Raw genomic sequence first — 56,368 nt, forward strand, 5'->3', positions numbered from 1 at the left:
AAACTCTCCATAAAAGAGCGATTGATTAGCTCATGTTGTCTTGCTTTAAAAATTGACGCATGGCATAAAACATTGTTCAGTTTTCAAAGATCTACGGTGTCGCTCTCAAAACAGCGACTTAATCAATATACCATGTTGTGCGTATTCCGTCAACAACAATGTATATTTTTTTGTGTGCGCCGGTTGCCGTGAACGGCTTTCCTTAACGCGACAAATAATAATATATCATCCTGTTTTTTCGTTTGCAAGGGTTACAACAAAAAAAATAAAAAAACTGCAATTTGCAGTTTTTTTAACTTCGTCACGTTTTGATATGATCCATCTCTACAGAAATAGGAGCGGGACACACAGCATAGATTGACTCGCATCCCTTTCCGCTCATTTCACCAAAAATGAAAGGAACGGTATTCATGAATGGGCGTTGATATTACGGATACGCGCTTCTCTTAATAAGTAAAAGTATTTCGCTTTCGCTACCGTAAGCTGCCTGTAGCCTTCTTCACTCGGATCAATGCTTTGTTGCATGAGTCGATCGAGTTTTCTCCATTCTTCGTGAGCGTCCCGGATATTTTCAATCAGGCGTTCTTCTTCCTGTCTTTTTTTCTTTTTCTTCCTATTAAACATAAGGTTTTCTCATCCTTACAGTTCTCTTCTTCCTTCCATTGCCTTCGAAAGAGTTACTTCATCCGCATATTCAAGATCTCCGCCCATAGGAAGACCGTGAGCGATACGGGTTGTCCGGATACCGGCCGGCTTCACGAGACGTGATATATACATAGCCGTCGCTTCACCTTCCACGTTAGGATTCGTGGCAATAATAAGTTCTTCCACACCTTCATCTTTCAAGCGTTTAATCAAACTTTCCACGTTGATATCCTCAGGCCCGATACCATCCATCGGGGAGATAGCACCATGAAGTACATGGTACTTCCCGCTGAATTCCTTCATCTTTTCCATAGCGATCACATCTTTGGGATCCTGGACGACACAGATGAGGGTTCCGTCCCTCGATTCATCCTGACAAATGGAACAGGGATCCTGATCCGTGATATGACCACACGTGGAACAATGGGTCAGCTCCCGTTTAGCATTGACGAGTGCCTTGCCGAACTCCAGCACATCGTCTTCTTCCATCTCTAAAACATAAAAAGCCAGACGGACCGCCGTCTTAGGACCGATCCCTGGCAATTTAGTAAAGCTGTCGATCAGCTTTGAAATCGGTTCTGGATAGTACACTAGAACATTCCTCCACCAGGCATACCTTTCGTAAACTCACCCATCGTGTCGTTCGTCTTATCATCTACCTGCTTCAACACATCGTTCGTCGCTGCAATGATCAGATCCTGAAGCATTTCCACATCTTCCGGGTCCACTGCTTCTTCATCGATTTCCACGTTAGTGATTTCTTTTTTACCGTTTGCTGTAACTTTGATCATTCCACCACCGGCTGTAGCTTCGAAAGTCATTTCATAAAGTTCTTCCTGTGCTTTCATCATTTTCTTTTGCATTTTCTGCATCTGTTTCATCATATTGTTCGCATTTCCACCGCCGCGCATATAAATTCCTCCTTAAATTTAATCGTGAATCTCAATTATATCATCACCAGCTAATTTTTTCGCTTCTGAGATGAAATCTTCTTCTTCCTCTGAACTTTTTTCTTCTTCAGGAGCTTCTTCTTTCTGTTTCTGTATATATTCTTCACGGAGCTTTTGCCACTGTGGTTCAGGAACCGGGATGACTGCCAGAGGTTTTCCGGTGAATTCTTCGAGCAAGGGTTCAATCGTACCTTTGTGATCGAGAGCCAATGAACAATGGATATCATAACGGAAAGCCAGCACGAGCGAACTCTCGGAAGCGGCCCTCGGCTTACTATTCAAAAGTGTCGCATGGGCAGGGGCGTTCCGTCGTTTCAATGCTTCCATGAATTCACCCCACACTCCCTTCACTCCCGAGATGGCTTCTTTGGACGCCTCCTGGAGGGTACGATGAACTTTTTCGTAAGGGACTTGATAATTGTTTTTCGACCCTCTCGAAGGCGTGCGTTTCGGAGCAGCTGCTTGCTGATTTTCCTGCTGGAGCGGAGGATTCTCTTCCATCTTAACCAGTTTCTTCTCCAGCGTATCGATTCGCTGGGAGAGCTTCTCGACTATTTCCGCGTCTGCTCCCGTCGAAGAGGCCTTTTTCTGATCCGCAATGTTGAGAAGTGCAATCTCTATAAAAACTTTCGGACTCGTGGTCCATTTCATTTCCTGCTGACATTGATTCAGCGCACGGATGGCTTCCTGGATCCAGAGTGCTTCCAGCTTCCCGGTAAGCTCTTTGAAAACACTATCCACTACGGCCCGCTCCAAATGCTGTTCAAGTGCAGGAGCACTCTGATACATAAGAACATCGCGCAGATAGTAAATCAGATCAAAAACGAACCGACCGGGGTCCTTCCCTTCCTGGATAAGCTCATCCACTGTTTCAAGAGCTTCTTTCACTTGCGCCTCATGTACGTATTGCACCAGAGAGGCGAGATGCTTCTGAGAAATAGACCCGGTAACAGCAAGAACATCTTCAGAACCGACCCTGTCTTCACTGTAAGAAATCGCCTGATCCAGTAAACTCAGAGCATCCCTCATCCCGCCTTCTGCACTCAAAGCCACGATATCCAGAGCTTCTTTATCAACTGCTATCCCTTCTTCTTCCACAATGGAAGACATCCGTTCCACCATAGCGTTCTGGGAAATACGTTTGAAATCAAATCGCTGCGTCCGGGATATGATCGTAAGCGGGATTTTATGAGGCTCCGTGGTCGCCAAAATGAAAATGACGTGAGGTGGAGGTTCCTCCAACGTTTTTAGCAGGGCGTTGAAAGCACCGATCGACAACATGTGCACCTCATCGATGATGTATACCTTATAAGAAGCGGAAGTAGGTGCATATTTCACTTTATCCCGGATATCCCGAATCTGCTCTACGCCATTGTTCGAAGCAGCATCGATTTCAATGACATCCGACACCGAGCCATCCTGAATACCAAGGCATGCACTACAGGCGTTGCAAGGTTCTCTCGTCGGTGATTGTTCACAATTGACCGTCTTCGCGAAAATCTTCGCTGCACTCGTTTTCCCTGTGCCCCGCGGACCGGAAAATAAATACGCATGCGAAAACTTTTGCTGAACAATAGCGTTTTGCAGCGTACGTGTAATGTGTGTCTGTCCAACCACATCCTCGAATAAGGTAGGACGCCATACCCGGTAAAGGGCCTGATAGCTCATAATAATTTTCCCCTTTTTTAGTCTTGGTCCTATTATATCGAATACTCACCCTCCCTGTGAAGCTATACCTGGGTATCAGCACAAACTTTATCAGATGAAGAGAGGCGGGGCTTGATATAAAAAAGCCGCTGCGGCAATTAGCCGCAACGACTCCCTAAGTTATGTAATGCCGTGCACCTGCTGTCGATGACAAGACCCCAAGCGTTACTCACAATTACAGCTCGATCCAGGCGCTCCCGCGGCACACGAGAGGCACAGCTTACTGCTGCTTCCTTCCGGATCTGACAGGGTTCACTGCTTCTCATTGCGCAGGACCTGGATGTCAACACTGTTCTTGTGAGGCAGACCTTGAAACCTTATCACCTCGAGCAGGAATTCAGCCTCGCTATAGCGGATTGCGAGTACAGGGCACCGCTACCTCCCCGCTTAGCACGACAATCCTAAGTATATCTGTTCACTACGAAAAATGCAATAGAAAGCTATTTCTTCTTTTTCTTTTCCCGTATATTCCGAAAAAATGAGGAGAGCATCTCTCTGCATTCTTCTTCCATGACCCCTGAGCGGACCTCTGTACGATGATTGAAACGACTGTCATCCAAAAGGTTCATCAGTGTACCGGCACATCCTGCTTTAGGATCGAAAGCGCCGTAGACGAGCACAGGGATCCGGGACTGAAGAATAGCTCCGGCGCACATCGGACAGGGTTCGAGCGTCACATAAAGGGTACATTCCTCCAGGCGCCAGCTTCCGATAACCTCGTTCCCCCGGTCGATGACGAGGCATTCGGCATGAGAAGAAGTCTTCTGTGTCGTTTCCCTCAAATTGTGGGCCCGGGAAATGACTTCCCCTTCGTGTACAAGCACAGCTCCGATCGGTACTTCTCCGAGCTCCCTTGCTTTTTCAGCTTCCTCGATGGCTATACCCATATAATAACGATCGTTTTCCATACCTACACATCCTAATCGAAAGTTACAAAGTAATCATACTCTTCTGCTTCGTTGTAGGCCGTTTCCAGCCCTACCTCTTCAATCCTTTCCCTCGTCACGTAGCGGTACGGGACAGAAGCCGTCCATTCCTCGGAAAATGGAAAAGGTTTCAGGATCACCGACGTCTCATCTCTCCAGTAAGAACTCACCCCTCCCGGAGCAAAATCGAAGGGCTGAGGGAAGCCATCTTTGAACCAGGACACTTCGTCTTCTTTGGAGACTCCGGGTTTGTTCATACATATGTATAAGGACAAGTTATCACAGAATTGGAGCCGTTCGAAATGCAACTGTCTCAACTCCTGCGGAACTTCAACTCTCATCTGACTGAACAATTGCTCCTGGACATGTGTCTGTTCATCATAAAACTCCGCCGCATGCGGGTCCTCCCTGTCATTTTCAAAAAACGACTGATAATGCATGCTTGTCAGGATTCCTGCATAAAGCGACTCTTTTGCCGTCTCTTCAATACCGCTACGATAAGCCTGCAGTTTTTCTTCCAGAGGATAGTCGATAAATGAAAAGGGACGTTGTTTCTCTTCATTCCAAAGCGGTTTCTTATCAAGGGGGATCCAGGCTCTGTCGTGCACTTCAATGGCCCAGTCCGCTTCCGATCTGATTCTCGATGTCAGCAAAAAATCTTTTCTCCACTGGCGTGCCATTTTCCCGGAGATCAACGCATGATCATGCTGACGAATCATGATAAACCCTTCCTTATATTCCCGGACGATCATTTCTATCCCTCCAAGCCCCAATTCTTTCATACCTTTAATCATAGCAATATTTTGAAAATAAGAAAAGCGGAAGTTTCCCGTTTAGAAGTTTTATTATAAGCAGACGGGCATGGCTTCGAGCGATTTTTTCAGAAACAGGCGCGGCTGCTTATATTTCAAACTTCCGGAAACTGTAGCTGGATAAGAAAAGTGGAAGTTTCTCCGCATACAAAAGACCTCCCACACATGAGAGCGGGAGGTCTTGATTTTTTCTTTATTTTCGAAGAATGCGGGTCATTTCCTTATTGAACGCCGGAATGTCATCCGGTTGACGGCTGGTCACAAGCTGATCGTGACAAACGACAACCTCTTCATCCTTCACTTTAGCTCCGGCGTATTCCATATCCACCTGAATGGATTTGAAACCTGTAGCCTGACGACCTTCGAGCGATTTTGCCGTAATAAGAAGTTGCGGGCCATGGCAAATAGCGAATACCGGCTTCTCCTTATCCATGAAATGTTTAGCGAATTTCACGAACTTTTCGTCGCCGCGAAGCTGGTCCGGTGAAAAACCGCCAGGAATGAACAGTGCATCGAAATCTTCAGGGTTCACCTCGTCAATCGATTTATCTATCGTTGCTGTCGCCTTTCCTTGTTTACCGGTTACTTCCTTGCCAGCTTCCCATTCAATATTTGTTACCTCATGGCCGTCTTTTTTCAAGTCATTGACCGGCTGAGTGAATTCCACATCTTCGAACATATCTGTTAACACACATGCTACTTTACTCATTGTGTCATCATCTCCTTCGTAAGATTATTTCCATTGTAAATCTTTCCCGGTCTCTCTCATATTAAACATTTCTTCAAAGATCCTTCACAGAAAACGTCTGGAAAGCAGGGTTCTGCTGATTTCTATAAACTTCCCTGCCGGCGATTGTATTCAGGATGTGTACGTTTCTATGTACAGCCAATCCAAGATTTGTCGCTCCTGTCCCATGGGAATGAGTGAGTCCAGTTGCAGTAAAAAAGTGATGAGAGCGCTCCTGTTCAAAGACAAGTTGATAATCTCTCGTCACTTTATACTGCATCTCTCCTTCCCATTCGATTTTATCCTTGAAATTTTGCATGAACCAATCAGGAAAATGAGGTTCATATCCGGTGGCAAGCACGACTTTCTTCGTCGAATGCACATACCTCACTTCCTCCTGCCACTGATGACAATCCAAGTGGTATCTCCCATTTTCAAATTCGATGTTATTGACCTCTGTCATCGGCTGTATGAATACCTTACTATCCCCTCCCGCCGCAGTACGGTGGTACAACTTTCTGTAAAGACGAGTCAGAGTATCCGGGTCGATCCCTTTCCTTAAAGGCTCCAGCGTATCCAGCGCTTCCATTCTTTTCTCTTCACTCAAGTTATGAAAATAATCTATATACTCAGGGGTGAACATTTCCTGCGCAAATTTCGCCTGATCCAGTTGAAACAGCCCTCCGGACCTCGTCAGTAATGTTACACGCATATCCTGTCGTTCCTGTTCTTCAAGCAGATCAAGGAAAATTTCAAGTGCACTCTGTCCCGAACCGACAACCGTTACATCTTTCGATTTGAGGAGTTGCTCTTTTTCAAACAGATACCGACTGGAATGAAGGATATCTTCATTAGGGAAATCCTCTGTACCATCAAAAACGATAGGCTTTGTACCTGTAGCCATCAATACGTGTTTTGCGTCAAACTCTTTTATTTCCCCTGTCATCTTCTCTTCGACCCGAACGGTATAATATTCTTCCTTCGTACGATCGAGAACATCGATCACCGTATGACCGAAATACAAATTATCCAGCATACCGGCTACCCACTGGAGATAATCATTGTATTCCTGGCGGGGGATCTTGAAATTCTGATAAAAGTAGAACGGAAACATCCTGTTGTTTTCATAAAGGTAGTTCATGAACGTATGAGGGCTTTTGGGATCTGCGAACGTGGCAAGGTCCGCCATGAACGGTACCTGCAAATCCATTTTTTCTACAAGCATACCAGGATGCCATTCGAACTTCGGAGTCTCATCAAAGAAAATACCTTCCACCTCTTCGGTCTGATCGATGAGACCAGCCATGCCGAGATTATAAGGACCGATTCCTATACCTATTACATCATACATATCTAACTTCCCCCTTTTTCTTCTAAAGAAGTATTCCCACCTTTCCCCTTTCCTAATCTCGCCGACTTTTCATCAATGGCAGACCTTAAAAAGTATGAATCTATGCCAATGTTCCACGTGAAACAATGAAAAAAGCGGAAACTCCCGCTCAGAAACCTAATTCATAAGTAGGTATTCGAAACTTCGGTACCACACAGGTGACGTGTTTTCACCAAATAAAACCCCTCCATCCTCTGGGATGAAGGGGTGAATGCTTATTCTTCTAATGTGGAAGTGTCTCCTGTCGGAAGGCCAAGCTCCCAGGATTTCAGAAGACGACGCATGATTTTACCACTACGTGTTTTCGGAATCGTATCCTTCACTTCGATTTCACGCGGCGCAGCGTGAGCGCTCAGTCCTTTTTTCACGAACTGACGAATATCTTCAAGCAAATCCTCAGACTCGGAATATCCTTCATTAAGAGTGATGAAAGCCTTGATGATTTCCCCGCGTTCCGGGTCAGGTTTACCGATGACACCAGCTTCTGCTACAGCTTCATGCTCAATCAGTTTACTTTCCACTTCAAACGGTCCGACACGTTCTCCGGATGTGTTGATGACATCATCGAGACGTCCCTGGAACCAGAAGTATCCGTCTTCATCGCGGTAGGCGCTGTCCCCTGAGACATACCATCCGTTTATAAAGTAACTTTCGAATTTCCCAGGGTTCTTCCAGATGGCGCGCATCTGAGCGGGCCATCCTTCCTTGATCGCCAGGTTGCCCATCTGATTCGGCGGAAGTTCGTTCCCTTCATTATCTATGATAGAAGCTTCCGTACCAGGAATCGGTTTACCCATCGAGCCTGGACGGATTTCCATAGATGGATAGTTACAGATCAGCTGTGATCCGGTTTCCGTCATCCACCACGTATCATGAATACGAAGATCGAATGCTTTCAATCCCCACGTAATAACTTCCGGGTTAAGCGGCTCTCCCACACTCAGTATATGACGGAGAGAAGACATATCGTGCTTCTTCGCTACATCTGCACCAGCACTCATCAGCTTACGAAAAGCTGTCGGTGCGGAATACCAGACGCTGATATCTTTTTCACTGATCATCGCATACCAGTCATCTGCACTGAAACGTCCGCCGCGGACTACGTTCGTTACTCCGTTCAACCATGGCGCGAAAATTCCGTAACTTGTACCTGTGACCCAGCCTGGATCGGCGGTACACCAGTATACATCTCCTTCCTGCAGATCCAGCACCCATTTTCCGGTCTGATAATGCTGAATCATGGCATTGTGCACATGGTAGACACCTTTCGGCTTACCGGTAGAACCGGATGTATAGTGAAGAAGCATACCGTCTTCGAGATCGACCCATTCTATATCGAAATCTTCAGAAGCGTTCTTCATCTCTTCTTCAAAACTGATGTGGTTCCCGGAATCTTCTCCTCCGACAAGGACGATTTGTTTCAGGTCAGGAAGATCCTCCTGCGGCACCCGTTCAAGAAGTTCAGGAGTGGTGATCAGCATCTTCGCTTCACTATCTTCGAGACGGTCACGCACCGCCTGTTCCATGAATGCTTCAAATAAAGGACCTGCAATCGCTCCTGTCTTCAAAATTCCAAGGAAAGCTGCGTAAAATTCCGGACTTCTTGGAAGGAACAGAAAGACACGGTCCCCTTTTTCTATATTATGCTTTTTCAATACGTTCGCGAACTTGTCACTTTCCCGTTTCAAATCGGCGAACGTCAGCGTTTCTTCGCGGTCAGGAGCTGAATAGATAAGCGCAGTCTGATCTTTTTTATTTGGATCTTCCGCATGCTTATCGATCGTTTCATAAGCAATATTCACCTTACCTGTATCGTTCCAGGTGAAATTATTTTTCGCTTCATTCCAATCGAATGAATTGTACACTTTTTCGTAGTCTTCAAGATTGTGAGATCCTGATTGGGCTGGAATTGGTTTCATGTCCATAGCTTATTTCACACTCCTTAGCAAGATTATCCCACTATATGAATAGTGGTTCATAAGATGTATGTACACCTTTCAAAAAATTCCGTTAATTGTATTGTATGCGATTTCAAAAAATATTTAAAGTATTATACATAAATTCTCTTCCTTTCTTTGGTAACGGGAGTATTGATTCCCCTTTTCAATCTCTTTATAATATTCAAGTAGAAGGGTGAGAGATTATGACTAAAGAAAACAAGCTTTTTTGGATTCTCGGAATCATAGGCATAGCCAATATCATCGTCTCTATTATATTGCTTTCCACCATCAATAATACGATGATTTCACTGATGATATTCACGTCCGGAGTGTTTCTTATAATCGGGGGAATTGCGGACCGCAAAGAAAAACGAAGACGCAGTCAGCGTGATTCATAACCAGGTATTTTCCGCTTACGCTTCACTTTCGTCGTGAAATAGATTCCTGTCAGGACGATAGCTCCTCCGATGATCTGCGGGAGCGTAATTTTTTCCTGAAGAAACAGGAGGGAAAGGATAGCGGTGGCAAACGGCATGAAATTCATGAATACTGTCGCTTTTGCCGGCCCTATTTCCGCTACAGCCATATTCCATGATAAAAGTGCGAGAAAAGAAGGGAATACCCCTGTGTAAAGAATACTGAACACTATGGAGGCGGACCACTCGGAAACAAAGCGTCCCTGCGACCATTCAAACAAAAAAGCTCCAAACATGACGATGATATTTCCGAGAAGAAGGATAGCAAACAAACTCCCGAATAATGGAATACGATACCCATGTCTGTTCACGAGCGTCGAATAAGTCGCCCAACAGAGCACAGCCCCCATCATGATCAAATCCCCGCTATTGAACCCCAGGGAAAGAAACGTCTCCAGAGAACCTTTACTTATAATATAGACGACCCCGACCAAAGATATAGCCACTCCGAAAAGCTGTCTCTGTCCATAACGCTCCTTCAGGAACAAATAACCGATTACAATCGTTACGGCAGGAGTAAGAGACTCCATGATCGAAGCGTTGACGGTAGAAGTATAGTGGAGAGCTAAATAAGAAAGAGACGGGAAGAAGGCAATCCCTGTAACCGCCATGCCTAGAATGGGGCGCCATTCCTTAATCAGCTGATGACGCACAATCATGATTTTTTTTCGATAAAAAAGAAACACAAGAATAACCGCCGTTAAGGAACGCATCCATGTCAATGTCAAGGGAGGTACAACATCAGCAGCCACTTTCCCTACTATGTAGTTCCCCGCAAACAAGAAGACAGTAACCATCACAAGAGCGTACGCCCGCATCCTGACTCCCCCTTCCGGCGTGACTCAGGTGTTCACCTTAGGAAAAGGGCCTGAGTTTTTTCATGAGTGCTTACTCAAAAGAGTAAAAAAAGACCCTCTCTCAAAGAGGCTCTTTTCACCATTCCAAAATATACCCTTTTACCCCGATCGGCTCCTTATCCGGTTCCTCCTGAGTAGCCGTGAAGTAAGGGTTCTCGTGATCCAGATAGTATTCCACAGATTCCGGTTCCAGATAAAGCTTGTACTCCAGATCCGTCACTTTATGAAGACTTATATTCGACACTGTCGTCTGGTTCTTTTCATCATCAATAAGAAAAATATCAATCGTATCAAATCCCTGGGTAAGTAAACGGTCTTTCAAATCCATACCTATCCCCCTTCTCTTTTATTATTATAGTACTCATTCACTTACCCTATTTTCCCCGGATACAAACAGATACAAGTGTTTTCATAGGAAAAAATGTAGAATTTTGATATGCTTTTATTAGAAAAAACAGGGAAGGGCGGATTTTTTTATGAAAAAATGGATAGCCATAGGGATAGCGTGTTTGCTTGCGCTGACGTCCTCACCTCTTTCCGCAGAGGAGAAGATGTCCCACAAAGAAATTCTCACTACCATCGTGGAGGTCGCTAATGAGAATGATATACCGGCAGAAATCATGATCGCGATCGCCTCTAAAGAATCGGGAGCAGATGGAGAGTACTTTCGCCATTATGATGAGAACGGAGACGTGATTATGACCGATGACGGTGGTATCGGACTGATGCAGATTACGGAGCTAAGTGACACAGATTATTCAGCGGAAGAACTCAAAGATATCGAGAACAACATACGGGCTGCGGCTGACGTTCTGAATGCTAAGTGGAACTACATAGGCACACGCATCCCCGAAGTGAAAACGTGGGCTTATCAGACTGGAAAAGCTTCTTATACTGAAAAACCGGAGCGTGATGTGATCGAACACTGGTATTTTCCGGTGATGGCTTATAACGGGCTAGCAGAGACGAACGTTCCGAAAGATCATAATGAGATTACTTACCAGGATGCTGTATTCCAGTCTATCGAACAGAATGGAGAACTATTTTACAGCGATGATTCGAATGAGGAGTCTCATGCCGAGGAGATCTCTGAGGCTATGAGTGATTATTTCGAAGAAGGAGAAACATATGATGTAGGCGAAGATAGTGGCCACGTCACTTTTACAGACGAGAAGAGCGTCAAGCTTGAAAAAGAAGGCACCTATACCCGAATGGATAACTTTGAAGCGGATAAGTTGATTGCATTTAATCGCAATCCCACTTCTACTTCAAAAATCAACGTGTATGACTCAGAACTGCTTAACAATTCCACTTCTCGCGGATTCTACAACGAGTTTTCCGTTCTGAACAAACCTCTTGTATTCAAAGACAATGATGCCAGTCACTACGGGTATTACACGGTAGAAGAAAATGGAGAAGAGAAGTTCATTTCTTCCTCAAATCTTATCAACTCTTCTCATCCATATGCTACAACGACGTTCGAGCCACTTGAAAAAACAGAAGATGTCGTTACCGTTTCAAATGAATATGTCTCGGTCGACTTCAATGAAAAAATTGATGATCGCTACCTCAATCAGCGTAATTTTTATCTGAAAGACAGTGAGGGAAATGGATTAAGAGCAAGTATAAATAACAGTGAAGAGGGAGATTACTTCACTGTTCAAATCAACCCTATTATGGAAATAAATAAGGATGAAACGTATACGCTTTACGTTCATAAAGTCCGGGACGAAGAAGGTAACATGGCTTCTCCGGTCAAACAGAAAATAAAATTTGAATAAACAAATGCCCCGCTTCCCTTAAAGGAGAGCGGGGCATTTGTTCTGACCGGTCTGCTTATGCCAGTATTTCTAAGCGGGGTGATTCCGCTTTTCTTTCTAAAAAACCCTTTTCCACGCCTGCATCGCGAAATAAATAGCCTGAAGGAAGAAACCTGTCCCCCATACAATCGCCGGTACTTTCGTAGCCTGGGCGAGGTTCGCCGCGTCCCCTGCCCGGCCCGGGGATATGACACTGAGCCACATAATGTTGAAAGCACTAAGCACTGACTCCACCAGCACCAGCGCAGCAATGAATGTCAGTGAATAAACGATAAGCGTCTGGTGGCCGGAACGGATCAGCCAAATGAACAGCGCCCCGAAGGTGATAATCCAGAATACTCCGTACAGATTACGTACCCAGAACAATAAATTGAGGGAAAGAAGCCCCATCAGAAGAATGACGATCCACGTATATTTACCTTTGGCCAATAGATAGAAGAGAAAAAAAGCGAAACCGGAGGCGAAAATATAGCCGGATAAACTGGTGAGTACGTGACTGAACCAGGACGTATGTCCAGTCATCGTAACTCCTGAGGTATTCGGAAACAGCGAAATATTCCGGACGTTCCCGCCGGTTACCAGCGCCGTAAGAGAATGCCCCGTTTCATGTACCATAGTATTAAGCATCGCAAAGTATTTTCCTATAATTGGCATCTGTGTCAGCAGAAGCGCTAAAATAAGACTGATTATAATTTGTGTTTTCATAGAGACTCCTCTCCGTTCTCCGGACTATTCCTCATTTACGTATTCCCCCGGGGAAACGTTTCAAGCGTAATGCCCACCTACTTTTTTGCTTCTTTCGAGTGTAATTCCTCCCTGCTGATAACTGCTTGCGCGAAGCAGGGACGTAGCTCCGTGACGAGCGCGGATATCATCCATCGTTTCACTCAGCTGACGGACTTTTTCTTTCTGATCAAAGAACTCCAGCTGTAAACATTCGTCACGTTCTAAATTTGTAAGGGAAACGTAAACCCGGCGAATCGACACTCCCTCTTCATAATTACGGTGAAACAAAGACACGACAGTCTTATACATATCCATCGTCAGGTTGGTCGGCGTATGCAGCGACTGGGATCTGGAAAAACCGCCACCTATATCCTTTGTATAACCGACTCCTACATGAATGGTACGGCCGACGTGCTGAAACTCCCGTGCCCTTCGGCATACTTCTTCGCAAAGATCCAGCAGACAAGGATAAATTTCCTTCTTTTCATAGTCTTCGAGCAATGTTATCCCGTGACCGTAACTCTTCTGTTCTGAACGTGTGAAATCCCCGAATACCGGACTGAGATCCACTCCTTTTGCATGCCAGTACATCTGCTCCCCCATGATACCGAAGCGTTTTTTCAGGAACCGGAGCGGATGGGACGCAAGGTCCCCAAGTTTCACAATCCCCATGTTATTAAGCCGCTTCATCATACGTTTCCCGATTCCCCAGATATCTTCCACCGGCACCGGCCAAAGTAATCGTTCCACGTCCTCATAGCGGCATATAGATATACCATTTTCTTCCTTTTTAGCATGAATATCGAGGACCACTTTAGCGAGAAACTTGTTATCTCCTATGCCGATAGCGCACTCGATACCGAACTGTTCGTATATCCTTTTCTTAAGAAGCTCAGCTATTTCATAAGGGGACCCGTAAAGCGATCCGAGGCCATCTACGGTCACCCACAGCTCGTCGACAGAATACACGTGAATAGCTTCGAGCGGGGCATACTGATTGACCAGCTTCGTTATCTCAACGGAAACATCCAGATAATCCTGCATGCTTGCTTTTGCAATGATGATTTCCGGATCATCGGGAAGTTCGAAAAAGCGGGAGACGTTTCCTGTGCCGTGCTTTTTTTTGAGCGCCGGAGAAGCAGCAAGAACGATGCTTCCGCTTCGTTCCGGGTCCCCGACGACCGCCAGCAGCGCTTCCTTAGGATCCAGCCCATGCTTGATGCATTCGACGCTCGCATAGAAAGACCTCATATCAAGACATAAAACATCATGTCTCGGATAAGGTAGATCATCCATTTTCTTCACCTCATTTCCCGGGAAATGAAAAATGCTCCTTCATTTCCGGTGTATCGCCCCCCGATACGCCCTCAATCATTACACGAACACTTGTTCTTATTATATCTCTGGCTTTCTTTTTTGTAAAGCGGATAATTGGCTTCCCGTGCAGTTCATGTGCGGATATAAAACCACAAAAAAAGACCACTTCCGATAAAACGAAGCGGCCTCTTCCTGTTAATTAATGCCCCCGGCAGGATTCGAACCTGCGACACATGGTTTAGGAAACCTGGCGGGGAAACTCAACGCTTGCTTTTAGCGTCAGCTTCCTACGTTGAGGCTCCTCGGGGTACTTACGGTTTATTCGGCTAGACACGTACACTTTTCCGACTATTTCCTTCCATCTTACGGGAATTTACGTTTGTTTGCAAGGGGTTTCCGGGGGGAGGCGTAACTCTCCGTTCACCCTTCCGGTAGGTCGTCGTATATTCCTTCGTCTATAATGCGCTTGTGGCGGATAAAAAAGTCTTGGACATCGGAGTCATCTTCATAGGGGATCGTAGAATATGCGTATATTCTCGTAGCTTGCTCGGGGTCGGTTGCGGTGTGATCGCGTAGGGTGATATGCCGGTCGTTGTCGGGTAACAACTCGCAATACTCAATTTGAAAACGTCCTAAACCCGTCATTTCTCGTAGTATTTGCTCTTTCTCCCACCGTAAATATGCTTCGGCTGATTCGTGTTTCATTTCATCGCTCCATTCTGTCGTTTAATGGCGTACTTCTTTACTATTCGGCGCCCCTCCGATATTCCCTTTAATTTTCGACAAAAAAGAACGCCTCTCCCGTAGGAAAGACGCTCGGCTTATTACTCTACGTCGTAAAACGTCGAGAAATTCACGGAGATAGTCCCGTTCCGCATAACGTCCACTTTACTCACGTAGCCCCCGTCGGCTTTTATCGCGGCTTGCAGCTCGTTCAGTTCTTCCTGCGTTTGTACTACTCGGTTTTCTCGCTTCTCGATTTTCATGTAATCTCCCCTTAGTGAATTTTATAGAAGGTTTTTCATTTACTAGAATTTAATGTATATTAAAGTAAACAAGCATAGGAGGTTTTATTTTTGAGGTGTCCTAATTGTCATTCTGAAAACATTGTTAAAACACCTATTCGGACTTTTATTTTTCTCGTTGTTGTTAGTCTTTTTAGTTTTGTAACATTGGCAGGTATCTTCTTCCTTCCCTTACTTATCCTCGGCATACCAGGCGTAATTTTGTCATTTCTAATATTCTTACTTCCGTTGCCGCGTTTTAAGTGTGTCGAATGTAATAAAGCATATACAAAAAAGAAAGTGACCGCATGAATATTAGCCCCCGTTCAGGGGGCTTTATTTAATTACGCAAAAGTTACTGATGTTATAAGTGGGTCGCTCTCTAGCTTGTCCGTTAGGTGCGTTTCTAGTGCCGCGGTCAACGTTACCTCCGCCGGCAGCTCGATTGTATAGTCGTCGGCTATTGCGTCATAATTAGCGACGGTTCCCACGGCTCCTACGATGAAATCTATCACGTTCTCTGCCGCCATGTCGGACGTAACTCTGTTTCCGTCCTTCTTAGCGCTTAGAACTCTGTACGCCCCTCCGTTGTTTGGTGTTGGCCCTTGTACGTAATGCTCAATAGTAATGGTTTTCATGTAATTCGTTCTCCTTCCGCCTTTTCGGCTTTATATTTGCACTTCCGTGTGTTGCGCCTCTCCGGCTTGGCGCTTTCATCGAGGCGTTTCTTCCGTGCTTCCTTCGCTTTTACTTATGCTTCTTAGGGTATAACGGATTGACGTAGTTGATCGGCTCGCTCCCGGCCTCGGGCTTTTCCGGCTTGAAAGCCTTATGCGTGAGTTTCAGTCGTTTAAAAGAACCGTCAACCCTCGCGTCTGCGAGTTCTTTCGTTGTTTCCGCCTGTTCCTGTTCCTCCGTTTTCACTTCCGATAGCTTCCTGTGAATCGGGCGTACTTGTTTCAACGCTTCTTCGTCCCCGGCTGCGTTTCGTAGCACGGAAGGTAACTGCGTTTTAATTGCGTATAACTGCTCCCGGCTCATATGCGAGAGTTTGCTTTCAAGTTCCTCGCGTGCCTGCGCCTTTTGCTTGTCGTTGTAGGAGAGGGCAAGGGCGGAAGAGAACTCACTCAGCGTGCTTTCTGCGAGGGCGCGATCGCTTTCCGTCGGTCTAATCGTCGAGGTTGCGGCTTGGGCTTCCGCGTGTTCGAGTTCCTGCTTCGCTTCTTTGCGGAAGGTTTCTTCCTGCTCACGTACTCGCTGTTCAAGTTCTTTCCGTTTTTTGCTGATAACGTCGTTCTTGAAGGCTACGCTTTCATACCGTGGATCGAGTGATTGATTGATTTGGTCGATTTCTTTTCGGAATCGGTTTACCTCGGCTTCGATTGCTTGCTGGGTTTGGTTTTTCATTTGTTCGATTGACATTATTTATCAGTCTCCTTTTCGTTTGAACGGATTTTTAAAAGTTTTTCCTGTACGTTGGCTTGGATCGCCATAAGCCTTTTTCTTCGGTTGCGTGGCGTCGGTTGCTATCTCGCGCGCCTCTGCTTCAATCGCTTCCGGCTCGTCTGCCGTAATGTACTTGGCGTATCTTTCCGTTTGATCCACCGGCACGCCGGCTTCTACCAGCGCAACTTTCTTTTTTAGCCCCAGGTATTCGCCTTTATAGTCCGGTATCTCTGCGCCTTCTTCGGCTTCCAGCGCTTCCCGTACCCGACGCTCGATTTCTTCCTGCGCTTCTTCTTCCGTGAACTCTGCGCCTTCCGGCTGCTCTTCGGCTTGCTCCGGCTTTTCCGTGCTTTCTGCGCCTTCTTCCGGTTGTTCCGGCTCTTCCGCAAAAAATTGTAGGTCTAGTTTTAATCGTTTTTCCATCTACGTTTACCTCCCCGTAGCTTTCCTTTTTGGACGAGTCGCTTATAGTTTTCGCGCCCCTTGTCCTCGTGGTTTTTCTTCTTTGGCGGAGTTTTTGCGTTATTTCCTACGTTTGGATCACCGTAGTTTTGCTTCGGCGGTAGGTCGTCTTGCAACGCTTGAACCTCCGCCTTCACGTCCGCCTCCGTTTCGCCCTTCAACAACGCCTTATATCGTTCAACCTGCCCGGCGTCGTAACCGGCTTTAGCGAGTAGTGATTCCTTCTTTTTGTCGAAGGCTTCCGCCTGTTTCTCGTTTAGGGTCGCTTTCAGCTCGTCGGCTTGGCGCTTTGCTTCGAGTTGCGCCTCAACTTCGGCATTAATCTCTTCTTCTGTTGGCATCTAAATGCGCCTCCTTCTCCCGTTTTAGTCGCCCTATCTCCGTCTCTAGACGTAAGTTCTTATACCATTCAGCGTAATAAAGGGTTTTGAAGTGTGCCTTTTCGTCTTGCTCTCTCTCGAATTTCCTTTTGAATCGGTTCACTCTTTCCCGGACAATTTCGTTCACCTCGTCCTGGGTAAACTTCTTCTCTTCGCTCATGCTATCCGCCCTTTCCGTTTAATTGTGGTCTGATCGTAGCCTGCGCGCACTTTCCGGGCTTCCTTTTCGCTTGCCCTTCGGTTGCTCGCTTTCTTCTCCGGATTGCAACTCGTCCATAAGGCGCTCCGTCCAGGTTACGCCGTCTGTCGGTTTCTTCCGGTTCCGTCCGTCTTTTTTACTCCGTAGCTGGTCGTTCCGTTTCTTCCGGCTCATTCGTCGTTCACCCCCGACGGTAAAGGCTCGGTGAATCGTTGTTCTATGCTCGCCTGCCGGCTCACCGCGTCCTCTGCTAGCGTCCGTACTTCGTCCATGCTCGGCTTTCGCTTCGGCTCATGGCGGAAGGTCAGCCGGTCTTTGAATAACCGCGCTCTTGGCGCCGGCAGGTTCCCCGCGTACTTTATAACCGCGTGCTCTCCGTCGTTTAATTGTCCGTGTATATACCGTGCTATTTCCTCGTATGCTTGGCGGTTCGTGTAGCCGTTAGGCGCGTAGAAACTTCCGATGGCTACGGTGCTTCTCCGCTCGTACTCTTGAACGCCTATTGCCGTATATTCTCGCTCTCCCTGTTCGTCGGCTTCCGCCTGCTCTACGTAACATTTGAAATATCTGCGTGTTTCCATGCCGTACTCACCGCCTCCATATTCGCTTATGAATCGCTGGTAACTCGTTCGTATTCGTTCCTGCTCCGTGTTAATGTCGATCGTTGGCCGTACCTTCAGCCCTCTTCGCGCCAGGTTTTCGACTATCCGCCGAGGTTGCTTCTCTTTCCCTCGCCCGATTACTTCCCCTTCCGCCGTTTCTAGCGTGAAGCCTTCCGAGGTTATGCGAAGGGTTGGCTCGGAGGTAATTAGCTTGCGGGGCTTGCCGTCGCGTGGGGTTGCGTAAATCTCCCGGCGGGTAAAAGTACCGGCGTAGTACGTGCGGTGCGTTTCGATACATTTAACGTTCATATATCCGCCTGCCTCTCGTCAGTAGTTTTAGGGTCGTATATGCGTGTTTCTCGCCCAAAAAAGGCGGGGCTGCCCGGGGTTTTTTAACCTTCCGTTTATTTCCGAAGGGTATAGTTCCCGCGCCCCTGTTATCGCTTAAAAATGCGGGGTAGCAGGTTCACCGGTATAGCCTGATCTGCGCCGGCTCTAGCGCCCCTGATACGAGAATCACCCGCCCGTGTTCGTCCGTTTCCTTCGCGTCTGTTTCGGTCAGCGCTTCGAGTAGCTTCCGTATATGTGGCGGATAGGTCGAATGTACTCGCCATTGTTCGGCCGCCGGATCATACAAATACAACGTTTCCTGCTCGGCTTTAGTGTAATAACTCATGCGTCGTCACCTCCGGCCTTTTCCGCCTGTCTCGCTTCCTCTAGCGCCCTCTCATGCTTCTCGGTGAAATAGCGCTTCATGTCGTCATAAAGCTCGTTGAACGTTTCCTCGAAGGATTGCGCCCTTCTCAACGCCAGCCGGTCAACGATTCTTACCGTTTGATAGTCGGTTAAGTGGCGCACGGCAAAGACGATAAACGGAGTGTTATGCTTCCGGCTGTTACAAGAAGTACAGCACATTCCGATAGAGCCGAAGTCGTTCCCCGGCGTGACGTGTTCTAACGTCCTTTTCGCCTCTTCGACTTCTTCGCCACAATACATACATTCCGTTTCGGCTAGCGTCCATATAACGTCATAAAAGGATAGCGTTCCTTCGTGATTCCTGTTGGCGTCCTTCGTGGCAAGTCTCGCTTTCCGGCGTAAAGTGCCGGCGCGTTGGGCGTCGTAGTTTCGTTGGCATTCCTTGCAGCGCCTCATTTTTCCGTCCTTTTGCGTTTTGTCTCCGTAGAAGTGCGTCAGAGGCTTCGTGAAGGTGCACTCGGCGCATTGTTTCGTCTGTGGCTTACGCATGACGCTTCACCTCGCCTTCGCTTTCCTTCGCTTCAAGGCGTTCCGTGCGCTCGTCAATCCGTTCAAGTTTCGCTCCGTGGTCGTCCAGGCGTTCAATCATTTCGTCCATTCGTTTCATCATTAGTTGGTAGAATCGTTCTTCCATTCTTCATCGCTCCTCGTCGTAGTTTTTTTTCTTACTCGTCGTCAATTCCGATTTCCTTCTCGATCTGTTTCAGCGCCCGGCTGATTTCCGTATTGCAACGGTGGCCGGAATCATGTAGGTGCGCCAACGCTTTTAGGTACTCCGTTAGGTCTGTTAGGCTTCTTTCGCTCATCTTCTTCATCACTCCCTCCTATGTAGGTTTTTCCTGCGCCCCTCCGGTATTTCTCTGCTTGCCATCATCGGGTCGGCATGGTAGAATTAAAATTGGGTTAGCTCGTCTTAAATTTCGTTATTCACGTAAAAAATAAAATCCTCGGCGGTTTCTTCGAGGTCTAAAGGTTTCGTGAACCTCATCCTTCCGTTGATGTCTTGCGCCAGGTTCACGCCGTGCATGAACTGAAATACACGGCCCTGCTTGGCGATTCTCTCGACGTCATAACCAAAGTGTTCCGTAAATATGGCGAATGTGTCTCGTTTGGTTTTCGTCATTCCTTCATCGCTCCTCTTTGATATACTTCGTTTTCTCTTTCGTAACGTTCATTTCTTTCATGGCTTGTACGACTCGATCCGTTTCGACCGCCTTCGTGAAGGTGTTCCGGTGAACGTCCAGGTCTTTGTAAATCCGCGACTGTTTTATTTGTTCACCCGTCTCCATCTCGCGGAAGTATCGAACGATTGCGTCAGCCGTTGTTTCCGCGCCTATCAGTTTGCTAACCGGCTTGTGTTCCCTGATAGTTGCGCCTTCATACGCCTCTGTAATGTGCTGCAACGTCCGTTCATCGTTGTAGAAAACGTAAATGTTCACCGGCTTCGTTTTCTTGTTCGCTCTGATCCGGTGCGTTTCTTGAACCATTTCGACCGCTACGTCTAGGCTTTTGTACTCCTCGACTCTTTCGTCCGTGAAACGATACCTTCCGCCTGATTTCTCTTGTTCGATCCCTAACGTTTCTCCGAGTCTATCGCCTGCAACCGCCTGTGCTGCCGTTGCATAGTACGAAGAACCTTTGTTCAGCACTCCGATAAAGATGGCGTTGTCTGCGTCTGCGTAGTTGTTTGTACCGCGCCCTCCGTCGTAGTGTTTGAAAACAACGTTATACTCTGACGCTGGAACCTTTTGCTCTAGCTGCGGAACAAACTCGGCGTTCGTAACTATCAACGTCTTTCCTTCCTCGCCTTCAACAATGCGCTTTATCTCTGCGGAAATGTTTTCGATAGATTTCGGGTTGTGTTCGCGAATAGACGTCTTCGACATTCCGTATTGCTTGCAAAGGTGAAACGTCACGTTCGTTAAGTCCGGTTTTTGCTCCGGCATGAATAGGTTGAAGTCTCGCCCGATATATTCGGGGTCGAGGTCGCCCGTTCCGTCCATAATGAACGTATTGTACTCGGTTATTTCATAGTGGAGGTAAAACGTCGAAACTATCTCGATTCTTCCGTTTTGAAAGTTCAACTCTCCGCCGTACCCTACGACTCTCTCAAAGGCGCGTAGTTCCTGGAGGTCACTTACTCCGAAGACTTCCGCGAAGTGGCCGAGTAACTTACGAGGAATCATGTAGTTCGGCTTAATCGGATCGTACCGGAATCGCCCCGGTATCTTATGCGCCTCTAGCGACTGACTTACTTCGTTCACCAGCGAAAGCACTTTATCTACGTAAGGCTCGCGGTCTCCGGTTGCTTCGTGGCTTGCTCGGATTACCTTCGACTTTAACCCGTTCAACTCGTCGTAACCTAGCTTGTGCGATACTACCAACGAAGGTTTCTCGTCGATTAGCAGCGTCCTTCTCGGCCGGTTCATGCCTCGCGAGTCTTTGAAGCGTCCGAACTTTCCGAGTTTGTCGCGTAACGCTTGCAGCTCGAATTGCTTCGTCGTCATAATAACTACGTTGTATTGCGCTTGTGTCGTGAATTGCTCCTCGTAGTGTTCGCGCGTCATTTCCTCGGAATTGTAGCCGCGGATATAATAGGCGTAGTTGTTCATCTGCGTAAGTCCGTTCTGTGTACCTTCTTCGTTTATCTCGTCGGCAAGGCGCTTGATATCCTCGACGCGTTCCTTAACTACGATCGCCCCGAAAGTGTTCGGCTGATTGCGTACCATGTAGCGAAGGAATACCGTTAGCATGGTCGATTTTCCGTAGCCCGGCTGTGCGCCCACGATCACCGGCAAATCTAATACGCCTGTTTGCTGCCATAGTTTGAACGTCTGATAGGCGAACATATTCTCGCTTGGAGTTGGCGTGTGACCGTGCTCCCATAGCGCCAGGCACCAATCGCCTACTAATCGCTCTGCTATCTCGTTTATGTGCGCGTCTCGCTCGACTTTCAACGGCTGCTTTGCGTTGGTGGCGAGTGCGTCAATACCTTCCTTCTTCATCCGTCTTCACTCCTCATTTAATTCGTTTTGTGGCGGAGTACGAAACGCCCCTTACGTGTTTTATCGGTTATAAACCTTATGCGACAAAGGGAAATACCTTCCGCCATGTCCGTTAATAGCGTTCTTAGAGTTAGTTGGCGCCCGGTCTTTAGGGCGCAATGGGTTTGACCCTAGCGATAGCTCCGTCTTTCCTTTGGGCTTACGCCCGCATTTTCGCCTACGGCTCAATGCCAACTTATTCTTATTACGCTTCTTCCGTTTAAAAAGTGCACAATTCTTCTATTATATACAATAGTAAAAGTGTGCATTTTCGTTAGATAACGCTTCGTACTCCGCCCAACTACACCTTCATTCTGCGCCTGAACTCGATAAACTCGTCTTTCTCCGGGTCAAACTTGCGTATAACTTTCGCCTTGTTCTTCTCGGTAACAATCGTGTAGCCCGCTTCAATTTTTGAAACGGTAGGTTTCGGTATTCCGATTAGTTTCGCATACTCTCGCTGTGTGATTCCGAGGTACAGACGGATCAACCTAAATTGTTCGTTCGTCAATAGTAACTCCTCCTATCCGTTAATTATCGTTTGGTTCTTATTCTCGTAAATAAAAAGCCGGCTGCTCTGCCGTGCCTGCGTAAACCTTCCTCACTATATAGGATACATTCGGCCGTGCTTTACACCCATCCGATCAAAATTCGTTAAATTTCCTTCCTCAACTCCTAGTACGACTGTAGCGCTAAAATATCCCCTATCGGACAAAATTTCGCACATTTCCTTCTCAACTCCTAGTGGGACTAACGGGGCGTTTTACACCCATCTGACGACAGTTCCGCCCAAACCTTCCTTTCTTCCTAGTGGGACTAACGGGGCTTTAGTCAAGTATCCGATCAAAATTCGTGCAAAGTCCTTCTCACTACCTAGTGCACAAAACGCCCTCTCGCGTGTATATCTCCTTCATGCTCTAGTACGACTATGACGCTAAAATATGGCGTTCCCCTTCATAACTTAGTACGACTAACGCCTTCTCATGTGTATATGGCTTCCTATCTCCTAGTACGACTGACGCCTTCTCGTACAACCCCTCTACGATTCTTCCGCCTTAAATTCGCGTAAGGGCTCCTCAATACCTAGTGCGCAAAACGGGGTGCCATATCCCCTATCCGATCAAAATTCGTTCATGCCCCTTCATTACCTAGTGGGACTAACGCCCTTTCGCGTGTATATCTCCTTCAATACCTAGTGGGACTAACGGGGTATAATATGGCTATCCGCCCAAACCTTCCTCACTCCCTAGTGGTACTGACGCCTTCTCATATCCCCGTGCAAAAATTTGCGCCCCTTCACAACGCAAAAGCCGGCAGTTGCGCCAACAACTACCGCCCTTCATTTCGTATATAGTATTCGGTGAGCCCCGCCACTGGTTAAGATAGAAGCCCGCTAAAGCTCCGTTTATTTTTCGCGCAAGTACCGCAGCATAGGCGCCAGGTGCCGGTTGTCGTCCCAATCAACGTATTTTACGAAGTCCTCGGCAATCTCCTCCGGCACTTCCTTCGCGGAAAAATACGCCCGAATCAGCGCTTCCTCAACCTCCGTCATTTCATCGGCCCAGTCGAGATATTCTTTCCCCTTTTCCGCGCGGCGAGGATCGTGTATATCTAAGTCCTTGTGCGTCCACAACAACCGTTCTACCTTCGTTTTCATAACGCCCCACCTCCGCTTAAAACCATGGCAGTATAAAGGAATACTAGTGTCACAACGCTTGCTATGCCGTGGATATAATCGTCCATGTCCTTCGCCTCCATTCGCTTAAAATTACGTTTAGCGTAACCGTACTTCAATAATAATTCCGTTTAACGTAATTGTCAACGGATAAATTCCGATTTGCGTAATTAATCCCCGGAAACCTTCTACATTATGATAAAATGGACACAAGGAAACGCAAGCTAGCGAGGTGAATATACATGACGAAGAAGGTATTACACATACGATTGAAACCGTTACTTAAATCGCGTGCCATCGGGCAGAAAGAACTCGCCCAGCGTACAGGGCTAACGGAAAGAACAATAAGCGAGATGGCCAACGGAAAAACGAAGCGCATACCGAAGGAAGCCGTTGAGAAGATCGCGGAGGAACTTAATATAACGGATATAAACGAATTGCTAACGTTGGAAAACGCGCAAGCCGACGATGGGGAAGCGTGAGTAAGCGAAGGGGTTGAGGTTACGGAATTTTGCCGGAAAATTTTCGAGGTAGGGACGTTAGGAACTTCGGATAGAGGCGAGAGGGCAGCGCACCCCGTGTTGCTGATTCCTGTAAGCAACTTTTGCCCACCCGGCGAAGGCGCGCGAGAACCGACCGCCCGGGGGCCTATACGCTCACCAGTCGCGGAGGAAAGTCGGAGGAAGCCCGGTAGTTTGCGGTGATTTCCGGCGGTCAATTAACTTGTATAATCGGTGTATCCCGTATTCAAAATTAGTTTACATAATACTACCTATAGGAAGTTATCTACGAATTAAAACGTTGATATGACGGCGTTTATCGAACTTCCGAATATTATCGATTATGCACGATTTTATACAACGTTGATTTGACGGGGTTTATCGGGTGTCTGTTCGTATCGTACAACGTATAAAACTCTCGTGCTTTATGCGTACAGAATACGGTTTAAACTGCCGGCTGAATGCCCGGCAAACCTACGTAAAATACCCGTCACTCACCGCCTTATGAACGGATCACTTCCGCACCTGGCAACCATCGGAAGGAGTAACGTCCAGTAAGCGGAATAGCTGCGTAGGGGTCGGTGTTTTTGCGGTGCGTGCGTCGTGAATGCTTGCTCCGGTGCTCCTGCTTCGCATTCCTACGCCTATGCACGTACATTCTCCGCCCTTCGTGTCGCCGTAAATGTAACCTTTGCGCCTCTTCGCCTTTACTTTCAATTTCCGCCCTTTAATGAAGAAACTCGGAATATCCTACGTGTTTCCATGTGATTTCCCCGGAATTGTCGAAGTTACACTTCCGCCAACTCTTGCGACAACTCCCCGGCGAACCAGTCGGCCAGCCCTTCGGATAAACCCGACTTACTTACTCGGTTTTTTCTTCGGGTAATCTCCGCCGTAACCGCCTGCCAACTTGCGTAAAGGTATGCGTTCAGACTGCGGACTTTGCCCGACTTATAACGCCGCATGACGTTTAGGAAGGCGTTGCAATACTCGTCGTGATCCTCGGCTAGTATTGTAGAATCGACGGAACTCTTCGCTCTAAACAACGTTCCAACGGCGTTATAAAGGCCTTCTGCGTCGCCCTCAAAGAACGGAGATAGCACGTCGTATAGCTTGGACGGAATGGCGTGGCGTAGCATGGCGGTGCTTTCCGTTTCTGTTGTGCTTTTAGAGTCATGCTTGCGTTGGAATGGTTCGTTTCTTTCGTAGCCTTCTTCCGCCTTGTGTGGCGTGAATTCGTCGCTTGTGCCTAACGTTTCACCCTGTCGGTTCACCGGTTGTATAACGATTATATTAACGGACTTCTTACGGCTCTTTCCGTAGCTTTTCCACTTCTTCGTAGTCGGGTGCTTCTCGATCATGCCGTAGTTTTCGAGTTTATCAATCGCTCGGCGTACCGTAGAAAGAGAGTAGCCGGTCTGTTCCGTAATGGTCGCCAGCTTTGCGAAAGATACGCCCAGCACACGAAGAGAAGAACGTCCGAAGAAACGTAGTACCTCGATGGTAGAGGCCGGCTCTTCGTTCGCCCGTAATTCTGCGATATGATCGTAAATTGCTGCGTCCATGTCGTTTTGGTGCGTGAACGTTTCTAACTCTCGTAGTTCGATCAGGTCAACCTGTCTGTAAGTCGTCATAGTTTGCGCCTCCCATTTGCGAACGTTTGTTCGGTTTTATGGGTAGACTGGCAGAATTTCTTGCCCATTTATTTTTAAAATGGTACAATACCTATACAATCGTTATAGGGTATTCTGTGTGTCTACCCGTTGCCCGGTGTTTCCGCACCGGGTTTTTCTTTTGTCTTTTTTACCTTCGATACTTCTTCCGTAATGCCACCACCGGAGAAAACTCGGCGTGTTTGCGTTTAATGTCCTCCGACGTGAATTGAATATACTTCCGTGTGGTCGTTATATTCTCGTGGCCGGCGATCCGTTGCAGCGTGAATAAATCCCCGCCGTTTAGGATATAGTCGGTGCAAAACTGGTGCCGGAGAGAGTGCGGACTAACCGGCTTTTCTATGCCTGCGGAAATGCGATAGTTGTATAGCCTCTTCCGAAAACTATTCGCCCTGTATCGCTCACCTCGGCTCGACGTAAATACATACTCCGTCGCAAAATTCGCCTTCACCTCGGAAACTAACTCCATGAGTAGCCGGATCACTTCGTTCGATAACGGTAATATCCTCGGCTTCCGATTCTTCGTAATATCTCCGGTCAACGTGAGACACCGCATTTTAAAATCAACGTGCCGCATTTCGAGGTTAAATATTTCCCTCGCTCGTATGCCGGTATCTAACATAAGGTACATCGCTACCAGGTCACGGAAAGAGGCGTAGTATTTTACGTCCGGCTGCTTTAACAATCGGTGCAACTCGTCCTTTGTAAACGGCGTGAACTTGTCCTCGTCCGTTTTGAGTAGCTTAACTCCAACCATCGGGTTTTTGTTGACGATGTTCTCCGAGTGAAGGACGTTGAAAATAGACCTTAATATACGTAGTCGAATGTTGATCGTTGCCGGTGCGAGTCCATACGCCTGCCGTTTTTCGTTGTAATGCTCGTTTTGTAAGTAACCGACGTATTTTCGTATAATCTGCGTAGTTATATCCTCTACTCGCTCGACGTCCGGCTCATGCTCGGCTAAATACTCCGTGAAGTAACGCCATAACAACGGGTAGTCCTTCATCGTTTCCGGTCGTAGCCCCTCCGACTGCTTAAACGCATAAACGTACTCCAACGCCTCCGGCAACGTAAGGTTCAAAGCCGTATTTCCTAACTCGGCATGAACCGTTGTCCTCCGCATTTTTGGCACGAAAAAAAAACCTCCCTTCCCGTCGGTCATAGACGGAAAAGGAGGTACGTTTTTATGCGATCACAACCGTGTGCCTGCGGAGTGCTTACGTTCAGCTTCTCGCATGAGGCTACGGATATAAATCGCGATATGTCGCCGCGTAAATGCCCCCGGCAGGATTCGAACCTGCGACACATGGTTTAGGAAACCAATGCTCTATCCCCTGAGCTACGGGGGCATAATCGCTATTATACTATCATTTTTCATTTCTGCAAAGACAAAATGATTGTTCCCGTTCCTTCCCCTATATGTGTGTGATAAAATATAGTTTGTCTGTTCGAACGGATTTCACTGAAGGAGGAAAACCAATGGCTCAACTACCTTTCATCGCTGTGGAGGGACCGATTGGAGTGGGAAAAACCTCTCTTTCCAAAAAAATAGCCGCTCATTTCGAATTTCACTTACTGAAAGAGATCGTGGAAGAGAATCCGTTTCTCGGTAAGTTCTATGATGATATCGAAGAGTGGAGCTTTCAGACAGAGATGTTTTTCCTTTGCAACCGGTACAAACAGCTTGAAGACATAGATAAAAAATTTCTACAGGAAGGCAAGCCCGTCGTCGCGGATTATCACATATCGAAAAATATGATTTTCGCACAGCGGACCCTGAAAGAAGATCAGTTCCGGAAATATTCCCGCATATTTGATATCCTGACCGGGGATATGCCGCGTCCGAACATGGTCATTTATCTGCATGCCGGTCTCGACACCCTGTTCGACCGCATACGGATGAGAAACCGGGATGTGGAGGCCAACATCCAGCCGGAGTATCTCCATCAGCTCTCCGAAGATTACGAAACGTTTATGGACCATTTCGAGAATACACACCCCGATATTCCGGTCATACGTCTGAATGGCGATAACTTCGATTTCGTCAAACATCAGAGTGATCTCGACTATATCCTGGAGGAAATCAAAGCCCATATGAATAAAGGAGAAGTGATCAAATGAACAGAAGGGAAAAATACGGGATCCCGCACGACAGTGTCATCACCGTAGCAGGTACAGTAGGCGTAGGTAAATCTACAATGACAAAATCCCTGGCTGAGGCTCTCAATTTCCGCACTTCTTTCGAAAAAGTGGAAAAGAACCCTTACCTGGACAACTTTTATAAAAATTTCGAGCGATGGAGTTTCCATCTGCAGATCTACTTTTTGGCGGAACGCTTCAAAGAACAGAAAAAAATATTCGAATATGGCGGAGGTTTCATCCAGGACCGCTCCATTTATGAAGACACAGGTATATTCGCCAAGATGCACTATGACAAAGGGACAATGTCACCGACGGACTACGAGACATACAGAAGTCTGTTTGATGCCATGGTCATGACTCCTTACTTCCCTCATCCGGATCTTCTTATTTATCTCGAAGGGTCTCTCGATGATGTCGTCGGACGCATCCAGGAACGCGGCCGTCCGATGGAACAGGAAACACCGGTGGAGTACTGGGAGGAAATGTATAACCGTTATGAAGACTGGATCGACGACTTCAATGCCTGCCCGGTCCTTCGCCTCAATATCGCGGACTACGACCTTCTCAATAATGAAGAAAGTGTCGAACCGATTCTGGAGAAAATCGGCCATTTCATTCAGCAAGCACGCAAATGGAGAGCAAGTCACCTGCCGACTTCCTAGTTTCCTGATTCAATCTCCTGAAAATATAGAAGTGACCCCCTGTGCACATCGTTGCGCAGGGGGTCACTTTTGTTAATCAAGGGTTACTTGCTCATGCCCGCCGATATTTCTTCCGCCATTTTTTCCGTCGACCTCAAGCCGCCTCCGGAAAGATACCACACCGCCGGGTCAAGATACACCTGCTTGGCTTCTGTCTGGTCGACAAGTTCATTATCATAAAGTTTCTTCGCCTGACTTTCACCGCTCACAACCTTGTCACGATCGATAATGAACAGATAATCAGGGTTCGTCTCGGCGATGTACTCGAACGTGACGCTCATCCCGTGTGTCGAAGCTTCGATCTCCTGATCCGCAGCCGGTACACCGAACACATCATGAATGAGGCCGAAACGGGAGCCGGGGCCATAGGCGCTCACTTTGCCACCTGTCGTAAGTGTAACGAGTCCGGCTTTATCTTCCGGCATATCTTCTTTCACCTGGGCAATCGAATCCTTCACTTCCGTAATTTTCTCATCCGCTTCTTCTGTTTTATCAAAGATTTTCGCAAGTGCCCTTGTGTTCTTTTCAAAAGATTCCATGTAATTCTCATTGTCGACGCCAGCATAAACCGTAGGAGCGATATCACTCAAGTCTTCATACGCGCCTGACTGACGACCGGAAATGATGATCAGTCCCGGTTCCATACTGTTGATTTTCTCAAAATCGGGTTCTTTCAGACTTCCGATATTCTCGTAACTGTCCTCTTCATATTTGGACAGATAATCAGGGAGGGTGCTCGATTTGGCCACACCTGCTACCTCTACTCCAAGCGTATCAAGCGTGTCGAGCGCCCCGAAATCAAAGACGACTACATTTTCAGGATTCTTTTCGACCTCTGTCGTCCCCAGTTCATGCTTTATCGTTACGGTTTCTTTTTCTCCCCCTTCAGCAGAAGCATCCGCTTCTTCCTCCGAACTTCCGCACGCTGCCAGTACCATCATCACGACAAGACTCACTACCATCCATAATTTTTTCATATAAACCTCTCCTTTTTAAATATTTTCAGGTGAAAAACACACAAATACGATTGCCATCTATCTTACATACGTTGAATTCCATATCGTACACTTCCCGGAGCACGTCATTGCTGATCATTTCTTCCGTCGTTCCTTCATATACACACTTCCCGTCCTTCAAAGCTACGATATGATCGGAATAACAGGAAGCGAAATTAATATCATGGATGACGATCACCACCGTTTTCCCGAGCTCATCCACCATACGCCGTAGTGCTTTCATAATCTGCTTCGAATGTTTCATATCCAGATTATTGAGCGGCTCATCGAGCAGAATATAATCGGTATCCTGGGCGATGACCATCGCTATGTACGCCCGTTGTTTCTGTCCGCCACTCAACTCATCCAGAAAGCGGTCTTCGAAAGCTTCCAGGTTCATATAGTGAATCGACTCGTCGATCAGTTTCTTATCTTCATCCTTCAGCTTCCCTTGTGTATAAGGGAAACGTCCGAAACTCACCAGTTCCCGAACCGTAATCCGGACCTTGATGTTATTGGACTGTTTCAACACGGATAATCGCTTGGCCAATTCCCGGTTATCGTAGGACGTGATCTCTTCCCCATCGAGGAGCACCGACCCTTCATCTTTCGGAATGAGCCGGCTCACCATCGACAGGAGCGTGCTTTTCCCGGCACCGTTCGATCCGATGAAGGACGTGATTTTCCCTTTTTTGATATGCACCGAGACACCGTCCACCACTTTCACTTCCTGATAGGTTTTGGATACATTATTCACATTTACCATGCGTCATTCTCCTTTATTAAAAGATAGATGAAATAGATACCGCCGATGAAATTGATGATGACACTGATCGTCGTTGAGAAGGTGAAGATATGTTCCACGAACCACTGGCCTGTCAGCAGACTGAAAATGCTGACGAAAATAGCCCCGGGAATCAGATAATTGTGACGATACGTTTTGAATACTTCATGAGCGACGTTGGCAACGATGAGGCCGAGAAATGTGATCGGCCCCACAAGTGCTGTTGCAACGGCTACGTATACTGCGATGATGCCGAGAAGCCGCTTCACAACTCCATCGTAATCCACGCCGAGATTGACCGCCTCCTCTTTTCCAAGAGAAAGGACATCCAGATATTTCGCATAGCGGAGCAGATATAACGTCGCACAGAGAAGCAGTACGCCTCCGAGCAGGAGCAGTTCCGTGTTGGTGTTATTGAAGCTTGCAAACATCGCGTCCTGCACGATAAGGAATTCATTCGGATCGATCAGCACCTGCAGAAAGTCTGAAATACTGCTGAAAAATGTGCCGAGAATGATTCCGATCAGCAGTAGAAAATAAATATTTTTCCCTTCCCGTTTGAAAATGAACAGAAATAGCAGCAGGGCGAATACGACCATAAGTCCGACAGACAGAAGAAAGTGGAACTGGTTGTTCATCATCACCAGCGTCCCTCCACCTAAGAAGAAGACGATGGCTGTCTGGAGAAGAACATATAGGGAGTCGAACCCGATCAGACTCGGCGTGAGAATACGATTGTTCGTGATCGTCTGAAAAATTACCGTAGACGTCGCGATGGCTGCACCGGTCATTACGATGGCCCACGCCTTCTCCAAGCGTCTCGGGAGCGCGTAATCCCAGTACTCCCCGATATCCCAGAAAACGAATAAAACGATACTCAGAACGGACAGAGACAGCAATAGGACTAATTTTTTGTTATAACCCATAGGACCGTCTCCTTAACAACAAATAAAGGAAGATGCCACTGCCGAGCACCCCGACAGTCAGACCGATCGATATTTCATACGGATAGATGATCACTCGCCCCACTATGTCACACACAAGCACAAACAAAGCTCCGAGTATCGCCGTCTGCCAAATACTGCTTCTGAGATGGTCGCCCTGATAGATGGTGACGATGTTCGGGACGATCAGACCAAGAAACGGCAACATCCCGGCAGTCAGCACGACGGAGGCTGTAATGAGCGCTACGAGTCCGAGACCAAGATATACGACCTTCTGATAACTGAGGCCGAGATTGGAGGCGAAGTCCTCTCCCATACCTGCGATGGTGAAGTGATGCGCGAATATGTAAGCGATGATCACCACCGGGACGCTTATATACAATAGTTCATATCGACCTTCAATCAACATCGAAAAATCACCGTGGAGCCAGGTCCCTACGCTTTGTATAAGATCGTAGCGGTAAGCGAGAAACGTGGTGATGGAGCCGACGATATTCCCGAACATGAGCCCGACGAGCGGTATGAAAACCGCGTCCCGGTATCTTATTTTATCGAGAATTTTCATGAAAACGAAGGTGCCGGCAAGAGCGAAAAGAAAAGCTACGAGCATTTTCTGCATCATCGTAGCGGCCGGAAACAACAGCATGCCGACGAGAATCCCGAGCCTCGCGGCATCCATGGTGCCTGCCGTCGTCGGGGATACGAACTTGTTCTGACTGAGCTGTTGCATAATCAGACCGGCGATACTCATACTCATTCCGGCAATAAGCAAACTGATCAGCCGCGGGATCCTGCTGACGACAAGCACGTCTTTCTCTTCGCTGCTTAGTGAGAAAATATCCATCACCGATAATTCGGAGACTCCGATGAAAAGGGAGAGAATCGAAAAAAACACTAAAAGAAAACCTGCGACCAACCATTTCATATCCATACTTCCTAACTATCCTCATTCCTCTTTTTTCCATTTAAACCCTTGTCTAGACAATATAAAACCAAAAAAGAAGAAACCTCAGATAAAAATGATAATCATTCTCAATCACAAGTAAATGATAGCAATTCTCAATCAGGGTGTCAACTGCTTCCTAGATTATTCCGTACTTTTTCGAGAAAGAGCTGGCCTGCTTTTTTTTCTTGCTCACTTATCCCTTCGGAAGCTTCTTCGATTGTAGCAAGGGCCAGGTCATTCAATTCACGTTTCACCTGTTTGGCCCAATCGGTGAGGTAAATATGATTTGTACGTTTATTCTCTTTTTCCAGACGGCGATAGATATACCCGTTCCTTTCCATTCTGCCGAGTAGTCTTGATACACCGGCCTGATCCCTTTCAATCAAAACGGCGAGCTCACGCTGGGTCTTTCCTTCCCCCTCATAAAGGCGACTCAGCAGCTGCCATTGTTCATAAGTGAGCGTGTAGCCATGATCACTGAAATTCTGATTCAGCCTGGCATTCATGAGTCGTGAGGCCTGAAAAAGTTGGTACCCGAGTGATTCATCTAATAAATATTCATTTTCCATCATGTGTTCCCCCTATTAAGAATTGTACAGAAACTGTGGTAAACTGGAGATACCAGTAGCAGTATGAATTCTCTGTAGCAAAGGATGATAACTATGAAAATAAGAAAGCGTAACAATGTGCAAATATACGGAAATGGCACGACCCCGATCATTTTCGCGCACGGTTTCGGATGTGATCAACAAGTATGGGAATATATCATTCCCGATTTCTTCGAGGCCTACCAGGTCATTCTTTTCGACTACGTCGGTTCAGGTCGTTCCAGCTTAGAAGCTTATTCGAGTGAGCGCTACAATTCCATAGATGGCTACGCTGAAGACATCATTGAAATCCTCGATGAGCTGAATATCAATGAGGCTATTTTCGTGGGTCACTCCGTAAGTGGGATGATCGGATTGAAAGTAGCAATCGAACGTCCTGATCTTCTCCGGACTAATATTATGATCGGCTCTTCTCCCCATTACTTGAATGACGGTGATTACCAGGGAGGATTTGAAAATGAGGACATCCGGGAACTCCTCGCCATGATCGACCGTAATTATCAGGAATGGGCGAAGTATATGGCGCCGATTTCCATGAAAAACACGGATCAGCCGAAATTGACGGAGGAACTCGAAGAAATGTTCGCCGATCAGAACCCGGAAGTCATCCGGCAATTTGCGGAAGTGACCTTTTTCCTCGATATGCGTGATGAGTTGAAAAGGAATACCGTTCCTTCTCTCCTGTTGCAGACGAAGGATGATACCATCGTTTCCAAAGAGGCAGGCACCTATTTGAGTAAGCATCTCCCACATAGTGAGCATATCGAAATGGAAGCGGAAGGACACAACCCTCATATCAGTAACCCTGATGAAGTGACGCATCAAATCAAAGAATATGTGGAACAAAAACTATGGAAGAGCAGCTGAATCATGCCCCGGCCGGTTATCTTCTCCTCTCCGTTTCGGGTACCATTCTGGAAATGAACGAAACGCTCCGAACATGGCTGACGACCGAAGAGACTTGGGAAGATGACAGCTTTTATTCTTTGCTGACACGCGCTTCCCAGCTGTATGCAGAGACGTATTTTCTTCCTACGCTGGCGATTCATGAAACAGTGGAAGAATTATATGTCGTTCTGTGTACAAAGTCCGGTTCCCGTATTCCAGTACTTATTAACGCGCACCGGCGAAAAAACAATATTGAATGTATCTTTGTACAAATGAAGATGCGGGATTATTATGAAAACGAATTACTTTCCCAGAAACATAATACCGAACGGATCGCTGAAGAAATGCGGAAAGCCTATGAAGATTTACAACAGGTAATGGAAGATTATGAAGTGAAAAGAAAAGAACTCCTCCAGATCAATCAGCAACTCGAAGATAAAGCGACGACGGACCCGCTCACTTTGTTGAAGAACCGGAGATTCGGAGAGGAAAAAATGTTAGAAGAAATGCAGAAGGGTACTCGCTTTTCCATTTTGCTTGTAGACACCGATCATTTTAAACAGATCAATGATACTCATGGGCACCAGGCGGGGGACCTCGCATTGAAACAACTGGCACGTATTTTCATGACTACGACGAGTGAACATGATGTCGTGATCCGCTTCGGGGGAGAAGAGTTTTTGCTGATTTTTCCCACCGCTACAGAAGACATGTTACACAATATAGCGGAACGGATCCGCAAACAAGTCGCTGCTTATCAATTTCACCACGGGAGATTGACGGTAAGTCTCGGAGGAACGAGCAGAAGAGCGGAAGAATCGATGCACGAGCTTCTCGAACGTGCCGATCGGGCTCTTTACCAGGCGAAAAAAGGTGGAAGAAATCAGTTCATCATCGATGACAACAAAAAGAACCGGCCCCTGCTCTAGAGAATAGGGACCGGTTCTTTATGAACAGCTCTGTTAAAGCCTGTTGTTGATTTCAGAACGAAGGGTGGAGACGCCTGCGGGATAAGCATGAACTTAAAAACCACCGGAATCGAACGTAGAGAGGTTCCGGAAGCCCGCGTCATGCCCGCGGAAAGCGTCCGCCTGAATATTTATTTTCAGCGTAGCCAAAATAAAAAAACCGTTACTCTGAAGTAACGATTTATTCCGGACTTCTCCGAATGTATATGCGCGCTTGTTTTAATAATATGGCGGAGGAGGAGGGATTCGAACCCCCGCGGGGCGTAAACCCCCTGGCGGTTTTCAAGACCGCTCCCTTCAGCCGAACTTGGGTACTCCTCCGTGTGACCGACAATTAGTAATATACCATGCCACCCCTATACCGTCAATAGAAACAGGATAATTTAATCAATTTTCTCTCCCCTCTTTTCATTCAGGCAACTTTCCCTTCACTCTTCCTTCCTGCAAAATAAGCGGCCTCAGCAAGTTAACGCTGAGACCGCTCTGTTCCATAATTAATCTATAACTTCTTTGCCACCCATATAAGGACGTAATACTTCAGGGACGAAGACTGTGCCATCTTCCTGCTGATAATTCTCCAGAATGGCCGCTACCGTACGGCCGATCGCAAGGCCGGAACCGTTCAGTGTATGGACAAATTCAGGCTTGCCGTTTTTCTCCCGGCGGAAGCGTATCCCGGAACGACGGGCCTGGAATGCTTCAAAGTTGGAACAGGAGCTGATTTCACGGTACGTTTCGTAGCTCGGAATCCATACTTCGATATCGTACTTTTTCGCGGCTGTGAAGCCTAGATCGCCGGTACACATACTCATGACCCGGTAAGGAAGTTCGAGCAGCTGAAGGATTTTTTCAGCGTGCCCGGTCAATTCTTCGAGCTTGTCGTAGGAGTCTTCAGGCTTCGCCAATTGAACGAGCTCCACTTTATTGAACTGGTGCTGACGGATAAGCCCACGGGTATCACGTCCGGCAGAACCCGCCTCCGACCGGAAATTTGTACTGAAGGCCACCATTTTCTTCGGAAGATCATCGATGGAAAGAATTTCATCACGATGATAGTTGGTAACCGGAACTTCTGCAGTCGGGATCAGGAAGTAGTCCCAGTCTTCGATTTTGAACGCATCTTCTTCGAATTTAGGGAGCTGACCGGTGCCGGTCATGGAATCCCGGTTTACGATTTGCGGAGGCAATACTTCTTCATAGCCGTGCGTATCCGCATGGTAATCCATCATAAAGTTCAAGAGCGCGCGTTCAAGTCTCGCTCCCGCCCCTTTGTAAAAGACGAAGCGGCTTCCGGTAACTTTGGCTGCACGTTCAAAATCCAAAATACCGAGATCTCCGGCGAGGTCCCAGTGAGCTTTCGGCTCAAAACCGAAAGTAGACACTTCTCCCCACTCCCGCGTAACTACGTTGTCCTCTTCATCACTTCCGACCGGTGTGCTCTCATGCGGGATATTAGGGATCGATAGTAAAAGGGTCTGCAAACGATCCTCTATTTCTTTAAGCTCCGCGTCGAGTGTTTTCACCCGGTCGCCCACTTCTCTCATTTCTTTGATTTTATCGTCTGCGTCCTGCTTTTCTTTTTTCAACTGGGAAATTTCTTTGGATACTTCGTTCCGCTTCGCTTTCAGGTCTTCACTTTCCTGGATTAGCACCCTGCGTCTTTCGTCCAGCTCCTCGAAAGAATCGAGGTCGGAGAGGTCCTCGCCTCTGTCCCGTAATTTTTCTTTCACGTCCTGGAAGTTCTGTCTTACGTATTTCAAATCCAGCATGATTCATCCTCCTTCATCTGATTGCTTACCTGTCCTCCACTATCTTCCATGAAATCAAAAAAGACTCCCATCCCTTTATGAAAAGGGACGAGAGTCTAGCTTCCCGCGATACCACCCCGATTGAAGAGCATACACTCTTCCGGCTCGACCTCCGTAACGGAGAGGTACCGTACTGATTCATCACCAGCCGCTCCGGGATGGATTCTCACTCAGCTTCTGTCAGTTCTCAGCAGCCACTGACTCTCTTAAAGAACACTGAATGATACTAAGTCCGTTCTTCGCGTTTTTCATTTTCCACTTACTTTATAGAGTAGCCGATTCTTTTTCACGATGCAAGAGTCTGTTTCGACTTTTCCACCATTTTCACGAAATGTTCCGTCAGCCGATGATCATCGGTCAGTTCCGGATGGAAGGAACAGGCGAGAAGATGACCTTCCTGCGCCGCTACGATATGGCCATCATAGCTGGCGAGAACTTTCGTATTTTTACCGACTCGCTCGATATAAGGAGCACGGATGAATACGGCATTGTACCCTTCGGCAACGCCTTCGATATCAAGATCCGCTTCGAAACTTTCCCGCTGACGTCCGAAAGCGTTTCTCCGGACGCTCATATCCATAACTCCGAGGTGTACGTCATAGGACCCGTCAATTTCAGAAGCAAGTAAAATCAGTCCGGCACAGGTTCCAAACACTGGTTTCCCGGCGTCCGCAAAAGCGCGGATCGGTTCGAGGAACTCATACTTATCGATGAGACGACGCATCGTTGTGCTTTCTCCCCCCGGAATAATCAGTCCGTCAATCATATCCAGCTGCTCTTTACGTTTAACTGTCACTACTGCCGCCCCTGAAGCTTCCACGGAGCGGATATGCTCCCGGAAAGCTCCTTGAAGGGCAAGTACACCGATCGTAGTCATGTTTGCATGTCTCCTTTATCTATTCACTGCGTTCCTGCATACGGTCCGTCTCGTCATTCATCTCTTCACCTTTCATAGCAGTGCCGAGACCTTTCGAGAGTTCACCGATCAGTTTATGATCATCATAGTGCGTCGTCGCTTCCACGATCGCACGTGCGAATTCTTTCGGATTGTGTGATTTGAAGATACCGGAACCTACGAACACACCGTCCGCTCCGAGTTGCATCATGAGAGCTGCGTCCGCAGGGGTAGCGATTCCGCCTGCCGCGAAGTTCACGACCGGAAGACGGCCTTCTTCACGGATCTGAAGCAACTGTTCATACGGCGCTCCGGTTTCCTTTGCGTAAACCATCACTTCATCTTCTTGCATGGACTGAAGACGACGGATCTGTCCCTGCACTTCACGCATGTGACGCACAGCTTCTACGATATTTCCTGTTCCTGGTTCTCCCTTCGTACGAAGCATGGACGCTCCTTCACCGATACGACGGGTCGCTTCACCGATGTTCCGGCAGCCGCATACGAACGGAACGGTATAGTCGGTCTTTTTAATGTGGAATACTTCATCCGCAGGTGTGAGGACTTCACTTTCATCAATGTAGTCCACACCCATCGCTTCAAGAACACGTGCTTCAGCGATATGACCGATTCTCGCTTTTGCCATTACCGGTATGGAGACAGCATTCATCACTTCTTCTACGATGGTAGGATCCGCCATACGGGCAACCCCTCCGGCCGCTCTGATATCTGCCGGTACACGTTCGAGGGCCATAACGGCTACAGCTCCCGCCTCCTCGGCGATCTTCGCCTGTTCCGCGTTCACGACGTCCATGATGACGCCGCCCTTTTGCATTTCTGCCATACCTCTTTTCACACGCTCTGTACCTGTTTGAGCCATGATAATTCCTCCCTGTTCTCTATCTATATGCTTGAGTCTTATTTTCTTTTACTATTTTAACGTATTTTTCAGCTGAATCCTATTTTAAAACTTATTGTTATCAGAAAAATTGATCAGAACCAGCCTTTGACCATATCAACGGCTCCCGTGAAAAGATCACCGAAGAAACCGCCGATGCCACCGAGTGTAAGCATGAACCAGTTCGACTTCTCTACTGCAGAAGTGGTGACGACCGGTACGGTGTTAGGGTTTTCTTTCACGATATTTCCATCAGGAAGCTCCCCGTCGTAAACGAGTTTTGCCTGTCCGACCTGCTGACCGGATTCGACAGGTGCTGTAAGTTCTTCTTCCTCCAGTTCATACTCGATGGAGTAGGAGTCTTCCTCTCCTTCTTTCACCATCGTGGAAAGAGCTTCTCCGGTTTCAATAGCTACACTATTTTCTTTTCCTTTTGTCACCGGCAAAGAAGTGGAGTTTTCCATCTGGTAGCCGGTGGCGTATAATTCCTGTGTTTCGAACTGTTCAAATCCATAGTCGAATAATTTTCTCGTTTCTTCGAAGCGTTCTTCCCGACTCGCCGTCTTCATCACAACAGAAATAAGACGCTGGCCATCCTGTTTCGCCGTTCCGGTGAAAGTATTTCCGGCCATTTCGGTATAGCCTGTTTTCAGACCGTCCACCCCTTCATAACCGAAGTCGGAAAGATACCCCGGCATCCCGGGAATCATCCAGTTCCAGTTCTGGATTTCCTGACCGTCGAATTGAGTTGTCGGCGTTCCTGATATTTCTAGTGCTTCCGGATAATCGTTCACGAGATGATAAGCTAACGTCGCAGCCGCATGTGCAGACATTAAGTTAGTATCATCGGCACTCGTGCCTTCCGGGACGTTATCTCCAAGGTCGCTGTTGGAGAGTCCAGTACTGTTGACGAACTGATAATCTTCCATACCGAGCTCCGCAGCTTTTTCATTCATCATCTTTACAAATTCGCCTTCAGACCCGGCGATCAATTCTGCCAGAGCGATAGCTGTGGCATTATCCGAATTGATGGCCATCGCTTCGTACAGGGCTCGCACGGTATATTCTTTGTTTTGCGTCAACCCTACCCCCGAAAAAGAAGGATTTGCAGAAATGCTATAAGGGTAATCAGAAATCTGGGTCGTCGTGTCCCAGCTGATGTCCCCTTCTTCGATTGCTTCCATTACTAGATATTCGGTCATCATCTTCGTCATACTCGCAGGTGGTAACGTCAGCTCCGCTTCTTTTTGAAACAGAATATCCCCCGTCTCAGCGTCCACCAGTATCGCTGATTTCGCTTTTGTTTCCACTTCCTGAGCCAGGCTGTTTACGGGCATAAGTAGGCTGCCCGCTATTACAAGCACAGCGAGAAGGAGTGCCATTTTGCATTTTTGTATCAACTTTCTCGACCTCCACCCTATATAATTCATACTTTCTAATTTTACCATACGGACCCGCAAAAAAATAGACAGGGAAAAATCCCTGTCTATTTTTCATAGATGCATGTCACACCGAGTAGTTCGGAGCTTCTTTCGTAATCTGCACGTCATGAGGATGGCTCTCCCGGAGCCCTGCGCCTGTGATTCTGGTAAAGAAAGCGTCATTCCTCAATTCATCCACTGTCTTCGTCCCACAGTAGCCCATGCCGGAACGAAGACCTCCGAGTAGCTGATGAACGGTATCAGCAAGAGGCCCTTTGAATGGAATACGGCCTTCAATGCCTTCCGGGACCAGCTTTTTCGCTTCATTTCCGCTTTGGAAATAACGGTCTTTCGAGCCCGCTTCCATAGCTCCGACCGAGCCCATGCCTCGGTACACTTTGAACTGACGCCCCTGGAATATCTCCGTATCTCCCGGGCTTTCTTTCACTCCGGCGAGCAGACTTCCGAGCATTACAGCCGAGCCTCCGGCGGCGAGCGCCTTCGTGATTTCACCGGAGTGCTTGATGCCCCCGTCTGCAATCACGGAAACCCCATGCTTGTCAGCTTCTTCGGCGCAGTCATGTACGGCAGTGATCTGCGGCACTCCTACCCCGGCAACGACACGAGTCGTACAGATAGAGCCTGGCCCGATACCGACTTTAACTACGTCGACCCCGGCTTCGATCAGATCCTTCGTCGCTTCTTTTGTAGCTACGTTACCGGCGATGATATCAATAGAAGGATAAGCGGAACGAATCCGTTTCACCTGAGTGATGACTCCTTCCGAGTGACCGTGGGCTGTATCGACGACCAGCGCGTCGACTCCGACTTCTGCGAGTTTCTCGATACGTGTCATCGCATCGGCCGTCACTCCTACAGCAGCGGCCACAAGGAGACGTCCCTGAGAATCTTTGGCAGCGTGAGGGAACTCGATCACTTTTTCGATATCCTTGATGGTGATCAGACCTTTCAGCACATTCGTATCGTCCACGAGAGGCAGTTTTTCGATCTTATGTTTTTGAAGGAGATCTGCCGCTTCTTCAAGGGTCGTACCAACAGGGGCGGTAAGCAGATCCGAACTCGTCATCACTTCAGAAATCTGCAGGGAATAATCCTCGACAAAACGCAGATCGCGGTTTGTGATGATGCCGACGAGTTTTCTCGACTCTTCGGTGTCCACGATCGGCACTCCGGAGATCCGATATTTCCCCATCAAATGCTCTGCATCGTATACCTGATGCTCCGGCGTGAGAAAGAATGGATTCGTAATGACTCCCCGTTCCGAGCGTTTGACCATATCCACCTGCTCCGCCTGATCCTCGATGGACATATTTTTATGGATGACCCCGAGACCTCCCTGACGAGCCATGGCGATGGCCATAGGAGCTTCCGTCACGGTATCCATGCCGGAACTTACGACTGGAATATTCAACTTCAGATTGGAGGTGAGATCTACAGAAAGCGATACATCCCTCGGTAACACCTCTGATTTTCTCGGCATAAGCAAAACATCATCAAACGTCAGTGATTCTTTCTGAAACTTATCTGTGCGCACATTCTTCTCTCCTTTTCTCTACCGGTGAAAGCTATTTTTTATATTGTTATTTACAATAAGACATCTACTGTCGTTTTTCAACCGGAAAGTTCAGGAAGTGATCAATAAACTTCTTCTACGTACAGTCCTTCCTCCTTAAGAGATAGGAATACTTCACTTCGATGCAGGCGGACCATCAGATGTGCAGGTGTCGACGGATCAACGAAAACAATATCAGCGAGTTCATTGTTCGAGAGTCTCACCGTAGTTCCGACCGAAATATTAGCAAGGTCTTCCGTAAGTACTTTCGTCACTCTCATATCATATTTACCGAACTGTTCCTTTTGGATTTCATCGATGACTTTAAAAGGGGATTGCTTCTTCCGGTAGGGACGCTCTGAGGTCATCGCATGATAAATATCGCTGACAGCAATGATCTGGCTGTAGAATTGGATCTTATCCTGCCGTACCCCCAGTGGATACCCTGAGCCGTCCAGACGTTCATGATGCTGAAGAACAGCAAGTTTCACTTTTTTGTTCATAGCGGTAAGATCTTCGACCATACGATAAGAGTGGACCGGATGCTGCTGGATCTCTTTAATTTCCTTTTCAGATAACGCTCCCTTCTTATGCATGATATCTCTCGACATATAAGACATACCACAATCACTCAACAATCCTCCAAGAGCTACCTGAATCCACTCTCCCTTTTCAAGACCGAGTCGCTGAGCGAGATACCCGGCGATCAGTCCCATCGATAAGCTGTGGTGATGAATGTATTCCGCTTCGCTTGCGTAGTGGTGGATGCGAAGAATTTCCTGTCTATTTTTTGTCGCTTCGACTAAAAGCGGGAGAAACCAGTCCCTTATCTCGGGAAGATCGATATCAAATCCGTTCCTCCATCGTTTGAACATTTTCTGATGGCGATAGACCCCTTCCAGATATTGCTCCCGGAATTCATCATCCACGCGCGCTTGTACGGTCTCCGGCTCATAGTTTCTCACAGCCTCTTCGAAATCTTCTCCGTTCGATAATTTGGCTGAGATCTCCACTTCTTTGATACGAAAAGCGTGAAGAGTATTTATATGTACAGGATAGATCACTGTATTTTTCGGGATGATCGGTCGGGACGTTTTCCCTTCGACATCTTTTGTGAGAATACATCCGGGAATAAGTTCCTTTACGTTTACTTGCATCTGTCTCCCCTTCCTTCTTCCTATCCTACAAGAAAGAATCACTGCTTCTACTATCGACGTATACCCCTGATTATTCAAGGAGAACAACAGTTTGACGATAGTTACGACCATATGTATTATAAGCTCTCTAAAAGACTGTCGTTGATTTTAGGAACGAACGGTGGGGACGCCTGCTGGCATGAACGGAAAGCGTCAGCGGCAAGCTTCCACCCGTAGAACAAAAATCAACAACGAATGATACAGAGCCTATTATAAAAAGGTCTGGTACAGAACATATAGCAGATGTGCAAAAACGAATATTCGAAGAAAAACACGGAGACTCCTATGGGAACAGCACGAGCTGAAGATCCAATGGATCAAGCGAATGGCTTGATCCATTTAGCTGAAGCCGGGCCCATGGAAAACGACGTGTTTTTTCTTATGCATCATTTCATAAAAGAAGGTATACAAAAATCCGAACAATATTGTTCGGATTTTTAAACGTAAAAACAGTTTTTGTCCCAGACTCTAAATAGTTATTCTTCCTCGGATATAGAGGATTCCTCTGGTAATTCTTCGATCTCTTTCTCCGCTTCCAGCCGTGCAACAGTGGAAACCTCTTCCCCTTCCTGGAGACGAATGAGGCGTACTCCCTGTGTATTACGTCCGGTACGGGAAATACTGTCAGCCGCCATGCGGATAAGCACACCGCTTGCAGTCATGATCATGAGATCCTCTTCACCAGTAACAGCTTTCGTCGAAACGACTTTTCCGTTCCGTTCTGTCAGGTTACAAGTAAGAATCCCTTTTCCGCCGCGGTTGGTGATCCGGTATTCGGAAGCAGGCGTACGCTTCCCGAACCCTTTATCGGTAACCGTGAGAATTTCTCGGGTGTCATCCACGAGTTCCATGGACACGACACGATCATCTCCGCGCAACGATACACCTTTCACTCCGGCTGCAGAACGACCCATGGAGCGGATCTGCGTTTCAGGGAACCTGATGAGGTAACCATTCTGCGTTCCGATCATGATGTCTTTTTCTCCGTCCGTCATACGTACGGATATCAACTCATCATCTTCCCGGAGCGTAAGCGCAATCAGACCGCCGCGTCTGATATTCGCGAATTTCGATAGACTGGTACGTTTTGTAATACCATATTTCGTCGTAAAGATGAAGTACCAGTCTTCGACGAATTCATCCACAGCGATGACGTCGTTGATCCACTCATCATTTTCGATATTCAGAACGTTGATGATCGGCAGACCTTTCGCCGTTCTGCTGAACTCGGGAATTTCGTATCCTTTGATTTTATATACTTTTCCTTTGTTCGAAAAGAAGAGCAGTGTGCTGTGCGTCGAAGTCGACAGAAGATGCTCGACGAAATCTTCATCATTGGTGCCCATCCCCTGCACACCTCGGCCTCCGCGGCGCTGAGAGCGGTACGTATCCGCCGGAAGACGCTTCACGTATCCCTGGTGGGTCAAAGTGACGACGACCGTCTCTTCAGGGATGAGATCTTCATCTTCGATCATTTCAATGCCGCCCTTGATGATTTCCGTGCGACGTTTATCGCTGAAGCGTTCTTTCAACTCCAGAAGCTCTTCGCGGATGATTTCAAGTACACGTTCCTCATCCGCCAAAATCGCTTTCAATTCCGCGATTTTTCCGACGAGATCGTCGTATTCACCATCTATCTTTTCACGTTCAAGACCTGTGAGACGCTGCAGACGCATATCAAGGATCGCCTGAGACTGCTTCTCGGAAAGTTCGAAGCGGGTCATCAGTTCCTCACGGGCGATATCTGTCGTCTGGGATTGACGGATGAGCGTAATGACTTCATCCAGATGATCGAGCGCGACCTTCAGCCCTTCCAATATGTGAGCTCTCGCTTCCGCTTTCTTCAATTCGTAAGCCGTCCGGCGGCGGATGACCACTTTCTGGTGCTCGAGATAATGTTCGAGACACTGTTTCAAGTTAAGTACTTTCGGTCGTCCGTCGACGAGTGCCAGCATATTGATACCGAATGACGTTTGAAGCGCCGTCATTTTGTATAGATTATTAAGTACGACGTCCGCATTCACATCTTTGCGGAGTTCAATCACGACCCGCATACCTTCTCTGTCCGACTCATCACGCAAATCGGTGATTCCGTCAATTTTCTTATCACGGGCCAGATCGGCGATCTTTTCAACGAGACGCGCTTTGTTCACCTGATACGGAAGTTCTGTCACGATGATATGACTTTTTCCGTTCGGTTTTTCATCGACGTGTACCCGGGACCTGATCAAAATCGAACCTTTCCCGGTTTCATAAGCTTTGCGGATACCGCTCAGCCCGAGAATTTGTCCGGATGTCGGGAAGTCCGGTCCGAAAATGTAGTCATCCATAAGCTCCTGGATTGTAATATCTTCATCTTTACTGACAGCGAGAACGGCGTCAATGACTTCACCGAGATGATGCGGAGGAACGTTTGTAGCCATCCCTACCGCAATACCCGAGCCCCCATTGACGAGAAAATTCGGGAAACGTGCAGGAAGGACGGCCGGTTCTTTCTCGGTGCCGTCGTAGTTTTCCTGATAATCGATCGTATCTTTCTGTATGTCTCTGAGCATTTCCATCGATATTTTGGACATCCGTGCTTCCGTATAACGCATCGCTGCTGCAGAGTCTCCGTCTACGGACCCGAAGTTTCCGTGTCCATCCACGAGTTCATAACGATAGCTGAAATCCTGTGCCATACGCACCATCGCTTCGTATACGGCAGAATCCCCGTGCGGGTGATATTTACCGATCACGTCACCGACGATACGGGCGGATTTCTTATAAGCTTTATCCGCTGTTATTCCAAGGTCATTCATGGCGTAAAGAATACGTCTGTGTACCGGCTTCATCCCGTCCCGGACATCCGGCAGGGCACGCGCCACGATGACACTCATAGCATAATCCAAAAATGAGGTCCGCATTTCGTTACTGATATTTATTTCATGAACGCGCGAACTGTCTGGTTGATCCACCATTTTGTAAACCTCCTAGAGAAAACGAACTCTTATCTTCACCTGTATTTATACGTCCAGATTCTGAACGTAATGGGCATTTTCCTGTATGAAATTCCTTCTCGGTTCCACCGCATCCCCCATGAGCATGCTGAATGTTTCATCAGCGCCGATCGCGTCTTCAAGACTTACCTGAAGCATCGTACGACCTTCCGGGTTCATCGTCGTTTCCCACAGCTGATCCGGGTTCATCTCCCCGAGACCTTTGTAGCGCTGAATACCGGGTTTCGGACTGGAAGCCAATTCACTAAGCTTCTGCTCCAGTTCCTTGTCAGAGAAGGTGTAGAATACTTTCTTGTTCTGTTTGATCTGATAGAGCGGCGGCTGGGCGATATAAACATAGCCGTGCTCTAAGAGCGGTCTCATATACCGGTAGAAGAAAGTGAGCAGAAGCGTCCGTATATGGGCGCCATCCACGTCTGCGTCGGTCATGATGACGACTTTGTGGTAACGGGCTTTGGAGATATCGAATTCTTCGCCGATGCCTGTCCCAAGAGCCGTAATCATCGAACGTATTTCGTTGTTGGAAAGGATTTTATCGAGACGCGCCTTTTCCACGTTGATGATCTTTCCGCGAAGGGGAAGAATCGCCTGGAAGTGACGATCCCTCCCCTGCTTGGCTGAACCTCCGGCTGAATCCCCCTCTACGATATAAAGCTCGGAAATAGAAGGATCTTTCGATGAACAGTCGGACAGTTTACCGGGAAGGTTAGAGATTTCAAGCGCACTCTTTCTTCTGGTAAGCTCTCTGGCTTTCTTCGCAGCCATCCGGGCCCTGGAAGCCATCAGCCCTTTTTCGACGATGATTTTAGCGACATTCGGATGCTCGAGAAGGAATTTTCCGAACTTCTCCGAGAAAAGAGCATCTGTCACAGTACGCGCCTCACTGTTGCCGAGCTTTGTTTTCGTCTGCCCTTCGAACTGAGGGTCGGGGTGCTTGATGGAAATGATCACCGTCAGCCCCTCCCGTACATCATCTCCGGTCAGGTTCGGATCATTTTCACGGAACATACTGTTTTTACGGGCATAATCATTAATGACTCGAGTCAGCCCTGTTTTGAAGCCGGATTCGTGTGTTCCGCCTTCGTACGTATGAATGTTATTGGCATAGGAATATATATTGCTTGCGAAGCCGTCGTTATATTGAAGTGCCAGTTCGACGGTAATACCGTCCTGCTCCGCTTCCGCATGAATCGTTTCATGAAGTCCTTCACGATTTTTATTCAAATGCTCCACGTAAGACACGATCCCGCCTTCAAAATAAAACTGATTCTTTTCGTTTTCGTACTCCTTACGATTGTCTTCTACCGTAATCGTCAGACCACGATTCAAAAACGCGAGCTCGCGCAGACGGACCGTGAGGGTTTCGAAATTGTATTCCTGACCTTCTTTGAAGATCTCCGGGTCCGGTTTGAAATGGATACGGGTACCGGTCGTATCCGTCGTTCCGATTTTCTCCACTTCTTTTTGAGGGACCCCATGCCGGTAATCCTGATGATACAAATTCCCGTCCCGGTGTACATATACCTCGAGATACTCGGATAGAGCGTTCACGACAGAAGCTCCGACGCCGTGAAGTCCGCCTGATACTTTATAACCGCCACCGCCGAATTTACCTCCGGCGTGGAGAACGGTCATGATCACTTCCACAGCCGGACGTCCCGTTTTCTCCTGGATCCCTACCGGAACTCCCCGACCGTTATCTGTAACGGTAATACTGTTATCCTCTTCGATCACTACCTGGATCTGATCACAATGGCCGGCCATCGCTTCATCGATACTGTTATCTACGATTTCCCACACCAGGTGATGAAGACCTTTTTCATTCGTGGAACCTATATACATCCCCGGACGTTTACGAACAGCTTCTAATCCTTCAAGTACCTGTATCTGGTTCTCATCATAAGCCTGTTCTTTACCTTTTTGAATTTCTTCACTCATAGTTTCACCCACAGTCCTTGTTTCTTTTGATTATTCATCCCGCGCTTCTTCTATTTCTTCTGAAAAATCATCCAGCCTGTTCAATGTCGTCTGCATGTTTCCACGCTTTTTCAGAGTGGCTACAGAGAGGGGACTGAAATAAATCGTCTCTTCTGTGATGACCATCGCTTTCGGCTCATATTCTTCGGTCTCGACCACCTGTTTTTCTTTGCGCCGGTTAAAGACCATCTCTTCCGTAATGGAAGACGAACTGAGCAGTTCACAGTCGATGATCGCTATGACTTCATCCGCTTTCACTACATTCCCTTCACCTATATGAATGAACAAAAGGACACCTCATTTCTTTCTCATTCCTTCTTCGATATAAAAAAGTTCCGCTTCTTTCAACGCTTCATGTTCGATTCCTTCGATACTCGTCGTGGATACGAATGTCTGCACCTTACCGCGAATGGTATGAAGCAGGTGAGACTGACGGTGGTCGTCGAGTTCACTGAGAACGTCGTCTAAGAGTAGCACCGGATATTCGCCGGTCTCTTCATGAATCAGTTCAATCTCTGCAAGTTTCAAAGAAAGGGCGGTCGTGCGCTGCTGCCCCTGTGATCCGTAAGTCTGCACATCTTTTCCGTTCACATAAAAGACGAGATCGTCTCGATGAGGACCGGCAAGCGTCGTGCCTCGTTCTATCTCTTTCGTTTCGATCTCGTTGAATTTCGTAATGTACTTCTCTTTGATCGTAGCTAAATCCATAGCTTCCGAGACATCGAGACTCGGCCGATAGAATATTTCGAGCTTCTCCAGATTACGGCTGATCCCCTCGTGGATCGGGGAGGCCCACTCCCGGAGAAGTTTCAAAAACTGGAACCTTCGTTCCACAATGACCGCTGCATGCTCCAATAGCTGTTCCGTAAGTACCTGAAGCATCGTTGTATCACTCGTTCTCCGTCGCTGAAGGTCTTTCAGCAGATGATTCCGCTGTCTGAGCACCTTCTGGTACTGACCGAGATGATAAATGTACCGCGGCTGGATCTGGCCGATTTCCATGTCGATAAACCTACGACGCACCTGAGGACTGCCTTTCACAAGATTCAGATCCTCAGGTGCAAACATGACGACATTAAGGGCTCCGATGTAATCACTGAGCCGCTTTTGTTCGATATGATTGAGTTTCGCTTTTTTTCCTTTTTTGGAAAGGACGATTTCCATAGGGAAACGGTTCCTTCTTTTTATGATCGTCCCTTTTATTTTAGCATACTCTGCATCCCATTGGATTAATTCTTTATCCCGAGGAGTACGATGGGATTTTGTGAAAGCCAGTAAGTAGATAGCTTCCATGAGATTCGTCTTTCCCTGTGCGTTTTCTCCGATGATGACGTTGATCGTGTCATCGAACTCGAGAGAAAGCTTTTCGTAATTCCTGTAAGTAGTCAGGGCTATGTCTTTAATATGCATTAGATCGCTTCTCCATTTACTGTTCGGAGACGACTTCGTATGCTCCGAATTCCTCGATTTCCACCGTATCACCGATTCGAAGTTTCCGTCCGCGCCTCGTTTCAGGTTCTCCATTTACAAACACTTCGAATTCAGCCAGGAATATTTTCACCATTCCTCCTGACTCAACGATGTTCGCCAATTTCAAAAATTGGCCCAGTTGAATTTGTTCCGTCTCTATTTCAATTTTTTCACTCATATACGTCACCTATATTCTCTTGAATAGTATCTACCTATCATTTTACTAAAAATATGGGGTTATGAAAAGGAAAGGGGGCTGCCGCCCTGAAGTTCAGGTTCCGAAGTCATCAGTCCCCGGGAGCGATGATTTTTTTCTTCCTGAAAGTCCATCGGATCAAGGGCAGACAATAGCAAAAAAAGAGTTATCCACTGTGGATAACTCTTTTTTCTAAACGGAAGCTTCTTCTTTTCTTTTAATACGTACGTACAGGGAGGATGAGCTGGAGAATCGAATCATCATCCACCGGTGTTATGAGAAACGGGCGCATAGCTCCGGTGAAAGCGATTTTGACCTGAGCTGTATCGATCGCTCTCAGGGCATCCATCATGTATTTCGCACTGAAAGAAATTTTTAGATCTTCGCCGTCGATGCTTTCTGCAGTCACTTCTTCCGTGACATTCCCGACTTCCGGGGAGTTCCCGTGAATTTCGATCTGGTTGTCGCCTTTTGTTATTAGGCGGACGACGTTATTGCGGTTTTCCTTAGCCAAAAGAGAAGCGCGATCGACGGACTGCAGCAATTCACGGGAGTCGATGATCACATTCGTTTTGCTTTCGTTCGGTATCAGGCGTGACGTTTCAGGATAATTACCATCGAGCAGACGGGATAAGAAATATAAATGCTTCGTACGGAAGAGAACCTGGTTGTCGGTCACACTGATCTGAACCGGATCTTCGGAATCATCGAGTATCTTATTCAGTTCACTCAAGCTTTTACCAGGAATGACAACTGTCGGAAGATCGAGTGATTCTTCCGAATGCAGATTGATTTTTCTCGAAGCGAGACGATGGCTGTCTGTCGCAACGAACTGGAGATTTTCTTCCGAAGTACTGATATGTACACCAGTAAGAATCGGTCTTGTTTCAGAGGTCGAAACCGCGAATCCGGTTTGTTTGATCAATCTTTTCAAAAGATCTGTCGGCAGGTCGAAGCTATTCTCTGTTCTCAGTTGAGGAAGAGACGGGTATTCTTCCGCATCCTGACCATTCAGATGGAACTCTGCACTTCCGGAGCGGATCGTTACGTTCTTTGTATCATCACTCGCTATTTCCACTGTTTTTTCAGGGACTTTACGTACGATGTCAGGGAAATATTTAGCCTGGAGAACGATACTTCCCGGTTCGATATTTTCGATATAAACGATTCCGTCTTCTTCTGCAGGAATGAATGATTCAATTGATATATCGGAATCACTTCCGGTAAGTTTGACTCCGTCCGGGGTCGCCTCTAATTTCATTCCGCTTAAAATAGGAATGGCTGTTCTGGAAGAGATTGCTTTCATTACATCCTGCACACTCTCCATCAGTTGATCACGCTGAATCGTGAATTTCATTCATGAATCCTCCTAAGTGTATATATATTATTATTAATAAAAAATCGTAGTATTAGTAATAGGGCTTGTGGATTTGTGGATAACCGACATTCACTCTTGGTGCTCTTACTTATCCACATGTGTATAACCTGTGTGTGAATGTGCACCTTCCATCCACATTATCCCCAGCCTACGTTTTCAATTGTTCTGTAATTTCATCCAATTCCTTTTGTAGTTGCTGATCATTACTCAACATATTCGTAATTTTCTCATGAGCGTGTATGACTGTGGTATGATCCCGTCCCCCGAATTCTTCGCCGATTTTCGGGAGCGATGCATCTGTAAGTTCACGTGATAGATACATGGCTATCTGTCTTGGAAAAGCTACTGATTTCGTTCTTTTTTTGGCGGGGAAGTCCTCCATACGAATGTTGAAACGATCAGCTACCACTTCCTGGATATCACTGATGGTAATGATTTTAGGTTTTTTATTCGGAATGATATCTTTGAGTGCTTCCGCTGCGAGTGATGCATTGATATCCCGGTTGATCAGTGAAGAATAAGCGACGACACGGATCAGGGCCCCTTCGAGTTCGCGGATGTTCGTATCGATTTGATTCGCGATATACAGCATGACTTCATTCGGGATCTCCAGTCCTTCCGCTTTCGCTTTTTTCCTGAGAATAGCGATCCGTGTCTCAAGATCCGGAGGAGTGATATCAGTGATCAATCCCCATTCAAAACGGGAACGCAGCCGATCTTCAAGTGTCGGAATCTCTTTTGGAGGACGATCACTTGAAATGACGATCTGTTTACTTTCTTCGTGGAGTGTATTGAACGTATGGAAGAATTCTTCCTGGGTCTGTTCTTTCCCCGCGAGGAACTGGATGTCATCGATAAGAAGCACGTCCACGTTCCGGTATTTGTTCCGGAAATTGACGGCTTTGTTGTCACGGATGGAGTTGATGAATTCATTCGTGAATTTTTCCGATGTAATGTAAACGACTTTGGCATTCGGATTATGATCGAGCACATAATGACCGATGGCATGCATCAGGTGGGTTTTCCCGAGTCCGACGCCCCCGTAGATGAAAAGAGGATTATAAGCCTTTGCTGGTGCTTCTGCGACTGCTAGAGAAGCAGCATGGGCGAAGCGGTTGCCACTTCCTATGACGAATGTGTCGAAGGTGTATTTCGAATTAAGCATACTCGTCGGTGATTCTTCTCCGTTTTTGACATCCGGAACTTTGGAGGAAAGCTTCACATCTTCGAGCGACTCTTCTTTCGTCTCAGGGATAATGAATTTCGTACGAAGTTCGGAACCGGTCACTTCAATAAGGGTTTCTTTGATAAGTTTCTGGTACTGGTTCTCAAGCCAATCCCTCGCGAACTCATTCGGAGCTATGATCGTTAGTGTATCTTCGTCCAGTGAGTGGGCCTTTGTCGCTTTCAGCCAGGTTTCAAAGCTCGGTTTGCTGATTTTTTCTTTCATCTGATCCAGTGTGGCGTTCCATAACTCATGGATATTCTCCAACTCTTTCACCCCTTTCCTGTAGTAATTAAAGAAAGATTTTTGTTCACTATACTTAATAAAAAGCTATATTTTTTTCTCTGAGATGTAAAAATGTCTTTTATACTTGTGTGGACATGAGATAAAGTGTGAGAGAAGCGTCTAATGGATTTTTACCCATTATCCACAGAGATGTGTATAACTATTTTAACAACCTTGTGAAAAACTATCCACACATTACCCACAGGCTGTGGATAACGGAAACATGCATTCGATTTATTTCACGGTTAAACACAAATATAGTATCAAATAAATCGGCGTCTTGCAATGAATTACGGAAACTTATCCACAATCTCTACAGCTTGAGGACATTCACTATCCACACGATGGGAGTGTGTGGTTAACTTGTAGATAAGTGTGGGAGAAATGATGATCCGCTTAAAATGTTGTGCACACTGGAGGTGGACAATCTTAACCCGGATTTCTGTTGTAGTACAATAGCTGTTATAATACATCCGGTGGAAAGATCCATGAAAAGTGATCCAGGTCGTGATTTTTCAAAAGTGATTGACATGAATTTTTAAATATGAGTATAATGAATAGGACTGTCTGTGACATGAGAAAAACTTGTAATTCCTATCAGGAGGTGTATATAGAATGAAACGCACATTTCAACCAAATAATCGTAAGCGTAAAAAAGTACACGGATTCCGTACACGTATGAGCACGAAGAATGGCCGTAAAGTTCTTGCGCGTCGTCGTCGTAAAGGAAGAAAAACGTTATCCGCATAGGCCACTGATTACGTCAGTGGTCTTTTTTCTAGGTTCTGCTATTAGTGCTGGTGGGAAATGATCGTCGCTATTTCCCCCGGACTTTCGGTTAGAACCTTTTTAATGCAGTAAGAGGTTGTGAGCGATATGAAGAAAGCCTATCGAATCAAAAAGAATAAAGAGTTCCAGAATGTGTTCAAAAACGGCAAGTCTTTTGCCAATCGGCAGTTGGTCCTTTATTATTTGAAAAAAGACCAGCCTCATTTCAGGATTGGACTGTCCGTAAGTAAACGGATAGGCAATGCTGTAATGAGAAATAAAGTCAAAAGGTATCTGAGAGAAGCGTTTCATGAACTCGAAGACGAACTTCATCAGGACTATGATTTCGTGATCATTGCCAGAAAACCGGTGAACGCGATGGAGTATCATGATGTAAAGAAGAGTCTCCAGCACGTCTGCAAACGTTCGGGCGTATTAAAAAAGAAATTGAAATAAAATGTTCATGGAATGATTCCATTAGAAGTGCTAGTATGAGTAAGGAATATGGAGTTTTAGTAAGGAGGAAGGAACGTTGCGTAAAAAGCTGAGCTTATTGCTCGCAATGGCAGGGGTATTGATGTTCCTCTCCGGTTGTACGCAGATCAATCAGGATGTTTCTGCAGAGAGTACCGGTTTTTGGAATGAATTCGTAGTCTGGCCTTTATCACAGACTTTGTTGTTTTTCGCTGATTTTACCAGCGGAAGTTATGGATTGGCGATCATTATCGTGACGATCATCATTCGTCTCGTACTATTGCCGTTGAACGTGAAACAGTTGAAGAGTTCGAAATCGATGCAGGAGATTCAGCCTCAACTGCAGGAATTAAGAGAAAAACATAGTTCGAAAGATGCGCAGACGCAGCAGAAGCTGCAACAGGAAACGATGACGCTTTTCAAAGAAAATGGAGTAAATCCACTTGCCGGTTGTCTGCCGATCATCGTGCAGATGCCTATACTGATCGGGTTTTACCACGCGATCATGAGAACACCGGAAATTCAGACCCACAATTTCATGTGGCTCGAGCTCGGGTCTCCGGATCCGTTCCTTGCTATTTTGACGGCGGCTACCACCTTCCTTCAGCAGAAGCTGATGATGGCAGGGATGTCGGGAGCAGCGGGATCGAATCCTCAGATGCAGATGATGCTTTACATCATGCCGCTGATGATCGGTACATTCGCATTCTTCTTCCCGTCCGCCCTGGCCGTTTACTGGATTGTAGGTAACGTATTCATGATTTTACAGACAATCTTTATCCGTAAACCTATGATGAAAGAATCGACAGGAGGCGCAAGTAAGTGAATCAACTGACTGCTACAAGATCAACAGTGAAAGAAGCGGTTCAATCTGCATTGTCCGAACTTCAGGCAACAGAAGACCAGGTTGATGTGGATGTATTGGATGAAGGTAAAAAAGGGTTTTTAGGTTTTGGTGCTAAGCCGGCCATCGTCAAAGTGACGAAGAAGAAAGATCTGGAACAGCAAACAGCCACATACATCCAGAAAGTAGCAGCGCAGATGGGGCTTACTGTGAAAGTCGAGACGAAGAGAAACAGCCGGGATATCCATGCGGAAATCTCAGGCAATGACATAGCGAAACTGATAGGCAAGCGCGGTCAGACGCTGAACGCTCTTCAGTATTTGACGCAGGTCGCTATCAACAGAGAAACGGATCAGTTTGTAAGTGTGATGCTTGATGCGGAAGGTTACCGTGAGCGGCGCAAAGAAACGCTGAAACAACTGGCTGAAAGAAAAGCCCACCAGGCTCTTACCCGGAGCCGTCAGGTGGAACTCGAACCGATGCCATCGTATGAAAGGAAGATCATTCATGCGGCCCTCCACCGGGATTCACGGGTGGAGACGGATTCCGCCGGGAAAGAACCGAACCGGTCCGTGGTCATCAGACCCGCTAAATGAAATAAGCACCATTACCCGTCAGTGTAAGCTGGCGGGTTTTTTGTATGAAATCTCTGTTAATGTATATTGTTGATGATAGGAATGGAAGGCGGCGACTCCGACGGGAACTCGGGTAGCTGAAGACCTCGCAGGGAAACGAGGAGGCTGAAGCATTGCCCCTGGATAAGCGTCCGTCTGAATATTTATTTTCAGGGTATTTTTTATGAAAAGGCTCTGTGAAAGTCTGATGTTGATTTTAGAACGAAGGGTGGAGACGCCTGCGGGAGAAGCATGAACTTAAAAATCACCGGAATCGAACGTAGGGAGATTCCGGAAGTTTGCGTCATGCCCGCGGCAAGCTTCTACCCGTAGAGATCAACATCAACAACGAACGATGACAGAGCCATGAAAAAAGAGGGAGATAAGCTTGATAAAAATACGATTTGTGCGACGTTCAAGCTGTTAAGTCATGTACGATTGTCCCGCAAAGAAAAAAAGCAACCCGTTCGGAGCCTGACGTAAGTTGTGAACGTCTCGATTCAGGAAGAAACATGATATTCACGAGTACAATCAGCACGTGAGTGTCGTGCAAATCCGAGAGGGGGAGAACTACATGGAAAATAGATGAAAGACTCCTGCTCCGCAAGCTTAAGTGAAACTTGATATTTATCCCCAATCCATGCTAATCTTAACTGTTAGTGATTTAAGATACTTTATCCACATGTGGATAATTTGAATAGAAGGAGGTGCGCGTGTATGGATACCGATACGATTGCGGCTATTTCGACCCCGACAGGTGAGGGAGCCATTGCTATTGTACGTCTCAGCGGCGACCAGGCGTTATCGAAAGCGAATGGATTATTCCGGGGGAAAGACCTGAACGCTGTCGATTCTCATACGATGCACTATGGAAAATTGATGGACCCGGAAACGGGGGAAATAGCGGAAGAAGTGATGGCTTCGGTCATGCGTGCACCGAAAACCTTCACCCGTGAAGATATTGTCGAAATCAACTGTCACGGAGGGCTCGTTTCTGTGAACCGCGTCCTCGAAATCGTGCTTGGAGAAGGTGTAAGACTTGCGGAACCCGGAGAATTCACCAAGCGTGCCTTTTTGAACGGCCGTATCGATCTGTCTCAGGCAGAAGCGGTGATGGATCTGATCCGGGCGAAAACGGACAGAGCCATGAACGTCGCACTTAAACAGATGGACGGCCGGCTTTCGAGTCTGATTCAGGAATTGCGCCAAAAGCTCCTTGAGACTCTTGCCCACGTGGAAGTGAATATCGACTACCCTGAATATGATGATGTGGAAGAGATGACGAATGAAGTGATGGAGGAGAAAACAGCAGAGGTCCGGGACGAAATCGCAAAGCT

At 47.0% G+C, this 56,368-nt stretch carries 61 protein-coding genes, 2 tRNA genes, 1 other RNA gene and 1 other annotated feature (1 of these 65 cut by a window edge); of the genes, 12 read left to right on the forward strand and 52 right to left on the reverse strand.

Going from position 1 to position 56,368, the window contains the following annotated elements; all coding sequences use genetic code 11:
• Window positions 1-408: 408 nt before the first annotated feature.
• The 10 genes from BW944_RS10905 to acsA all read right to left on the reverse strand — a co-directional run bounded on the left by BW944_RS10905 (window position 409) and on the right by acsA (window position 9,082).
• Window positions 409-624 (reverse strand): YaaL family protein, encoded by a 216-nt coding sequence (locus tag BW944_RS10905; RefSeq protein WP_076559602.1) that lies wholly within the window; start codon window positions 622-624, stop codon window positions 409-411.
• 15 nt (window positions 625-639) lie between these two features.
• Complete coding sequence (gene recR, locus BW944_RS10910) at window positions 640-1,236, reverse strand: recombination mediator RecR (RefSeq protein ID WP_076559604.1); 597 nt, start codon at window positions 1,234-1,236, stop codon at window positions 640-642.
• Window positions 1,236-1,556, reverse strand: coding sequence for a YbaB/EbfC family nucleoid-associated protein (locus BW944_RS10915; RefSeq protein WP_076559606.1), 321 nt, complete (start codon window positions 1,554-1,556; stop codon window positions 1,236-1,238). The genes recR and BW944_RS10915 overlap by 1 nt, the downstream gene beginning before the upstream one ends.
• Before the next feature lie 18 nt (window positions 1,557-1,574).
• Window positions 1,575-3,263 carry a DNA polymerase III subunit gamma/tau gene (gene dnaX / locus BW944_RS10920; RefSeq protein WP_076559608.1) on the reverse strand — a complete coding sequence of 563 codons (1,689 nt, stop codon included), beginning with the start codon at window positions 3,261-3,263 and terminating at the stop codon, window positions 1,575-1,577.
• A 169-nt stretch (window positions 3,264-3,432) separates the two neighbouring features.
• An RNA gene (gene ffs, locus BW944_RS10925) (signal recognition particle sRNA large type) lies at window positions 3,433-3,698 on the reverse strand.
• A gap of 44 nt (window positions 3,699-3,742) precedes the next feature.
• Window positions 3,743-4,210, reverse strand: a complete 468-nt coding sequence (tadA, locus tag BW944_RS10930; RefSeq protein ID WP_076559610.1) for a tRNA adenosine(34) deaminase TadA — start codon at window positions 4,208-4,210, stop codon at window positions 3,743-3,745.
• Window positions 4,211-4,221: 11 nt separating this feature from the next.
• Window positions 4,222-4,980, reverse strand: coding sequence for a DUF3891 family protein (locus tag BW944_RS10935; protein ID WP_076559612.1), 759 nt, complete (start codon window positions 4,978-4,980; stop codon window positions 4,222-4,224).
• Window positions 4,981-5,233: 253 nt separating this feature from the next.
• Complete coding sequence (locus tag BW944_RS10940) at window positions 5,234-5,749, reverse strand: type 1 glutamine amidotransferase domain-containing protein (protein ID WP_076559614.1); 516 nt, start codon at window positions 5,747-5,749, stop codon at window positions 5,234-5,236.
• 73 nt (window positions 5,750-5,822) lie between these two features.
• Window positions 5,823-7,118, reverse strand: coding sequence for a lysine N(6)-hydroxylase/L-ornithine N(5)-oxygenase family protein (locus BW944_RS10945; protein WP_076559616.1), 1,296 nt, complete (start codon window positions 7,116-7,118; stop codon window positions 5,823-5,825).
• A 254-nt stretch (window positions 7,119-7,372) separates the two neighbouring features.
• Entirely contained in the window at window positions 7,373-9,082 is a 1,710-nt protein-coding gene (gene acsA, locus BW944_RS10950; protein WP_076559618.1) for an acetate--CoA ligase, read from the reverse strand.
• Window positions 9,083-9,300: 218 nt separating this feature from the next.
• On the opposite strand from acsA, the gene BW944_RS10955 reads away from it, so the two are divergent.
• Window positions 9,301-9,495, forward strand: coding sequence for a hypothetical protein (locus BW944_RS10955; protein WP_076559620.1), 195 nt, complete (start codon window positions 9,301-9,303; stop codon window positions 9,493-9,495).
• Here BW944_RS10955 and BW944_RS10960 read toward each other — a convergent pair.
• Both BW944_RS10960 and BW944_RS10965 read right to left on the reverse strand, forming a co-directional pair.
• Entirely contained in the window at window positions 9,480-10,391 is a 912-nt protein-coding gene (locus tag BW944_RS10960) for a DMT family transporter (RefSeq protein WP_076559622.1), read from the reverse strand. The two genes, BW944_RS10955 and BW944_RS10960, sit on opposite strands and share 16 nt — an antisense overlap.
• Before the next feature lie 115 nt (window positions 10,392-10,506).
• On the reverse strand, window positions 10,507-10,758 hold the full coding sequence (locus BW944_RS10965) for a hypothetical protein (protein ID WP_076559624.1): 252 nt from the start codon (window positions 10,756-10,758) through the stop codon (window positions 10,507-10,509).
• A gap of 148 nt (window positions 10,759-10,906) precedes the next feature.
• Between BW944_RS10965 and BW944_RS10970 the strand changes: the two genes are divergently transcribed.
• Window positions 10,907-12,211, forward strand: a complete 1,305-nt coding sequence (locus BW944_RS10970; RefSeq protein ID WP_076559626.1) for a transglycosylase SLT domain-containing protein — start codon at window positions 10,907-10,909, stop codon at window positions 12,209-12,211.
• A gap of 96 nt (window positions 12,212-12,307) precedes the next feature.
• Here the strand turns inward: BW944_RS10970 and BW944_RS10975 are convergent, their stop codons facing one another.
• From BW944_RS10975 to BW944_RS11055, 17 genes are all read right to left on the reverse strand, one after another.
• On the reverse strand, window positions 12,308-12,955 hold the full coding sequence (locus tag BW944_RS10975; RefSeq protein WP_076559628.1) for a M50 family metallopeptidase: 648 nt from the start codon (window positions 12,953-12,955) through the stop codon (window positions 12,308-12,310).
• Window positions 12,956-13,015: 60 nt separating this feature from the next.
• Window positions 13,016-14,272 carry a DNA polymerase IV gene (locus BW944_RS10980; RefSeq protein ID WP_076559630.1) on the reverse strand — a complete coding sequence of 419 codons (1,257 nt, stop codon included), beginning with the start codon at window positions 14,270-14,272 and terminating at the stop codon, window positions 13,016-13,018.
• Window positions 14,273-15,117: 845 nt separating this feature from the next.
• Complete coding sequence (locus BW944_RS15060) at window positions 15,118-15,279, reverse strand: hypothetical protein (protein ID WP_159438238.1); 162 nt, start codon at window positions 15,277-15,279, stop codon at window positions 15,118-15,120.
• Between the two features lie 362 nt (window positions 15,280-15,641).
• Window positions 15,642-15,935 carry a hypothetical protein gene (locus BW944_RS10995; RefSeq protein WP_076559636.1) on the reverse strand — a complete coding sequence of 98 codons (294 nt, stop codon included), beginning with the start codon at window positions 15,933-15,935 and terminating at the stop codon, window positions 15,642-15,644.
• 109 nt (window positions 15,936-16,044) lie between these two features.
• On the reverse strand, window positions 16,045-16,719 hold the full coding sequence (locus BW944_RS11000; RefSeq protein ID WP_076559638.1) for a hypothetical protein: 675 nt from the start codon (window positions 16,717-16,719) through the stop codon (window positions 16,045-16,047).
• A gap of 6 nt (window positions 16,720-16,725) precedes the next feature.
• Entirely contained in the window at window positions 16,726-17,166 is a 441-nt protein-coding gene (locus tag BW944_RS11005) for a hypothetical protein (protein WP_076559640.1), read from the reverse strand.
• The gene (locus tag BW944_RS11010; RefSeq protein ID WP_076559642.1) at window positions 17,151-17,546 is read right to left on the reverse strand and encodes a hypothetical protein; all 396 of its coding nucleotides are present in this window, start codon (window positions 17,544-17,546) and stop codon (window positions 17,151-17,153) included. Before BW944_RS11010 ends, BW944_RS11005 begins: the two co-directional genes overlap by 16 nt.
• A gap of 217 nt (window positions 17,547-17,763) precedes the next feature.
• Window positions 17,764-17,958, reverse strand: coding sequence for a hypothetical protein (locus tag BW944_RS11020; protein WP_076559647.1), 195 nt, complete (start codon window positions 17,956-17,958; stop codon window positions 17,764-17,766).
• Window positions 17,955-18,695: a hypothetical protein gene (locus tag BW944_RS11025; protein ID WP_076559649.1), complete on the reverse strand. Its 741-nt coding sequence runs from the start codon at window positions 18,693-18,695 to the stop codon at window positions 17,955-17,957. Before BW944_RS11025 ends, BW944_RS11020 begins: the two co-directional genes overlap by 4 nt.
• Before the next feature lie 157 nt (window positions 18,696-18,852).
• Window positions 18,853-19,062 (reverse strand): hypothetical protein, encoded by a 210-nt coding sequence (locus BW944_RS11030; RefSeq protein WP_076559651.1) that lies wholly within the window; start codon window positions 19,060-19,062, stop codon window positions 18,853-18,855.
• Window positions 19,059-19,631 carry a hypothetical protein gene (locus tag BW944_RS11035; RefSeq protein WP_076559653.1) on the reverse strand — a complete coding sequence of 191 codons (573 nt, stop codon included), beginning with the start codon at window positions 19,629-19,631 and terminating at the stop codon, window positions 19,059-19,061. The genes BW944_RS11030 and BW944_RS11035 overlap by 4 nt, the downstream gene beginning before the upstream one ends.
• Window positions 19,624-19,776, reverse strand: coding sequence for a hypothetical protein (locus BW944_RS15065; RefSeq protein ID WP_159438240.1), 153 nt, complete (start codon window positions 19,774-19,776; stop codon window positions 19,624-19,626). Before BW944_RS15065 ends, BW944_RS11035 begins: the two co-directional genes overlap by 8 nt.
• 31 nt (window positions 19,777-19,807) lie before the next feature.
• Window positions 19,808-19,957, reverse strand: a complete 150-nt coding sequence (locus BW944_RS15070) for a hypothetical protein (RefSeq protein WP_159438243.1) — start codon at window positions 19,955-19,957, stop codon at window positions 19,808-19,810.
• 98 nt (window positions 19,958-20,055) lie between these two features.
• The gene (locus BW944_RS11040) at window positions 20,056-20,265 is read right to left on the reverse strand and encodes a hypothetical protein (RefSeq protein WP_076559655.1); all 210 of its coding nucleotides are present in this window, start codon (window positions 20,263-20,265) and stop codon (window positions 20,056-20,058) included.
• Window positions 20,266-20,269: 4 nt separating this feature from the next.
• Entirely contained in the window at window positions 20,270-22,147 is a 1,878-nt protein-coding gene (locus tag BW944_RS11045; RefSeq protein WP_076559657.1) for a hypothetical protein, read from the reverse strand.
• Window positions 22,148-22,487: 340 nt separating this feature from the next.
• Window positions 22,488-22,697 carry a helix-turn-helix domain-containing protein gene (locus BW944_RS11050; RefSeq protein ID WP_076559659.1) on the reverse strand — a complete coding sequence of 70 codons (210 nt, stop codon included), beginning with the start codon at window positions 22,695-22,697 and terminating at the stop codon, window positions 22,488-22,490.
• An 894-nt stretch (window positions 22,698-23,591) separates the two neighbouring features.
• Window positions 23,592-23,843 (reverse strand): hypothetical protein, encoded by a 252-nt coding sequence (locus BW944_RS11055; RefSeq protein WP_076559661.1) that lies wholly within the window; start codon window positions 23,841-23,843, stop codon window positions 23,592-23,594.
• 260 nt (window positions 23,844-24,103) lie between these two features.
• Here BW944_RS11055 and BW944_RS11060 point away from each other — a divergent pair, with 260 nt between their 5' ends.
• Window positions 24,104-24,343 carry a helix-turn-helix domain-containing protein gene (locus BW944_RS11060; protein ID WP_076559663.1) on the forward strand — a complete coding sequence of 80 codons (240 nt, stop codon included), beginning with the start codon at window positions 24,104-24,106 and terminating at the stop codon, window positions 24,341-24,343.
• A gap of 520 nt (window positions 24,344-24,863) precedes the next feature.
• Here BW944_RS11060 and BW944_RS15075 read toward each other — a convergent pair.
• The 4 genes from BW944_RS15075 to BW944_RS11075 form a co-directional block, all read right to left on the reverse strand.
• Entirely contained in the window at window positions 24,864-25,019 is a 156-nt protein-coding gene (locus tag BW944_RS15075) for a hypothetical protein (RefSeq protein WP_159438245.1), read from the reverse strand.
• A 130-nt stretch (window positions 25,020-25,149) separates the two neighbouring features.
• On the reverse strand, window positions 25,150-25,995 hold the full coding sequence (locus BW944_RS11065; RefSeq protein ID WP_076559665.1) for an IclR family transcriptional regulator: 846 nt from the start codon (window positions 25,993-25,995) through the stop codon (window positions 25,150-25,152).
• A 169-nt stretch (window positions 25,996-26,164) separates the two neighbouring features.
• Complete coding sequence (locus BW944_RS11070) at window positions 26,165-27,157, reverse strand: tyrosine-type recombinase/integrase (protein ID WP_076559871.1); 993 nt, start codon at window positions 27,155-27,157, stop codon at window positions 26,165-26,167.
• 153 nt (window positions 27,158-27,310) lie between these two features.
• Window positions 27,311-27,383 (reverse strand) — tRNA-Arg (locus BW944_RS11075).
• Window positions 27,384-27,513: 130 nt separating this feature from the next.
• Here BW944_RS11075 and BW944_RS11080 point away from each other — a divergent pair.
• Window positions 27,514-28,155, forward strand: coding sequence for a deoxynucleoside kinase (locus BW944_RS11080; RefSeq protein WP_076559667.1), 642 nt, complete (start codon window positions 27,514-27,516; stop codon window positions 28,153-28,155).
• Complete coding sequence (locus tag BW944_RS11085) at window positions 28,152-28,838, forward strand: deoxynucleoside kinase (RefSeq protein ID WP_076559669.1); 687 nt, start codon at window positions 28,152-28,154, stop codon at window positions 28,836-28,838. The genes BW944_RS11080 and BW944_RS11085 overlap by 4 nt, the downstream gene beginning before the upstream one ends.
• Window positions 28,839-28,921: 83 nt before the next feature.
• Here BW944_RS11085 and BW944_RS11090 read toward each other — a convergent pair whose 3' ends face one another.
• The 5 genes from BW944_RS11090 to BW944_RS11110 all read right to left on the reverse strand — a co-directional run bounded on the left by BW944_RS11090 (window position 28,922) and on the right by BW944_RS11110 (window position 33,115).
• Window positions 28,922-29,854: a siderophore ABC transporter substrate-binding protein gene (locus tag BW944_RS11090; RefSeq protein ID WP_076559671.1), complete on the reverse strand. Its 933-nt coding sequence runs from the start codon at window positions 29,852-29,854 to the stop codon at window positions 28,922-28,924.
• Window positions 29,855-29,879: 25 nt separating this feature from the next.
• Complete coding sequence (locus BW944_RS11095; RefSeq protein ID WP_076559673.1) at window positions 29,880-30,638, reverse strand: iron ABC transporter ATP-binding protein; 759 nt, start codon at window positions 30,636-30,638, stop codon at window positions 29,880-29,882.
• Window positions 30,632-31,582 (reverse strand): iron chelate uptake ABC transporter family permease subunit, encoded by a 951-nt coding sequence (locus BW944_RS11100; protein WP_076559674.1) that lies wholly within the window; start codon window positions 31,580-31,582, stop codon window positions 30,632-30,634. The genes BW944_RS11095 and BW944_RS11100 overlap by 7 nt, the downstream gene beginning before the upstream one ends.
• Window positions 31,572-32,531: an ABC transporter permease gene (locus BW944_RS11105; protein WP_076559676.1), complete on the reverse strand. Its 960-nt coding sequence runs from the start codon at window positions 32,529-32,531 to the stop codon at window positions 31,572-31,574. The genes BW944_RS11100 and BW944_RS11105 overlap by 11 nt, the downstream gene beginning before the upstream one ends.
• Window positions 32,532-32,671: 140 nt before the next feature.
• Entirely contained in the window at window positions 32,672-33,115 is a 444-nt protein-coding gene (locus BW944_RS11110) for a MarR family winged helix-turn-helix transcriptional regulator (RefSeq protein ID WP_234983174.1), read from the reverse strand.
• 93 nt (window positions 33,116-33,208) lie between these two features.
• Between BW944_RS11110 and BW944_RS11115 the strand changes: the two genes are divergently transcribed.
• Window positions 33,209-34,021: an alpha/beta fold hydrolase gene (locus tag BW944_RS11115; RefSeq protein WP_076559680.1), complete on the forward strand. Its 813-nt coding sequence runs from the start codon at window positions 33,209-33,211 to the stop codon at window positions 34,019-34,021.
• Window positions 34,006-34,971, forward strand: a complete 966-nt coding sequence (locus BW944_RS11120; RefSeq protein ID WP_076559682.1) for a GGDEF domain-containing protein — start codon at window positions 34,006-34,008, stop codon at window positions 34,969-34,971. The genes BW944_RS11115 and BW944_RS11120 overlap by 16 nt, the downstream gene beginning before the upstream one ends.
• Window positions 34,972-35,238: 267 nt before the next feature.
• Here the strand turns inward: BW944_RS11120 and BW944_RS11125 are convergent.
• From BW944_RS11125 to dnaA, 14 genes are all read right to left on the reverse strand, one after another.
• A tRNA-Ser gene (locus tag BW944_RS11125) sits at window positions 35,239-35,331 on the reverse strand.
• A 173-nt stretch (window positions 35,332-35,504) separates the two neighbouring features.
• Window positions 35,505-36,779 carry a serine--tRNA ligase gene (gene serS / locus BW944_RS11130; protein WP_076559685.1) on the reverse strand — a complete coding sequence of 425 codons (1,275 nt, stop codon included), beginning with the start codon at window positions 36,777-36,779 and terminating at the stop codon, window positions 35,505-35,507.
• A gap of 80 nt (window positions 36,780-36,859) precedes the next feature.
• Window positions 36,860-37,067, reverse strand: a binding site (T-box leader).
• 37 nt (window positions 37,068-37,104) lie between these two features.
• Entirely contained in the window at window positions 37,105-37,695 is a 591-nt protein-coding gene (gene pdxT / locus BW944_RS11135; protein WP_076559687.1) for a pyridoxal 5'-phosphate synthase glutaminase subunit PdxT, read from the reverse strand.
• A 19-nt stretch (window positions 37,696-37,714) separates the two neighbouring features.
• Window positions 37,715-38,593, reverse strand: coding sequence for a pyridoxal 5'-phosphate synthase lyase subunit PdxS (gene pdxS / locus BW944_RS11140; RefSeq protein WP_076559690.1), 879 nt, complete (start codon window positions 38,591-38,593; stop codon window positions 37,715-37,717).
• Between the two features lie 113 nt (window positions 38,594-38,706).
• Complete coding sequence (locus BW944_RS11145; RefSeq protein ID WP_076559873.1) at window positions 38,707-40,041, reverse strand: serine hydrolase; 1,335 nt, start codon at window positions 40,039-40,041, stop codon at window positions 38,707-38,709.
• 76 nt (window positions 40,042-40,117) lie between these two features.
• Window positions 40,118-41,587, reverse strand: coding sequence for an IMP dehydrogenase (gene guaB, locus BW944_RS11150; protein WP_076559693.1), 1,470 nt, complete (start codon window positions 41,585-41,587; stop codon window positions 40,118-40,120).
• Window positions 41,588-41,688: 101 nt separating this feature from the next.
• Window positions 41,689-42,762, reverse strand: coding sequence for an HD-GYP domain-containing protein (locus tag BW944_RS11155; RefSeq protein ID WP_076559695.1), 1,074 nt, complete (start codon window positions 42,760-42,762; stop codon window positions 41,689-41,691).
• Window positions 42,763-43,277: 515 nt separating this feature from the next.
• Window positions 43,278-45,761: a DNA gyrase subunit A gene (gene gyrA, locus BW944_RS11160; protein ID WP_076559697.1), complete on the reverse strand. Its 2,484-nt coding sequence runs from the start codon at window positions 45,759-45,761 to the stop codon at window positions 43,278-43,280.
• A 45-nt stretch (window positions 45,762-45,806) separates the two neighbouring features.
• Window positions 45,807-47,738 (reverse strand): DNA topoisomerase (ATP-hydrolyzing) subunit B, encoded by a 1,932-nt coding sequence (gene gyrB, locus BW944_RS11165; protein ID WP_076559874.1) that lies wholly within the window; start codon window positions 47,736-47,738, stop codon window positions 45,807-45,809.
• Between the two features lie 30 nt (window positions 47,739-47,768).
• Complete coding sequence (gene remB, locus BW944_RS11170; protein ID WP_076559699.1) at window positions 47,769-48,065, reverse strand: extracellular matrix regulator RemB; 297 nt, start codon at window positions 48,063-48,065, stop codon at window positions 47,769-47,771.
• Window positions 48,066-48,074: 9 nt separating this feature from the next.
• Window positions 48,075-49,187 (reverse strand): DNA replication/repair protein RecF, encoded by a 1,113-nt coding sequence (gene recF, locus BW944_RS11175; protein WP_076559700.1) that lies wholly within the window; start codon window positions 49,185-49,187, stop codon window positions 48,075-48,077.
• A 16-nt stretch (window positions 49,188-49,203) separates the two neighbouring features.
• Window positions 49,204-49,425 (reverse strand): S4 domain-containing protein YaaA, encoded by a 222-nt coding sequence (gene yaaA / locus BW944_RS11180; RefSeq protein WP_076559702.1) that lies wholly within the window; start codon window positions 49,423-49,425, stop codon window positions 49,204-49,206.
• Window positions 49,426-49,660: 235 nt separating this feature from the next.
• Window positions 49,661-50,800, reverse strand: coding sequence for a DNA polymerase III subunit beta (gene dnaN, locus BW944_RS11185; RefSeq protein WP_076559704.1), 1,140 nt, complete (start codon window positions 50,798-50,800; stop codon window positions 49,661-49,663).
• Between the two features lie 169 nt (window positions 50,801-50,969).
• A complete protein-coding gene (dnaA, locus tag BW944_RS11190) occupies window positions 50,970-52,313 on the reverse strand; it encodes a chromosomal replication initiator protein DnaA (RefSeq protein WP_076559706.1) in 1,344 nt (447 codons plus the stop codon).
• 633 nt (window positions 52,314-52,946) lie between these two features.
• On the opposite strand from dnaA, the gene rpmH reads away from it, so the two are divergent.
• The 5 genes from rpmH to mnmE all read left to right on the forward strand — a co-directional run.
• Window positions 52,947-53,081 carry a 50S ribosomal protein L34 gene (gene rpmH / locus BW944_RS11195; protein ID WP_008590292.1) on the forward strand — a complete coding sequence of 45 codons (135 nt, stop codon included), beginning with the start codon at window positions 52,947-52,949 and terminating at the stop codon, window positions 53,079-53,081.
• Window positions 53,082-53,207: 126 nt separating this feature from the next.
• Entirely contained in the window at window positions 53,208-53,555 is a 348-nt protein-coding gene (rnpA, locus tag BW944_RS11200) for a ribonuclease P protein component (RefSeq protein ID WP_076559708.1), read from the forward strand.
• A gap of 76 nt (window positions 53,556-53,631) precedes the next feature.
• Window positions 53,632-54,399 carry a membrane protein insertase YidC gene (yidC, locus tag BW944_RS11205; protein ID WP_076559710.1) on the forward strand — a complete coding sequence of 256 codons (768 nt, stop codon included), beginning with the start codon at window positions 53,632-53,634 and terminating at the stop codon, window positions 54,397-54,399.
• Complete coding sequence (gene jag / locus BW944_RS11210) at window positions 54,396-55,013, forward strand: RNA-binding cell elongation regulator Jag/EloR (RefSeq protein WP_076559712.1); 618 nt, start codon at window positions 54,396-54,398, stop codon at window positions 55,011-55,013. Before yidC ends, jag begins: the two co-directional genes overlap by 4 nt.
• Window positions 55,014-55,748: 735 nt before the next feature.
• Window positions 55,749-56,368, forward strand: partial view of a tRNA uridine-5-carboxymethylaminomethyl(34) synthesis GTPase MnmE gene (gene mnmE, locus BW944_RS11215; RefSeq protein WP_076559714.1) — the beginning only. It continues 757 nt past the right edge of the window; the window shows 620 of its 1,377 coding nt (coding positions 1-620); it begins with the start codon at window positions 55,749-55,751; its stop codon lies off the right edge, out of view.

It is taken from the genome of Salimicrobium flavidum (genome assembly GCF_900156645.1).
GTDB lineage: Bacteria > Bacillota > Bacilli > Bacillales > Halobacillaceae > Salimicrobium > Salimicrobium flavidum.

What these genes read in the sequence shown, in the direction of transcription:
- BW944_RS10905 (WP_076559602.1), bottom strand. Translation starts at nt 624, where the DNA reads ATGTTTAATAGGAAGAAAAAGAAAAAAAGACAGGAAGAAGAACGCCTG.
- BW944_RS10915 (WP_076559606.1), bottom strand. Translation starts at nt 1,556, where the DNA reads ATGCGCGGCGGTGGAAATGCGAACAATATGATGAAACAGATGCAGAAA.
- dnaX (WP_076559608.1), bottom strand. Translation starts at nt 3,263, where the DNA reads ATGAGCTATCAGGCCCTTTACCGGGTATGGCGTCCTACCTTATTCGAG.
- tadA (WP_076559610.1), bottom strand. Translation starts at nt 4,210, where the DNA reads ATGGAAAACGATCGTTATTATATGGGTATAGCCATCGAGGAAGCTGAA.
- BW944_RS10935 (WP_076559612.1), bottom strand. Translation starts at nt 4,980, where the DNA reads ATGATCGTCCGGGAATATAAGGAAGGGTTTATCATGATTCGTCAGCAT.
- BW944_RS10940 (WP_076559614.1), bottom strand. Translation starts at nt 5,749, where the DNA reads ATGAGTAAAGTAGCATGTGTGTTAACAGATATGTTCGAAGATGTGGAA.
- BW944_RS10945 (WP_076559616.1), bottom strand. Translation starts at nt 7,118, where the DNA reads ATGTATGATGTAATAGGTATAGGAATCGGTCCTTATAATCTCGGCATG.
- acsA (WP_076559618.1), bottom strand. Translation starts at nt 9,082, where the DNA reads ATGGACATGAAACCAATTCCAGCCCAATCAGGATCTCACAATCTTGAA.
- BW944_RS10955 (WP_076559620.1), top strand. Translation starts at nt 9,301, where the DNA reads ATGACTAAAGAAAACAAGCTTTTTTGGATTCTCGGAATCATAGGCATA.
- BW944_RS10960 (WP_076559622.1), bottom strand. Translation starts at nt 10,391, where the DNA reads ATGCGGGCGTACGCTCTTGTGATGGTTACTGTCTTCTTGTTTGCGGGG.
- BW944_RS10965 (WP_076559624.1), bottom strand. Translation starts at nt 10,758, where the DNA reads ATGGATTTGAAAGACCGTTTACTTACCCAGGGATTTGATACGATTGAT.
- BW944_RS10970 (WP_076559626.1), top strand. Translation starts at nt 10,907, where the DNA reads ATGAAAAAATGGATAGCCATAGGGATAGCGTGTTTGCTTGCGCTGACG.
- BW944_RS10975 (WP_076559628.1), bottom strand. Translation starts at nt 12,955, where the DNA reads ATGAAAACACAAATTATAATCAGTCTTATTTTAGCGCTTCTGCTGACA.
- BW944_RS10980 (WP_076559630.1), bottom strand. Translation starts at nt 14,272, where the DNA reads ATGGATGATCTACCTTATCCGAGACATGATGTTTTATGTCTTGATATG.
- BW944_RS15060 (WP_159438238.1), bottom strand. Translation starts at nt 15,279, where the DNA reads ATGAAAATCGAGAAGCGAGAAAACCGAGTAGTACAAACGCAGGAAGAA.
- BW944_RS10995 (WP_076559636.1), bottom strand. Translation starts at nt 15,935, where the DNA reads ATGAAAACCATTACTATTGAGCATTACGTACAAGGGCCAACACCAAAC.
- BW944_RS11000 (WP_076559638.1), bottom strand. Translation starts at nt 16,719, where the DNA reads ATGTCAATCGAACAAATGAAAAACCAAACCCAGCAAGCAATCGAAGCC.
- BW944_RS11005 (WP_076559640.1), bottom strand. Translation starts at nt 17,166, where the DNA reads ATGGAAAAACGATTAAAACTAGACCTACAATTTTTTGCGGAAGAGCCG.
- BW944_RS11010 (WP_076559642.1), bottom strand. Translation starts at nt 17,546, where the DNA reads ATGCCAACAGAAGAAGAGATTAATGCCGAAGTTGAGGCGCAACTCGAA.
- BW944_RS11020 (WP_076559647.1), bottom strand. Translation starts at nt 17,958, where the DNA reads ATGAGCCGGAAGAAACGGAACGACCAGCTACGGAGTAAAAAAGACGGA.
- BW944_RS11025 (WP_076559649.1), bottom strand. Translation starts at nt 18,695, where the DNA reads ATGAACGTTAAATGTATCGAAACGCACCGCACGTACTACGCCGGTACT.
- BW944_RS11030 (WP_076559651.1), bottom strand. Translation starts at nt 19,062, where the DNA reads ATGAGTTATTACACTAAAGCCGAGCAGGAAACGTTGTATTTGTATGAT.
- BW944_RS11035 (WP_076559653.1), bottom strand. Translation starts at nt 19,631, where the DNA reads ATGCGTAAGCCACAGACGAAACAATGCGCCGAGTGCACCTTCACGAAG.
- BW944_RS15065 (WP_159438240.1), bottom strand. Translation starts at nt 19,776, where the DNA reads ATGGAAGAACGATTCTACCAACTAATGATGAAACGAATGGACGAAATG.
- BW944_RS15070 (WP_159438243.1), bottom strand. Translation starts at nt 19,957, where the DNA reads ATGAAGAAGATGAGCGAAAGAAGCCTAACAGACCTAACGGAGTACCTA.
- BW944_RS11040 (WP_076559655.1), bottom strand. Translation starts at nt 20,265, where the DNA reads ATGACGAAAACCAAACGAGACACATTCGCCATATTTACGGAACACTTT.
- BW944_RS11045 (WP_076559657.1), bottom strand. Translation starts at nt 22,147, where the DNA reads ATGAAGAAGGAAGGTATTGACGCACTCGCCACCAACGCAAAGCAGCCG.
- BW944_RS11055 (WP_076559661.1), bottom strand. Translation starts at nt 23,843, where the DNA reads ATGAAAACGAAGGTAGAACGGTTGTTGTGGACGCACAAGGACTTAGAT.
- BW944_RS11060 (WP_076559663.1), top strand. Translation starts at nt 24,104, where the DNA reads ATGACGAAGAAGGTATTACACATACGATTGAAACCGTTACTTAAATCG.
- BW944_RS15075 (WP_159438245.1), bottom strand. Translation starts at nt 25,019, where the DNA reads ATGTACGTGCATAGGCGTAGGAATGCGAAGCAGGAGCACCGGAGCAAG.
- BW944_RS11065 (WP_076559665.1), bottom strand. Translation starts at nt 25,995, where the DNA reads ATGACGACTTACAGACAGGTTGACCTGATCGAACTACGAGAGTTAGAA.
- BW944_RS11070 (WP_076559871.1), bottom strand. Translation starts at nt 27,157, where the DNA reads ATGCGGAGGACAACGGTTCATGCCGAGTTAGGAAATACGGCTTTGAAC.
- BW944_RS11080 (WP_076559667.1), top strand. Translation starts at nt 27,514, where the DNA reads ATGGCTCAACTACCTTTCATCGCTGTGGAGGGACCGATTGGAGTGGGA.
- BW944_RS11085 (WP_076559669.1), top strand. Translation starts at nt 28,152, where the DNA reads ATGAACAGAAGGGAAAAATACGGGATCCCGCACGACAGTGTCATCACC.
- BW944_RS11090 (WP_076559671.1), bottom strand. Translation starts at nt 29,854, where the DNA reads ATGAAAAAATTATGGATGGTAGTGAGTCTTGTCGTGATGATGGTACTG.
- BW944_RS11095 (WP_076559673.1), bottom strand. Translation starts at nt 30,638, where the DNA reads ATGGTAAATGTGAATAATGTATCCAAAACCTATCAGGAAGTGAAAGTG.
- BW944_RS11100 (WP_076559674.1), bottom strand. Translation starts at nt 31,582, where the DNA reads ATGGGTTATAACAAAAAATTAGTCCTATTGCTGTCTCTGTCCGTTCTG.
- BW944_RS11105 (WP_076559676.1), bottom strand. Translation starts at nt 32,531, where the DNA reads ATGGATATGAAATGGTTGGTCGCAGGTTTTCTTTTAGTGTTTTTTTCG.
- BW944_RS11110 (WP_234983174.1), bottom strand. Translation starts at nt 33,115, where the DNA reads ATGGAAAATGAATATTTATTAGATGAATCACTCGGGTACCAACTTTTT.
- BW944_RS11115 (WP_076559680.1), top strand. Translation starts at nt 33,209, where the DNA reads ATGAAAATAAGAAAGCGTAACAATGTGCAAATATACGGAAATGGCACG.
- BW944_RS11120 (WP_076559682.1), top strand. Translation starts at nt 34,006, where the DNA reads ATGGAAGAGCAGCTGAATCATGCCCCGGCCGGTTATCTTCTCCTCTCC.
- serS (WP_076559685.1), bottom strand. Translation starts at nt 36,779, where the DNA reads ATGCTGGATTTGAAATACGTAAGACAGAACTTCCAGGACGTGAAAGAA.
- pdxT (WP_076559687.1), bottom strand. Translation starts at nt 37,695, where the DNA reads ATGACTACGATCGGTGTACTTGCCCTTCAAGGAGCTTTCCGGGAGCAT.
- pdxS (WP_076559690.1), bottom strand. Translation starts at nt 38,593, where the DNA reads ATGGCTCAAACAGGTACAGAGCGTGTGAAAAGAGGTATGGCAGAAATG.
- BW944_RS11145 (WP_076559873.1), bottom strand. Translation starts at nt 40,041, where the DNA reads ATGAATTATATAGGGTGGAGGTCGAGAAAGTTGATACAAAAATGCAAA.
- BW944_RS11155 (WP_076559695.1), bottom strand. Translation starts at nt 42,762, where the DNA reads ATGCAAGTAAACGTAAAGGAACTTATTCCCGGATGTATTCTCACAAAA.
- gyrA (WP_076559697.1), bottom strand. Translation starts at nt 45,761, where the DNA reads ATGGTGGATCAACCAGACAGTTCGCGCGTTCATGAAATAAATATCAGT.
- gyrB (WP_076559874.1), bottom strand. Translation starts at nt 47,738, where the DNA reads ATGAGTGAAGAAATTCAAAAAGGTAAAGAACAGGCTTATGATGAGAAC.
- recF (WP_076559700.1), bottom strand. Translation starts at nt 49,187, where the DNA reads ATGCATATTAAAGACATAGCCCTGACTACTTACAGGAATTACGAAAAG.
- yaaA (WP_076559702.1), bottom strand. Translation starts at nt 49,425, where the DNA reads ATGAGTGAAAAAATTGAAATAGAGACGGAACAAATTCAACTGGGCCAA.
- dnaN (WP_076559704.1), bottom strand. Translation starts at nt 50,800, where the DNA reads ATGAAATTCACGATTCAGCGTGATCAACTGATGGAGAGTGTGCAGGAT.
- rpmH (WP_008590292.1), top strand. Translation starts at nt 52,947, where the DNA reads ATGAAACGCACATTTCAACCAAATAATCGTAAGCGTAAAAAAGTACAC.
- rnpA (WP_076559708.1), top strand. Translation starts at nt 53,208, where the DNA reads ATGAAGAAAGCCTATCGAATCAAAAAGAATAAAGAGTTCCAGAATGTG.